General features: G+C 43.1%; 44 protein-coding genes (2 of these 44 only partly in view). 39 read left to right on the top strand and 5 right to left on the bottom strand.

Going from position 1 to position 57,671, the window contains the following annotated elements; all coding sequences use genetic code 11:
- From AC3CID_RS07335 to AC3CID_RS07355, 5 genes are all read left to right on the top strand, one after another.
- A protein-coding gene (locus tag AC3CID_RS07335; RefSeq protein ID WP_253649269.1) for an STY4851/ECs_5259 family protein crosses the window boundary here: on the top strand, positions 1-2,612 show its 3' portion. It extends 688 nt beyond the left edge of the window; only the last 2,612 of its 3,300 coding nucleotides appear in the window; its start codon lies off the left edge, out of view; its stop codon occupies positions 2,610-2,612.
- 11 nt (positions 2,613-2,623) lie between these two features.
- Positions 2,624-8,908 carry a DEAD/DEAH box helicase gene (locus tag AC3CID_RS07340; RefSeq protein ID WP_488527200.1) on the top strand — a complete coding sequence of 2,095 codons (6,285 nt, stop codon included), beginning with the start codon at positions 2,624-2,626 and terminating at the stop codon, positions 8,906-8,908.
- A 391-nt stretch (positions 8,909-9,299) separates the two neighbouring features.
- Positions 9,300-12,671, top strand: coding sequence for a DEAD/DEAH box helicase family protein (locus AC3CID_RS07345; RefSeq protein WP_065205338.1), 3,372 nt, complete (start codon positions 9,300-9,302; stop codon positions 12,669-12,671).
- A 135-nt stretch (positions 12,672-12,806) separates the two neighbouring features.
- Positions 12,807-14,345: a type I restriction-modification system subunit M gene (locus tag AC3CID_RS07350; RefSeq protein ID WP_065205337.1), complete on the top strand. Its 1,539-nt coding sequence runs from the start codon at positions 12,807-12,809 to the stop codon at positions 14,343-14,345.
- Positions 14,342-15,484: a restriction endonuclease subunit S gene (locus AC3CID_RS07355; protein WP_065205336.1), complete on the top strand. Its 1,143-nt coding sequence runs from the start codon at positions 14,342-14,344 to the stop codon at positions 15,482-15,484. The genes AC3CID_RS07350 and AC3CID_RS07355 overlap by 4 nt, the downstream gene beginning before the upstream one ends.
- Positions 15,485-15,604: 120 nt before the next feature.
- Here AC3CID_RS07355 and AC3CID_RS07360 read toward each other — a convergent pair whose 3' ends face one another.
- Positions 15,605-16,141: a hypothetical protein gene (locus AC3CID_RS07360; RefSeq protein WP_488527201.1), complete on the bottom strand. Its 537-nt coding sequence runs from the start codon at positions 16,139-16,141 to the stop codon at positions 15,605-15,607.
- 260 nt (positions 16,142-16,401) lie between these two features.
- Here AC3CID_RS07360 and AC3CID_RS07365 point away from each other — a divergent pair, with 260 nt between their 5' ends.
- The 10 genes from AC3CID_RS07365 (at position 16,402) to csm6 (ending at position 29,803) form a co-directional block, all read left to right on the top strand.
- Positions 16,402-18,063, top strand: a complete 1,662-nt coding sequence (locus tag AC3CID_RS07365) for an AAA family ATPase (RefSeq protein WP_065205334.1) — start codon at positions 16,402-16,404, stop codon at positions 18,061-18,063.
- The gene (locus AC3CID_RS07370; protein ID WP_065205333.1) at positions 18,063-18,950 is read left to right on the top strand and encodes a hypothetical protein; all 888 of its coding nucleotides are present in this window, start codon (positions 18,063-18,065) and stop codon (positions 18,948-18,950) included. The genes AC3CID_RS07365 and AC3CID_RS07370 overlap by 1 nt, the downstream gene beginning before the upstream one ends.
- A gap of 25 nt (positions 18,951-18,975) precedes the next feature.
- The gene (locus tag AC3CID_RS07375; protein ID WP_065205332.1) at positions 18,976-21,024 is read left to right on the top strand and encodes a protein kinase family protein; all 2,049 of its coding nucleotides are present in this window, start codon (positions 18,976-18,978) and stop codon (positions 21,022-21,024) included.
- Positions 21,015-21,839 (top strand): serine/threonine protein kinase, encoded by an 825-nt coding sequence (locus tag AC3CID_RS07380; protein WP_065205331.1) that lies wholly within the window; start codon positions 21,015-21,017, stop codon positions 21,837-21,839. Before AC3CID_RS07375 ends, AC3CID_RS07380 begins: the two co-directional genes overlap by 10 nt.
- Positions 21,840-21,844: 5 nt before the next feature.
- Positions 21,845-24,922 (top strand): DEAD/DEAH box helicase, encoded by a 3,078-nt coding sequence (locus AC3CID_RS07385; RefSeq protein WP_065205330.1) that lies wholly within the window; start codon positions 21,845-21,847, stop codon positions 24,920-24,922.
- Complete coding sequence (locus AC3CID_RS07390; protein WP_065205329.1) at positions 24,915-26,165, top strand: hypothetical protein; 1,251 nt, start codon at positions 24,915-24,917, stop codon at positions 26,163-26,165. Before AC3CID_RS07385 ends, AC3CID_RS07390 begins: the two co-directional genes overlap by 8 nt.
- Positions 26,165-27,439 (top strand): hypothetical protein, encoded by a 1,275-nt coding sequence (locus AC3CID_RS07395; protein ID WP_065205328.1) that lies wholly within the window; start codon positions 26,165-26,167, stop codon positions 27,437-27,439. The genes AC3CID_RS07390 and AC3CID_RS07395 overlap by 1 nt, the downstream gene beginning before the upstream one ends.
- A 336-nt stretch (positions 27,440-27,775) precedes the next feature.
- On the top strand, positions 27,776-28,048 hold the full coding sequence (locus AC3CID_RS07400; protein WP_065205326.1) for a hypothetical protein: 273 nt from the start codon (positions 27,776-27,778) through the stop codon (positions 28,046-28,048).
- 94 nt (positions 28,049-28,142) lie between these two features.
- Positions 28,143-28,472, top strand: a complete 330-nt coding sequence (locus tag AC3CID_RS07405) for a hypothetical protein (protein WP_065205325.1) — start codon at positions 28,143-28,145, stop codon at positions 28,470-28,472.
- A gap of 200 nt (positions 28,473-28,672) precedes the next feature.
- Complete coding sequence (gene csm6, locus AC3CID_RS07410) at positions 28,673-29,803, top strand: CRISPR-associated ring nuclease Csm6 (RefSeq protein ID WP_065205324.1); 1,131 nt, start codon at positions 28,673-28,675, stop codon at positions 29,801-29,803.
- Between the two features lie 305 nt (positions 29,804-30,108).
- Here the strand turns inward: csm6 and AC3CID_RS07415 are convergent, their stop codons facing one another.
- Positions 30,109-30,522 (bottom strand): YybH family protein, encoded by a 414-nt coding sequence (locus tag AC3CID_RS07415; RefSeq protein WP_065205323.1) that lies wholly within the window; start codon positions 30,520-30,522, stop codon positions 30,109-30,111.
- A gap of 139 nt (positions 30,523-30,661) precedes the next feature.
- On the opposite strand from AC3CID_RS07415, the gene AC3CID_RS07420 reads away from it, so the two are divergent.
- Positions 30,662-30,985 carry a winged helix-turn-helix transcriptional regulator gene (locus tag AC3CID_RS07420; protein ID WP_065205322.1) on the top strand — a complete coding sequence of 108 codons (324 nt, stop codon included), beginning with the start codon at positions 30,662-30,664 and terminating at the stop codon, positions 30,983-30,985.
- A gap of 352 nt (positions 30,986-31,337) precedes the next feature.
- Here AC3CID_RS07420 and AC3CID_RS07425 read toward each other — a convergent pair whose 3' ends face one another.
- The gene (locus tag AC3CID_RS07425) at positions 31,338-32,231 is read right to left on the bottom strand and encodes a LysR family transcriptional regulator (RefSeq protein ID WP_065205321.1); all 894 of its coding nucleotides are present in this window, start codon (positions 32,229-32,231) and stop codon (positions 31,338-31,340) included.
- A gap of 420 nt (positions 32,232-32,651) precedes the next feature.
- Between AC3CID_RS07425 and AC3CID_RS07430 the strand changes: the two genes are divergently transcribed.
- The 15 genes from AC3CID_RS07430 to AC3CID_RS07500 all read left to right on the top strand — a co-directional run bounded on the left by AC3CID_RS07430 (position 32,652) and on the right by AC3CID_RS07500 (position 45,447).
- On the top strand, positions 32,652-32,858 hold the full coding sequence (locus AC3CID_RS07430; RefSeq protein WP_065205320.1) for a Flp family type IVb pilin: 207 nt from the start codon (positions 32,652-32,654) through the stop codon (positions 32,856-32,858).
- Positions 32,859-33,003: 145 nt separating this feature from the next.
- The gene (locus tag AC3CID_RS07435) at positions 33,004-33,456 is read left to right on the top strand and encodes an A24 family peptidase (RefSeq protein ID WP_065205319.1); all 453 of its coding nucleotides are present in this window, start codon (positions 33,004-33,006) and stop codon (positions 33,454-33,456) included.
- A gap of 21 nt (positions 33,457-33,477) precedes the next feature.
- Complete coding sequence (gene cpaB / locus AC3CID_RS07440) at positions 33,478-34,302, top strand: Flp pilus assembly protein CpaB (RefSeq protein ID WP_065205318.1); 825 nt, start codon at positions 33,478-33,480, stop codon at positions 34,300-34,302.
- Entirely contained in the window at positions 34,302-35,672 is a 1,371-nt protein-coding gene (locus AC3CID_RS07445) for a type II and III secretion system protein family protein (protein WP_065205317.1), read from the top strand. The genes cpaB and AC3CID_RS07445 overlap by 1 nt, the downstream gene beginning before the upstream one ends.
- Positions 35,669-36,148 carry a hypothetical protein gene (locus AC3CID_RS07450; RefSeq protein ID WP_488527202.1) on the top strand — a complete coding sequence of 160 codons (480 nt, stop codon included), beginning with the start codon at positions 35,669-35,671 and terminating at the stop codon, positions 36,146-36,148. Before AC3CID_RS07445 ends, AC3CID_RS07450 begins: the two co-directional genes overlap by 4 nt.
- On the top strand, positions 36,148-37,389 hold the full coding sequence (locus AC3CID_RS07455) for a CpaE/TadZ family protein (protein ID WP_237290510.1): 1,242 nt from the start codon (positions 36,148-36,150) through the stop codon (positions 37,387-37,389). The genes AC3CID_RS07450 and AC3CID_RS07455 overlap by 1 nt, the downstream gene beginning before the upstream one ends.
- The gene (locus tag AC3CID_RS07460) at positions 37,386-38,657 is read left to right on the top strand and encodes a TadA family conjugal transfer-associated ATPase (RefSeq protein ID WP_017075057.1); all 1,272 of its coding nucleotides are present in this window, start codon (positions 37,386-37,388) and stop codon (positions 38,655-38,657) included. Before AC3CID_RS07455 ends, AC3CID_RS07460 begins: the two co-directional genes overlap by 4 nt.
- A 1-nt stretch (position 38,658) precedes the next feature.
- Positions 38,659-39,561, top strand: a complete 903-nt coding sequence (locus tag AC3CID_RS07465; protein ID WP_065205314.1) for a type II secretion system F family protein — start codon at positions 38,659-38,661, stop codon at positions 39,559-39,561.
- On the top strand, positions 39,558-40,400 hold the full coding sequence (locus AC3CID_RS07470; protein WP_488527203.1) for a type II secretion system F family protein: 843 nt from the start codon (positions 39,558-39,560) through the stop codon (positions 40,398-40,400). The genes AC3CID_RS07465 and AC3CID_RS07470 overlap by 4 nt, the downstream gene beginning before the upstream one ends.
- Before the next feature lie 47 nt (positions 40,401-40,447).
- Positions 40,448-41,149 carry a tetratricopeptide repeat protein gene (locus AC3CID_RS07475; RefSeq protein ID WP_488527282.1) on the top strand — a complete coding sequence of 234 codons (702 nt, stop codon included), beginning with the start codon at positions 40,448-40,450 and terminating at the stop codon, positions 41,147-41,149.
- Positions 41,136-41,618 (top strand): TadE family protein, encoded by a 483-nt coding sequence (locus AC3CID_RS07480; RefSeq protein WP_017075053.1) that lies wholly within the window; start codon positions 41,136-41,138, stop codon positions 41,616-41,618. The genes AC3CID_RS07475 and AC3CID_RS07480 overlap by 14 nt, the downstream gene beginning before the upstream one ends.
- The gene (tadF, locus tag AC3CID_RS07485) at positions 41,608-42,165 is read left to right on the top strand and encodes a tight adherence pilus pseudopilin TadF (RefSeq protein ID WP_488527283.1); all 558 of its coding nucleotides are present in this window, start codon (positions 41,608-41,610) and stop codon (positions 42,163-42,165) included. The genes AC3CID_RS07480 and tadF overlap by 11 nt, the downstream gene beginning before the upstream one ends.
- A gap of 10 nt (positions 42,166-42,175) precedes the next feature.
- Entirely contained in the window at positions 42,176-43,732 is a 1,557-nt protein-coding gene (locus tag AC3CID_RS07490; protein ID WP_488527284.1) for a TadE/TadG family type IV pilus assembly protein, read from the top strand.
- An 8-nt stretch (positions 43,733-43,740) separates the two neighbouring features.
- The gene (locus AC3CID_RS07495) at positions 43,741-44,379 is read left to right on the top strand and encodes an OmpA family protein (protein ID WP_488527204.1); all 639 of its coding nucleotides are present in this window, start codon (positions 43,741-43,743) and stop codon (positions 44,377-44,379) included.
- A gap of 126 nt (positions 44,380-44,505) precedes the next feature.
- A complete protein-coding gene (locus AC3CID_RS07500) occupies positions 44,506-45,447 on the top strand; it encodes a sensor domain-containing diguanylate cyclase (RefSeq protein WP_488527205.1) in 942 nt (313 codons plus the stop codon).
- Between the two features lie 79 nt (positions 45,448-45,526).
- On the opposite strand, the gene AC3CID_RS07505 is transcribed toward AC3CID_RS07500, so the two are convergent.
- Positions 45,527-46,786: an adenylosuccinate synthase gene (locus AC3CID_RS07505; RefSeq protein WP_488527206.1), complete on the bottom strand. Its 1,260-nt coding sequence runs from the start codon at positions 46,784-46,786 to the stop codon at positions 45,527-45,529.
- Positions 46,787-46,999: 213 nt separating this feature from the next.
- Here AC3CID_RS07505 and AC3CID_RS07510 point away from each other — a divergent pair, with 213 nt between their 5' ends.
- From AC3CID_RS07510 to AC3CID_RS07525, 4 genes are all read left to right on the top strand, one after another.
- Positions 47,000-47,872, top strand: a complete 873-nt coding sequence (locus AC3CID_RS07510; protein ID WP_488527207.1) for a LysR family transcriptional regulator — start codon at positions 47,000-47,002, stop codon at positions 47,870-47,872.
- A gap of 281 nt (positions 47,873-48,153) precedes the next feature.
- Complete coding sequence (gene dmeF, locus AC3CID_RS07515; RefSeq protein ID WP_488527208.1) at positions 48,154-49,149, top strand: CDF family Co(II)/Ni(II) efflux transporter DmeF; 996 nt, start codon at positions 48,154-48,156, stop codon at positions 49,147-49,149.
- Entirely contained in the window at positions 49,127-49,543 is a 417-nt protein-coding gene (locus AC3CID_RS07520) for a MarR family winged helix-turn-helix transcriptional regulator (protein WP_017070724.1), read from the top strand. Before dmeF ends, AC3CID_RS07520 begins: the two co-directional genes overlap by 23 nt.
- A gap of 617 nt (positions 49,544-50,160) precedes the next feature.
- A complete protein-coding gene (locus tag AC3CID_RS07525) occupies positions 50,161-51,885 on the top strand; it encodes a methyl-accepting chemotaxis protein (RefSeq protein ID WP_488525480.1) in 1,725 nt (574 codons plus the stop codon).
- 146 nt (positions 51,886-52,031) lie between these two features.
- On the opposite strand, the gene AC3CID_RS07530 is transcribed toward AC3CID_RS07525, so the two are convergent.
- Positions 52,032-52,271 (bottom strand): PAS factor family protein, encoded by a 240-nt coding sequence (locus AC3CID_RS07530; protein WP_488527209.1) that lies wholly within the window; start codon positions 52,269-52,271, stop codon positions 52,032-52,034.
- A 260-nt stretch (positions 52,272-52,531) separates the two neighbouring features.
- On the opposite strand from AC3CID_RS07530, the gene AC3CID_RS07535 reads away from it, so the two are divergent.
- From AC3CID_RS07535 to AC3CID_RS07550, 4 genes are all read left to right on the top strand, one after another.
- On the top strand, positions 52,532-53,530 hold the full coding sequence (locus tag AC3CID_RS07535) for a DHH family phosphoesterase (RefSeq protein ID WP_488527210.1): 999 nt from the start codon (positions 52,532-52,534) through the stop codon (positions 53,528-53,530).
- Between the two features lie 487 nt (positions 53,531-54,017).
- The gene (locus tag AC3CID_RS07540) at positions 54,018-56,207 is read left to right on the top strand and encodes an immunoglobulin-like domain-containing protein (protein ID WP_488527211.1); all 2,190 of its coding nucleotides are present in this window, start codon (positions 54,018-54,020) and stop codon (positions 56,205-56,207) included.
- Between the two features lie 226 nt (positions 56,208-56,433).
- Positions 56,434-57,363 carry a LysR family transcriptional regulator gene (locus AC3CID_RS07545; RefSeq protein ID WP_004733932.1) on the top strand — a complete coding sequence of 310 codons (930 nt, stop codon included), beginning with the start codon at positions 56,434-56,436 and terminating at the stop codon, positions 57,361-57,363.
- Positions 57,364-57,535: 172 nt separating this feature from the next.
- On the top strand, positions 57,536-57,671 hold the 5' end (the start) of the coding sequence (locus tag AC3CID_RS07550; protein ID WP_488527212.1) for a TonB-dependent receptor domain-containing protein. Its footprint extends 1,910 nt past the window's final position; only the first 136 of its 2,046 coding nucleotides appear in the window; it begins with the start codon at positions 57,536-57,538; its stop codon lies off the right edge, out of view.

Consider the following 57,671-nt stretch of genomic DNA (forward strand, 5'->3'; position numbering starts at 1 on the left):
TTCCTTTGCCATTGGACAGCGCTACTGGAACTTTGTTCTTAAGTCAGTTGCTTTCACGCGCAACGGAAGAAGTGCGTAAGGTAGCAAAGAAACGTCGTGATTTACGTTGCAAACATTATATCGACTTTGCTAACCAAAGTGTGATTAGTGATGTTCAATTGCCGCTGAACATCACATTTGATGTAAACCCAGTTCAATTAAGCAGTAGTCGAATTGAATTGGCTATCTTTGAAGGTGAGCGTCACTTAGCATCCCTTGGTACCTGCTTTGCACAGTTTGAAAATGACAAAACGGTTGTTCGAATTCGCCAAAGCTTAGCATCAGTTGTGCGTTCTTCGACAGACAGCGAACTGTACATAGTCGCATTGCAATCGGGTAGGCTGCTTGCTCAAGAGAGACTTGCAGGCAGTGCGGTTGATTGCGAAGAAACACCACTAACCTTAGTTCCTAGTAATAGTCGATGGTTCGTTGCAGGGCAAGCTACTGCCCGTACTAAGGTAAAAGAAGCTCTCGTACTGGTGCCGAAGTCTACCGAGTACACATTACAACGTGGTAGTTACACTCATAACCCATCGCTCGTATTCCGGAGTTTCGAAACCTATACCCTAGAGGGGAAGGTTTCTCTTTCATTTGAGAATGGAGATACGTTTGTCATTACTACAGGTGCAGAACACTATGCTGATGAAGTCTTCACTTTAAAAGGAGAACTTTTACCTTGGAAAACCATACCGTCGTTGGTGTTTAAAGGCATTCCAAAAATTGCAACGCAAGACGTTGGCGATATTGGACTTGGTTTGAGCACCTACCTAAATGGTGAAGTTGCCCATCGTCTCGCTCCATCAGAGGTTAATGGTCGACAGTTGTTGTCAGTAAAAAACCGTGACAACGAGGTAATACTTAGAAAACGAATAGGTATTCTTCCTAAAGACTTTAAGTTGGAGTTGGTTCCGGGTGTGACTCCTTCAGAAGGTCGTGTGCTTGTTTCCAGCCAGTCACCACTCGTAGCGCATATTACAAATAAAGAGTTACAAACTTCAGTTACAAAGCCTGAAACAGGTATAACAGAGATTTCTTTGAATGCTAATGGAATGCCTCCTGCGACGTTTACACTAAATATTCAAGCTTCTTTGCTGTCTGAACCCATTACTTTGATAGTGCCATATCCATCGACTGGTGTAACTGCGTTCAATGGAAACGGACAGCCTTTACAACGTCGTTTGTCGCTAGAAGACTTAGTCGGGAGTCGTATCAATCTCTTCACTCAGCAGGGAAGGCCAACACGTTACGAAATTACATTACTGAATTTATCTAAGTACAGTTCAGGACGGCGAGCTGCAAGCTTCAATTGGGATTACCGTGTAACTGACAAGCCCGTTGAGGTCAGTTTATACGGTCTTCGAGATTATGTCCTTGAACTGTTATCGCTGAGCGAAAACTTAGACAGTGAGGTTGAACTTTCGATCAAAGGATGTGGGCGTACGGAGCGTTTCGTTATCAGTTACTACTCAACCACGGTTAGCTACGATACAGATAATAACTTAGTGAGCTTAAATAGCCGTACGCTCAGAGACGCATCTGGGGTTAAGGCGATCCTAACGGATCTCACTAAACCTGAACAAACGCCACACGCACTAGTGAGTCGCGTTAGCGAAGGTGTCGATACCGGAGAGTATGAACTCCCGAGTTTTCTGAATGATGGTGGTCCATGGTTAGTATTACCGGCTGAAAACTCCAAAGTTGCATTTCGAGCTCGCTTTATCCCCAGCAATAAAAAAGATAGCGATGTTCTAGATATCAATACACTGCAAAAAGCGGCCCGAGCATTTAATCCTCGTGATGAAGTGACCAGTATTGCAAAAGTGATTTCGCAAATGGCTGATGATTGGAACCATAGCGGTTGGACATATTTGCAAAGCACCTGGAAGCAATTTCAATACTTACCAATGTCCACTTTTGAAGTATGGCGTCATTTAGTTCGAAACCCTAAAGCACTTGCCGTCGCTTTGTTCAAGTTTGATATGGACGCACAGCTTATCGCAAAACTTGAAACTCAACTGCCTGTTGTGTGGGAATTTGTACCGATCCAATGTTGGTTGGACGCTAAGAAGTTGTTTGGTGATGCTTTGCAAAAGCTTGGTGTAACTGGCGAAATGCAAGCAGATCTATTGGGCAAAATGATAGACAAGTTAACGCAGGAAATTTCTTCGCTTTCAGCCCTAGCACAATACCTTAAAGACGAAAAACTAGCTCAGCCATTCCCCATTCAGATCATGCAACCAATGATTCAAGGGCAGTGGTATCAAGATTTACTACGCCTACATAGTGATAATGATCATTGGCCAAATGATGCTGGGGACGACTTGCGTCAAATGTGTTCCTCACTGGGTCTCATGCCATTCGACTTGACCGTAAATGCAGGTTATCAAACTGGTATTGTATATGCGCCAATCTTTGCAGCTGGCGTCGCTTGTGGTCGAGTACCACAAGAAATTATTTCACGTTTTGAGCACAAAATGCTATTCGATTTTCGCCAGTTAAAAAACTTTGATCATCAATGGTTCGGTCCCTTGTTTAGTTACGTGGTCAACTACCTTACATGCAACGCTTCTTAGGAGCATAGAATATGAATCGTTATTTCTCTTCTTTGGTTGAGCAGTCAATTAATCGCTCACAAGAGGCTACTTTAGGCGTACTTGGCGTCGCCAATTCAAGCTTACGCGAACACTTGAAGCAAGTGATGTCTGCCGAGAGTGGTGAGCCCCAATCTTTTATGGCGCCGCCTTTGTTCGAACACACCTTTGGGTGGGAGTTCGCTGAGCCCAATATGAAAAACTTAAAGGGTGGGTTACTTAATTGTGCAGTGGTTGACTCTCTTGATGACAAGTCCAATGGACGTTATCGTTTTGGAGCCGAATTCCATCCCTTCAAACACCAGCTTACAGCATGGAAAACCTTACTTGATGAGAAACCGAAATCAGTAGTGGTTACCTCTGGCACAGGTTCGGGTAAAACTGAGTGTTTTATGGTTCCAGTAATCAATGACTTATATGAAGAGTATGCACAAACTCAACAACCTCTTGTTGGTGTCAGGGCGCTATTTCTGTATCCGCTTAATGCGTTGATTAATTCTCAACAAGAACGTTTGGATGCTTGGACGCAACACTTCGGCAGCAATCTTCGCTACTGTTTGTATAACGGCAATACAGAAAACAGTGAAAACAAAATGCGATCGGCACAGAAAAAGCGTCCAAATGAAGTGTTATCTAGGGAGTTACTGCGTAAAAAACCTGCTCCTATTTTGGTTACCAATGGCACGATGCTTGAGTACATGCTAGTTCGCCAGGTTGACTCACCAATCATCGAACAATCTCGTGCGCATAAATCTCTTCGTTGGATTGTACTCGATGAAGCTCATACTTATGTGGGGTCACAAGCTGCTGAATTATCACTTCAACTTCGTCGCGTATTACAAGCTTTTGGGGTTGAAGCGAAAGACGTTCGCTTCGTTGCGACTTCTGCGACGATTGCGGGAGACGATGCAGCAGAGCAATTACAAAAATACCTTGCCAATCTTGCTGGGGTTGAAACTGACCAAGTTAAAGTTATTGGTGGACGACGTGTTATACCAAAGCTCGATTTTGTCGATCAAAAAACACTTTGTCTCGAAGAGGTAGAGTCAATTGAACCGGAAGGCACTGAAATTAAAAAGGGTAAATATGACCCTGACGTAGCTCCAGAACGATTTAAAGCGCTGTGCGCCCATCCATTAGCACTCAAGATACGAGAGATCATTGTCGATAGCGATAAGCCACTTACTTTAAACGATATTGTTCAACAAGTATCAATAACATTGAATGGTGAAGCTATATCTCAACAGCAGCTACTTCGATGGATAGACGTGTTGACTGGTACTAAGCCAGATGCATCAAGTGAAGCATTTTTGAAAGTAAGAGCACATTTTTTCCAACGAATGACTAATGGGTTGTTTGCTTGTATTGATAAAGATTGTAGCTGTAAGAAAAACACGGCACTAGAACAAGGCTGGTCGTTTGGCATGGTCTATGCGACCCACCGTCAGAAATGTGATTGCGGTGCACCAGTGCTAGAGTTGAGTTTTTGTATTGAATGTAACGAACCACATCTTCTCGCAAGGGATAACAAAGGCAAACTAGGCCAATGGAATGGAAGCGCTGGAGACGAATTTTCACTTCAACATGAGTCGGGAGAGGATGATAATCAGCAAATCCAAGATGCTGAAGAAAACTCTAACACTCCTGAAGTTTTTGGTAGCCGACTCGATGAAGAAGGGCATTATGGTTCAATGATTATAAGCCCTGAGGGTAACCTCGGTTCATTAAATGGCGAAGGTTATGCACTGACTCATGATATGTCAGGACAGTCCCACTGTTGTAACTGCGGTTTTAGTGGTTTTAGTGGAAGCATGCCTTTAAGACGCGCAATGTTAGGTGCGCCATTTTACATAGCTAATGTTGTACCAACTCTATTGGAGTATTGCCCTGACTTTGAAGGGGAAAGCAATCACGTTGGGCCACAATCCTTACCAGCTAGAGGGCGTCGATTAATTACGTTTACGGATAGCCGCCAAGGGACAGCTCGTCTTTCGGTACGAATGCAGCAAGAAGCTGAACGTTCAAAATTACGTGGTGCTGTCATTGAAGTACTTAAGAATAAACAACTAGATAGTATCGTTAAAGAAGAAGTAATCGATGAAGATGTTTCAGTCGATAAACTTCGTGAGCAAGCGGCTGGCTTGCGGTCACTAAATATTCCGAGTGTTATAGCGACAGCCGAAGATCTTGAGCGTAAAGCTGATGCGCTTGAATCAGGAGCTATGGCATTTAAGCCAGTGTCTGTTTCATGGGTTGAAATGATCAATGAATTAGCCAGAAAGAGCGACTTCAAAGGTGCAATGAAACTCTATAATCAATACTTATCTCCTGAAGTATTCAAAGATAGCGACGGCAGTTTAAAGCTAGCTGATATGTTGCTGTTTAGAGAGTTTTCTCGCCGACCAAAACGTCAAAATAGCAGTGAAACTCAAGGTTTAGTAACAGTTAGTTATCAAGGAATTGAAACGCTTACTCGCTGCCCTGAAAAATGGGAATTACATGGGTTGTTACTAGAAGATTGGAAGGACTTCATTAAAGTTGCTCTCGATTTCTACGTGCGCGAGAACAGCTTTATGCGTATGGAAGATGAAGGGTGGATTAAGTGGATCGGTGGTCACTTTTCTGCAAAGGCTCTTCGCAACCCAGAATCTGACGAAAAAGATGAATGGCGTATTAAACGCTGGCCACAAATCAAAGGCTCGCAACTCCAGAGGTTAGCTAAGCTGTTAAGCCTAGGTACAGGGCTAGATGCGAGTTCAAGCCATGGGCAGGATATCATCAACGGTTGGTTGAGGGACGCATGGAAAGTACTCACTGTAGATGCACGTGTGCTTACCAATGATGGTAACCAATACGCGCTTGATCGTCATAAAATGGACTTTTCTTTACTCGAAAAAGCATACGTGTGCCCGGTAACTAATAAATTAATAGACAGCACATTTAAAGGTTTTACCCCTTATCTTCCACGTAAGGTCGAAGATCCTAAACTATATATTTGTACGGAAGTGCCATACCCACACATTTGGGAGTACGACATTAGCCAACTCGATTACGAAGAGGGCTTAAAGTCAGTGCGTAGTCAAGCCGCTCAGGATGACGCGATTCAAAAGTTGCGTAGCACTAATTTGTGGACTGATGTCAATGACCGAGCTCTAGAAGGTGGCTTCTATTATCGAACAGCAGAGCACTCAGCACAGCAAAGCGCTGACAGGCTGAACGATTACGAAGACATGTTCAAGCAAGGTAAAATTAACGTCTTAAACTGCTCAACGACTATGGAAATGGGGGTAGATATTGGCGGTATTTCGGCGGTAGTAATGAACAATGTACCACCACATCCGGCTAACTATTTACAACGAGCGGGACGTGCAGGGCGTAGCAAAGAGTCTCGTGCTATTTCGTATACTTTGTGTAAAGGCAATCCCCACGATCAGCGAGTTTTTGATAACCCTAAGTGGCCATTTGTTACCCAGATTCCTGCGCCCTATGTGGCATTTAATTCGGAACGTTTGGTACAAAGGCATGTAAACTCTTTATTGTTCTCGCTTTTCTTAAATCGCCAAGTTGGGACAACGAACAAAGAGAAAACGAAACTGAATCTTGAATGGTTCTATTTGCCTGAACAAGATTCCGTGTGTGACCGTTTGTTGGATTGGTTAGGTAGTGATGCACTACAGTGGTCTAAGTCACTGGAGAGCTTAGTAAAAGGCACTGCTTTAAACGATCACACTTGCGAGACGTTATGTGATATCTCAGCGGATACAATTCGCCAATTGCGAGATCGTTGGTTTGAAGAGTACCGCTATCTAACAAAACAATTGACGTCCGCGATCAGTGATTCTCCTTATGAGTATCGCATCAACAAAGAACTTTATCGTTTAAAAAATGAGTTTGTTCTGCGTGAGTTAGCGTCGAAATCATTCTTACCAGGTTATGGTTTTCCAACGGATGTAGTGAATTTTGATAACAATAATATTCAGGACTTTATTCGTGAAAAGCAGAATAACAAAACACCTAAGTCGGACCGAATTGACAATGTTTCACGTAGCCGTGGTTTACCAAGCCGCAACCTTGCCGTTGCGATTCGCGAGTATGCGCCAGGTTCGGAAATTGTTTTAGATGGTCGAGTGTTTACTTCTGGAGGTGTGTCACTGCATTGGCAAAACGTACACGCTGATACCAATGAAGCACAAAAATTTGATTTAGCTTGGCGTTGTGATTCTTGTGGTCACACCGGCTATGAGACTCAAGCGTCAGTGATGGCGGACCTGAATTGTAGTAACCCAGAATGTGCTAAACCAATTAAGCAAAAGCATATTCGCAGAGTGTTACAACCAACGGGCTTTGTGACTGATTTTTATGCAACGCCGACGAATAACATTGCTATGCAAAAATTTATCCCAGTTGAGCCGGCTTGGGTTAGTGCCGGGAACGCTGCGAGAGTGAGCTTACCGAATGATAAAATTGGTCACATGTTATCTAACACCGAAGGCACAGTGTTTAACCACACCTCTGGTGAGAACGGCACAGGATACGCGTTGTGCATGACATGTGGTCGAGCTGAATCAATGGACAAAAATGGACATTTCCCTAAGGCCTTCAACCCAACAAAGCCGCATCGTCCGCTTAAAGCACCGCAACGCGACAAGAAAGGTGATGATTCGGTAGAGTGTGATGGTTCGCCAACGTTGATGGAATCCATTCACCTTGGTGCCCACACTAAGACTGATGTGTTTGAATTGAGTTTGAAAAACCCGGTTAGTAATGAATACATAGCAGATGACGCTGAGGGGAGAGTGGTAGCCACTACTCTTGCGGTAGCCCTGCGCGCTGCACTGGCTGAACAACTTGGTATTTCGACATCAGAATTGGGCTATGCATTGCGTCCTGCAATCGTGTCTGAAGGCGAAGTCGCGCTTGTAATTCAATTGTTTGACACTATTTCTGGTGGTGCGGGCTTCGCGAGCTCTGCGCATTTGCTCGTTGAATCTTTATTGCGAAAAATGGTTCGCAATCTAGAATGTCAAAGCTGTGAAACAGCTTGTGGTGATTGTTTGTTGCAATCCGATACTCGCCGAGACTCTGATAGTTTAGATCGTCAAGCCGCTAAAGATTGGTTAGGCGATGGGTTTATTAACTTTGTCGGTTTGCCAAATGATGTTCAATTGTTAGCTGGTGGCTATTATCAACCAAGTTCTATTGACCAAGCCGTGCGTCATTGGATTAACCAAGGCGCAACTTCGTTACTGTTTCAGCTGCCGAACGATTTCAATAACTGGGATCTTTTGAATCCCAAGTTTAGAAATAGCTTGGTGACATACCTTGCTAAGGACAACGTTGACGTTACGATCGTACTGCCTAATGTTGAACTAGACAGCGAAACGGAAATAGAGCTGATTGCTCTGCAAAACCTTGGTGTGAATTTCGCGTTATGCCAATCACAGACAGAACTGAATTCGAATATTGCGGTCCAGTTAAAAACTAGAAGCAATATAGTTACGCTCGCTACTGACACATATGAAAACTTAACACCAGGAGTGGGTTGGTTAAATGCTGGTGGGCTAGTGGTCGAAAGTGTCCAACTTAATTTAATAGATACAAAGCCTAAGCTTTTTGAAGTAAGCATGGCCAAACAAAGTGCGAAGAATGGTGAGTGGGAAATTACTACCCAGTTAAACGGCAAGTTAACGGACTTTGGCGAACGATTTTGGATGCATCTATTTAAAAACGATGGTGACGAACTGCTCAAGCTATTGTCGAATGACCCTGTTGTCGAAGTCGCATACAGTGACCGTTATCAACAAAGTCCGGCGAGCTTATTGCTCATTACTCAAGTGCTTAGCTCACTATGCAATGTGCTTTCCGCAAAACCAGTATTGAAAGTCGCGACCTTGTTTAACGAAAAGGAACGTTCAGGTCAGTTTTTACATCAAGATTGGCTTTATCAAGATGATCACTTTGCAGTGTTCAAAACATGGATTGAGCATAAAGCCAAAGTAGAGCCGGTTGTTACCGTAGTTGATAGCCGAGCAAACATCGCTCACCGTAGGCTTCTTACTTTAACGCTAGCGTCCGGTCAGAAGATTAGTTTCAAGCTAGATCAAGGGGTGGGTTATTGGCGTTTGTTCGACCCTCAATCACACTTCCAAAGTATCAGATTTGGTTTTGATCTTGATCCAGCTCATCAGTTGGCACAATTACAGAAACTTGAAAAAGAGATTACAGTAAAAAACAGTGAAGACTGGAGTACAGATATTTCGTATTCAATTCACGAATAATTCTGTTTAACCACTAGCGCTGTCTAATGTCTAGACAGCGCTAGTTTTATTACCGAAAACACGTACAAATTGTGAAGCAAGTTAAGGTTTCCATTTTGCTAAGCTTACAAAGCTCCTTCGAATAAACACCTCAATTAGAATGCCTATCGTCAATGAAGGATATCTTCAAATATTTACTTTGCTCTAACTCAAGATGACATCTTTGATGTAGAACGAACTCCACTCGTGACAAAGGCTTACAAATAACTGGCACTATTTCCGACTTTTGCTGCATAAAATGTTATGCATTGTTTCAGAGGAAATATATAACTCAATTGCATACACGGTCATCGTAATAAGAGCAATTATTTGATATAAGGTATGCAATTCAAATTTGGAGTATCAATGGCTTATGGCGACTTCTTTAAACTTCGAACTCATTCGTGAACATAACGAAAAACTGGCAAATTTAGGATACCTCGCTGAGCAGATCCTACATTTAGACCCTGGCAGCGCGATTACGCGATTGCGTGGCTTTGCCGAAGAAGTCACCAAAGAGATTTATGCCATTGATGGTTTAGCAAGGCTTCCGCAGGCAAGCTTTATGGAACTGCTAAAGAACGATGCTTTTATTGATGTCACTGAATCGCGCCTTCGAGATCAGCTTCATTTCTTGCGAGTAGAAGGAAATGACACTGCACATGGTGGTGACGGTTCTACGCGTAAAGCTTATGCGGCACTGGGTACAGCTCACTCTCTATCTCAATACCTTGCGATTAACTATTACGGCTTTCAAGTATCTGAGCTCAAAGAGCTTGTATACCCAGATGCTCCTACCTCAAACTCTTTAACGCAAAAGCAACTTGATAAAGTTATTGAAGAGAACGAACAGAAGCAACAAGCGCTGTTTGATGACTTAGAGCGCGAGCGCCAGAAGCGCCAAGCAGCAGAAACTCAGGCCGAGTTAACGGCTGAACAACTGAAGCAAGCAAAAGCACAGGCGAAGTCGCGTAGTCAACAAACGGCGAATAGCCTGCAATGGGATGAAAATAAAACTCGCCAGTTGTTAATTGATACATTACTGGCTCAGGCTGGTTGGGATATCAATGATCCAGAAAAAGTAGGCATTGAAGTTGAAGTCGAACACCAACCGACAAACTCCGGAGTAGGGTATGTTGATTATGTTCTTTGGGATGACGACGGTACGCCACTTGCCGTTGTCGAAGCGAAACGTTCGCGTGAACATATGCAAAAAGGCAGGGAGCAAGCTCGCTATTATGCTGAAGGTCTAGCAAAGCAACATAACTGTCCAGAGCCGATTGTGTTTTATACCAATGGCTATGAGATTTGCATTTGGGATACCAAGCAATACAACACCTATCGTCAGGTGTTTGGCTTCTATTCCAAAGATAGCCTGAAGTTTTTGCAATACCAGCATTTACATAAAGATCCAAACTTAGAACAACTCAACCCTAACGCAGATATTGCAGGTCGACCTTATCAGATTGAGGCGATCAAATCGGTGACCAACCAATTCCAAAATCAGCGCCGTAAGGCGTTGATTGTCCAAGCAACAGGAACGGGTAAAACTCGTGTATCCATTGCATTAGTTGAGTTGCTACTTCGTTCTCGCTGGGTTAAGCGCGTACTATTCTTGTGTGACCGTAAGGAGCTGCGCCGTCAAGCCGATGGAGCGTTTAAAGACTTTTTACCAAGTGAACCGCGTTGTGTCATCGGGGAGAAAAACCAAGTCGACCAGTCAGCTCGTGTATTCGTCTCGACTTACCCAGGTATGATGAACCGATTCTCACAATTGGATGTAGGCTTCTTTGATTTGATCATTGCCGATGAATCACACCGTAGTATCTATAATCGCTATCGTGACATTTTCGACTACTTTGATGCAATGCAGGTAGGTTTAACTGCAACACCAGTGAAGTTCATTGCGCGTAACACTTATGACTTGTTTGGCTGTGAAAATGGCGACCCAACCTTTAACTTCGACCTAGCAGAAGCTATCTCGCATGAGCCACGTTTCCTCAACCCATTCAGAGTAAAAGAGTTCACTACCGAATTCTTGCGTGATGGTATCCACTACAGCAAACTCACCCCAGAACAACAAGCGCAGCTTGAAGAAGATCTCGGAGAAGAAGAGGCGCAAAATACCACCATTAAAGGTAAAGACATTGGCAGAAAGATTTTCAGTGTCGAAACCGACAGCGCCATCCTAGAGAACTTGATGGAAAATGGCATTAAAGATGCCACTCAGTCGCTAGTGGGGAAAACCATCATCTTTGCGCAAAACCAAGCCCATGCCGAGCAACTTGAGAAACTCTTCTGTGAAGATCTGTATCCACAATACGGCAGTAAAGTCTGTAAGGTGATCCACAATGCTGTCGATCGCCCAGAAGCTCGAATTGATGAGTTTAAAAAGCCAGATAGCGATTTCCGTATCGCCATTTCCGTCGACATGATGGATACCGGTATCGATGTACCAGAAGTGGTCAACCTTGTGTTTGCACGCCCTGTGAAATCTTGGGTGAAGTTCTGGCAGATGATTGGGCGTGGCACAAGACTTTGTCCAGATCTGTTTGGCCCGGATAAAGACAAAGAAGAGTTCTTGATTTTCGACCACTATGGCAACTTTGAATATTTTGAAGAAGAGTATGTAGAAGCAGACACTGGCGTTAGCCGTTCACTGCTGCAAACCGTCTTTGAAGCACGCTTACAACTTGCCGATGAAGCTCAAAAGCGTGCCGACGTTAAAGCCTTTGAGCTTGCTTGTGCGCAGATGAAAGCGGATATTTGTGACCTACCAGAAGGCGCAATCGCCGTTCGCCGAGAGCTTAGAAACGTAAAACAGCTCCAAGAAACTGACCAGTTACTCCAAATGAATGGTTCCACTAGGCATCTACTGGAAACCACAATCGCGCCTCTGATGGGAAATCGCACACTAAAAGACAAAGATGCCTCAATGCTGGATCGCTTAACCTCACAAATTCAAAGTGCTCAGTTATCAGGTAGTAGTGAGATCGAAAACCTAAAAGCGGATTACATCTCTCGCTTACAAAACCTAGCAGTGACCATTACAGAAGTGCGCAAACAAGGCGATGAAATCGCAAGAGTGCAAACCCAGAAATACTGGCAAGACATTACGCTAGAGCAGCTTGAAAACACACGCACTAAACTGCGTGGGGTTATGAAGTTCAAAAAGAAAGAACTGTCTCCTTATGAGAATATTCAAACAACCGCTGCGCAAGATGGCGAGGTTCGTGAAACTGACCGTGTGGTGGTTATCGGTGATGAAACAGAAGCTATGGTTTACCGTAAGCGTTTGAAAGACATTCTCGATAAAATGCTTGCTGATAATCCTGTATTACAGAAGATTCATAACAACCAAGCAGTGACAGAATATGAGCTAAAATCACTGACTTCAACAATTTTAACGCAGCACCCCGGTGTTGATGCGAATGCTTTGAACGCTTTTTATGGAAGAACGTCACAAGAACTGAGCCAAACGTTGGTTCAGCTAGTGGGTTTAGACGCCGATCTGGTCAATCAACGCTTTACCGATTTCATTCAAAATAACCAACTTAGCTACAAGCAAGTGCAGTTTTTGAATCAATTGAAACGCTTTATTTGTCAGAACGGGCGTATCAAAGTCGCAGATTTATACGAGGGGCCGTTTGAACGCCTAACCGATGGCGAAGGCTTAGATATCTTCACTGATACTAAAGCGGACGAGCTTGAAGCGTTAATGCAGCCATTTTTGATGCCACATTAACCAAACGGTCATTCAAAACACCGAAAAGGGAGTTTGTAAGGTTACGAACTCCCTTAATCATTATAAAATCTCATAATCTACACCTCTTAACTTTGTCGTTTGCAAAGTTAACAGTCACTAAAAGAAGAGCGCATTATGCTAACTGGTCAATTACGTAACGATATCGATGGTCTGTGGGAAAAGTTTTGGACGGGTGGGGTAACCAACCCGCTAGTGGTGATTGAGCAGATCAGTTACCTAATGTTCTCTCGCATGCTAGATATGCAAGAAACCACGGCAGAGAAAAAGGCTAAACGGACAGGTAAGCCGTTTAATCGCCAGTTCCCAGAAACGCCAGAAGGTCAGTTACTCCGTTGGCAGAATTTCAAAAACATGTCGGGTGCAGAGCTGCTTCCTCACCTGCGTAATAACGTATTCCCGCACTTCTCACAAATCGAGCTAAACGGCTCAGACATTGCACAGTTTATGGCTGATGCTGACGTGGAGATCCGCAGTGAGTCGGTACTGCTATCTGCTGTTGAAATGGTTGATAAGCTTCCGCTCGAACAGAGTGATGTGAAAGGTGATATCTACGAATACCTGTTAAGTAAGCTCTCTTCTGCCGGCATTAACGGTCAGTTCCGTACGCCTCGTCATATCATCGATATGATGGTTGAAATGCTGGATGTGCAACCCACAGATGTGATTTGTGACCCGGCGTGTGGTACCGCGGGCTTCCTGTCTCGCGCGATGGAATACCTAACGCGTACTCACACTAGCCCAGAAAGCATTTACCAGGATGAAGACGGCAACAACGTTTATACCGGTGACATGCTGCACGAATACCAAGATCACATTAATAACAAGATGTTCTGGGGTTTTGACTTCGACACCACCATGCTACGCGTTTCGGCAATGAATATGCTGCTACACGGTGTAAGCTCTGCCAATATCACGTACCAAGACAGCTTGAATAAGAACTTTGCAGGCAAAGCTCAAGAAGAGAACTTCTTCGACAAAATTCTAGCTAACCCGCCATTTAAAGGTAGCCTAGATGAGCAGTCGGTAAACCCACAAGTGCTCTCAATGGTAAAAACCAAGAAAACAGAGCTGCTATTTGTGGCGTTAATCTTGCGCATGCTTAAGCTTGGTGGTCGCAGCGCAACCATCGTGCCTGATGGTGTCTTGTTTGGTAGTTCAAAGGCGCACAAAGACCTGCGTCAAGAGCTGATTGACAATAACCAACTAGAAGCCATGATTTCGCTACCTAGCGGTGTATTTAAGCCATACGCTGGGGTCTCTACTGGTATTCTTATCTTCACCAAAGGCGGTAGCACCGACAATGTTATGTTCTATGACATGCAGGCAGACGGCTACTCACTGGATGATAAGCGTAACCCTATCAAAGACAATGACATTCCAGAAGCATTGGCAAAATGGAAGCGTTACAGCGAGTTATACCAAGCGAACGATACTGATGCACTAACCGCAGAGTTTGGTGATAAAACGCAAAAAGCCTTTATGGTATCGGCGGAAGATATTAAAGCGCAAAAGTATGACCTTTCTATCAACCGCTACAAAGAGGTGGTGTATGAGGAAGAAGTGTATGAAGACCCTAAAGTGATTCTTGGTAAGCTGAAAACACTTGAGAATGAGATTCTCGCTGACTTGAATGAGTTGGAGGGGATGCTATGAGTTGGCCTTTAGTTAAGTTCAAAGATATTGCCAACGTTGTAACTGGATCTACACCTAAAAAAAATACAGAATATTTTGATGGTGAAGTGCCTTTTGTTACACCTGGCGATTTAGGAGTTGTAAGTGAGGTTACAACTACTGCAAGAACATTAACTCGCGAAGGTGCAGCCACCGTTCGATGTATCCCAGCAGGAAGTGTAATGGTTTGCTGTATCGGAGCAACGATAGGCAAAGTAGGCTATACGAATCAGAAAGTGGCATCTAACCAGCAAATTAACAGTCTAGTTGTCGATACTTCAAAAGCTGATCCAAAATATGTTTACTATTATTGTCTGACATTAAAGCCGAAGTTAATTTCTGCATCAAGCTCGACTACCATGCCTATTGTTAATAAGTCGACTTTTGCCGAATTTGAAATCCCACTCCCACCATTAGCCGAACAAAAACGCATTGCAGCCATTTTAGATAAAGCTGATGCCATTCGCCAAAAGCGCAAGCAAGCCATCGACCTAGCCGATGAGTTCCTACGCAGCGTCTTTTTGGATATGTTTGGTGATCCGGTTTCAAACCCGAAAGGGTGGGAAACCAAGCGTATGGGCGATGTGATAGAGTTTAAAGGCGGTCACCAACCGCCAAAAAGTACATTTAAGTATGAACCAGAGCAGGGTTATGTGAGATTAATACAAATCAGAGACTTTAAGACTGATAAATATAAAACTTATATCCCAGAAGATAAGGCGAGAAGGATTTTTGACGTAGACGACGTCATGATTGCTCGTTACGGTCCACCTGTTTTTCAAATATTAAAAGGTTTAAGTGGTTCATACAATGTAGCCTTGATGAAGGCCTCACCCAAAAATGATAGCTTTTTGAAAAGCTTTATTTTTTATTTGTTGCAGCTACCTGCATATCATGACGTAATTGTAGCGAACTCAGAAAGAACAGCAGGTCAAACAGGCGTTAATTTGGAGTTGCTAAACAACTTCACAGTTCCAGTCCCTAGCCTATCTCAACAACAAGATATAATGGCTCATATGGTGAGATTAGAGACAATTATTGATAAGTTTAACGTACAGTTGACTGATGCTGAGGAGTTATTTAGCTCACTTTCCCAAAAAGCCTTCTCTGGCGAACTTTAAACCAAGCCCTAAATAAACCCTCAAACTAGCAATGCTGAGGTTCTTCAGCATTGCTATCAACAACAATGACCATCCTTTATTGTCAATCCTGCTCAAACCCTTAATGACTATCACGCTCAGTTACGAAAACGGGTCATCAAAACTTGAACTCCCACAGCCAAAACCATCATCGTCAAATAGGCTAGAATCATCGAAACAACTGTTTGTACTGTCGTCGAACAAACTGCTGTTCATGCTATCGTCACTCAGTGAACTGATTGAGTCGTCAAAGAGACTGGTATTATCAAAGCTATCTGATGAACCTATGCCGAATGGATTGCCTTCGACATCCACACCTCCAATGCCACCGATCATAGGTAACCCCGTTGCAGGGTTAATTTCATTGTCATCGAACGTTGTGGTGTTTTGTGAAAACAAAGTTCTTTCAATAGTGTCGGATTCAAACAGATCATCTTGGTCGTTATCGGGCGTGGTGTCTGAATGTTCACTGTCTGAAGCTGAATCGGAAGTTGAAGCCATAGGGGGGAAGTCGTTTGTCTCAGTCATGTGAGAGACGAAAAAGTAGCTAAACACTCCGATGAAGATCCCGAAAGGTATGGCCAGCGAGCCAATCATGAGGCCGATGGCAGGAAAAAGAATAGCTAAGATATATTTCATATAGAGCCTCATCACTCGGCATGTTAGAAGACTAGGTGTCCAAATCATCGTTATGCCTAAACAATAGCAATCCAACCATTTTGTGTTGTTATCAATGTTGAGATTTGCAGTCCATCATTCACTAAATAGTATTGACTCAATCTTTAATTTGTATATGTGATGTCAGCTCTATAAATATATGCAATTTGATGATAATAGTATGAGTTAACTCGCTGATTTGTATCGGCATAACCACTTAAAGTTAATGATTACCGCTGAACATGAATATCACCAAGCTATCTCTAACCAACTTCCGCTCATTCCAGCAAACACAAACTATCGAGTTTGCACCCGTCACCTTATTGTTCGGCCCAAATAGTGTCGGTAAGAGCAGTGTCCTTATGGCTCTGTTTTACTTACAGCATGTTATCAATAAGGGTCAATGTGACCCTCAGAGAATTGAAGCGCTTGGTAATAAATACGTTGGCGGCTTTAAGAACCTTATTAACGGTAAAGATCTCTCTAAAACCATGGTGATTAAGGTTGAGTACCAGAAACCAAAAAACCAGGCAGGACACAGTTTCGATGATAGCACTTGGTTTATTGAGGGTTTACATCAAAAAGCGGCTCAGTTGGGTGAGTCCGTATCTGAACCTTTACTCAATATGAGTAGCCCTAGTGAATGGGCCGACGAGGTCGCGATTGAGTTTGAAATCAAGTGGTCTCACGCTGAAAAAACAGCGTTTGTCTACCGCCAATCTGTGTGGTTAGACAACGAGTTCATTCTGGAAGTGAAGAACACCAAGCCGAACGACAACGCTGAAGTGAGCCGAGTTAACTATCTTCATCCTTTATTTAAAACGGATGACGAAGATGATACAGAAACGGCTTCTCGAGAAGATGGATCATGTGGTGAATTTCATCACCATGTTTTAGAAGCGTCAACCTCTACCCCAATAGATGTATCGTTACCGAATAGTCAACAAATGTTTCTTCACGCGCCGTTTCACTTTCAATCTCGATCAGGTGCGCTGCCAAGGCTAGATAAAAGGCTAGAAACGAGCTTAGAGTCCGAACATGACTTGATTACTCGCAGAATCGAGGAAATTTTTAGTGATGTGATTGTCGCATCGCTCGCCAACCTAAACGATGTTCTTTCAGACAGCGTTGCTATTGGACCACTAAGACAAATTCCTGATTCTACTTTCGATGCTGAAGATAAGGTGATTCAAAAGGATTGGTACTCGGGTAAGGCGAGTTGGGACACCATTTTCAATGCCGATATGGAGGTGGTTCATCGAGTTAACCGCTGGATGGCAGGCCGTGATTGGCTTGACCTTGGTTATGCCTTGGTTGAAAAGTCTGAGCAAGGGCGGATCGACTATATCAGTGATGGCGATAAGTTTAGTGATTTCACACGTAGACAACTGGATGAAGCGTCGAGCGAAGGTGTCAATCATAAGTTTTTTTCTTCACGAGAGTATCAACAAGACGTGGTTACCTTGTGGGACCTTTCAAATGATATTGAGGTTTCAGCAAGTGACGTTGGTGCCGGCATTTCACAAGTCTTCCCCTTGGTGGTTGCGGCAGAGTCTAACAAGCGTGGCCTGATTTGTTGCGAGCAACCTGAATTGCATTTACATCCCAAAGCACAAGTTTCATTAGGTGATTTGCTAACCCAAACAGACAGTAAAAACCATTACTTAATTGAAACTCACAGTGAGCATTTAATCCTGCGCTTACTTCGCCGTATCAGAGAAACGACAGATCAAGCGTTGCCAAGTGGCTTTACGCCAGTTAGCAAAGCGGATCTCTCTATTATCTATCTAGAATCTTCTGATGCAGGAGTCGTGGCACATAAAACACTGCTTACCGATGATGGTGACTTAGAAATAGGTTGGCCGAGTGGTTTCTTTGATGAAAGAGATGAGGAGCTTTTCTAATGTACAAGGAGATAGCACTCGACCCTCACTGTATGTCGGAGTATCACTATTATGCATTGCTTAAAAGTGCCTTTGGTTTTGAAAATGGTCGGTATCTGGTAGCTCCAACTAAAGAGTGGGTTAGGGAGGCGTATCAAAGTGTTAAGGCTTCTGATATTGCGCCAACTAAGAAAAAGTCCGTGACTAATTTTCTTAATAAGTTGCAGCGAGATAAAGCCAATCCTTTCATTGTGTTACCGAAAGATCGAGCAGATTCAACACTACAGAGTGGGTATGAAAATTGGCTCAATTGGATGACATCACAACACTCATTAAGAGCATTCAACGCCGTTGTGTCAGAGCAAGCGGGCGCAGAACATATCAATTATGAGCAGATCATTGATGGAGACACGAGTTGGTCGATTCCTCCAACACTTTGGATCGATAAAACCGAGCACAATATCTTAGATGTGACTGTTCCACTACTGAATGTGGGCAAAGAACTAATCATTGCGGATCCCTATTTTAAACTCCCAGGTAATGCATTGCTCAAAGCTATTTTGCGTAGGGCAATAGACGCAGGTGTCCGCAGCGTGAGTATCGTGACCACAATGGATTGCAGTAATTTATCAGGTGTTTTTGAACGCGAGTATCAAGCTTCAATGGTTGATTTACCGTTGGTGAATTATATCCGTGTACCACATGGGTTTATACACGATAGATATTTACTGAGTGACAAAGCGGCAATAAAAGCGGGGCAAGGCTTTTCAACGGCACCTGAAAAAGGCCTGCAGTCGGATCGATTAAGCATCAGTTTGTGCGGTTTAAAAGAATATAGAGAGACCAAAGCGTGCATCGACGAGTATCAAAACAAGCATCCAGAAATGTGCACAAGTTTGGGCGAATAATAAAACAGTGGCTTAGATAAATATTATGGAATTACAGTTTAAGGATGTATCCGGTAAAGACAATATTGGCGATTTTACTTGGATTCATCAATCAGGGCGTCAAGCACTTATCGCAGACCTGGTATCGGGTTGCGACGTTGCGAGGGGTATAGACCTACTAAGTAGTTGGTTAACCGTGAATCAAACTAATGAGCTGTTTGTCGCGGAACAAGTGATAGAAGAACTGCATCAACTCTTTTTCAACAATGGGGTTCAATCTACCTTTGGCATTATCACTCAGAAGGCAAAACAGTTTGAATTGTATTGGGTAGGAAATATTCGGCTTTATCGAGTTGAAAAGGGGGTTAAAAGAGCCGAATCTCATGGTTTTGAATCACAACCTATTTCTGTTGTTGGAAGTGAAGTCACGCCTATCGTTCATCACATGAACCTTGATAATGATGGGATTTCGAAGTTTATTTTAACCAGCGACGGTTTAAGCAGCCAAATGATGTGCGAGCTTAACTTAACCTCTGATGCTCTAAGCAGTGGTCAACTGCAAAAAAAACTGCTTCCGGCGGTTGTCGACCAAGACTGGTCAGCACTTATTTTTCCTATGGCGAACTCACACTCTTTTGTAGCAAATGACTGGCCATACAATCCGTTTATCGGGGCTCAAGAAGAGCGTTTACATGAACGCCGAGGCTTAGCTGAATTAGCAACACAACTTTTCACACAACCGCTTTTTGAAGGTTTTAGAATTGTCTCTTGCCCTCCGATCTTAAGTGAAAACTCATCCCGTTTGTTTGATGGACTGCTTATTTATCCGTTTGGTGTGATCCCGCTTGAATTGAAAGATCATCACGGCAACATGGCAGTTGATATGTGCACGAACAAACGAAACAGCTTGTTGGTCGATAATGATATGGGGCGTACTTACCTCTCGAATCCGGTCACTAAGCTTAGAGAAGCGTTAAGAAGGTTTGGTGATCTACCTGAGTTAAAAGCGTTGCTGCCAGAATTAAAAAATACTGGTTTAGTACTGTTTACGAATCGTAACGCCAATGTTGAGTGTATTTATGATGGTCAAACGGTTTCGGCTCCTTTTATGGATATGGGTGAAGTTATGGTTGCGCAAACCGAGCAGGTATCTTCGCTACTCGTTAAGTTCTGCCGCTCTCGATTTGGTAAAAAACCAAAACGGCGTTTGTTTGAATCAGAAATAAATCAGTTAGTTCAGGAACTGACGGCATCTCCTGTTGAACAGTATCAAGGTGCCATCACCGTTGGAGATTATGAAGTAGAGCTGGAAGCGGTTGAGTCGGAATCAACAGATTACTTTACCGTTTACAACGCCGTTCTATTTAACGAACAGGTTTGGGCTAAGTGCTTTAATTTGGATCACTTAAGTGCTGTACATCGCCAAACCGAGCTCAAGAGCTTAGGCCGAGAAGCTCTAGTGCTTAAGCGCTTAAGCCGAGTGGATGGGGTTCAACGCTATCAAGATAAGGAATTGCTTGAAGACAAGTTTTATGTGTTCGTTGAAAAAGCTCCAGCTGTAACACTTGAACAATGGCTTAGTGCGAACCCTACAAGAGAAGAGAAACTCAACCTACTGATTGAATTAGCAGAAACCATCCAACAGATTCAGAGCGTGGGTGACCCCGAGATTATTCATCGAGCCATTAACTTATCAAATATTCGTGTCACCGAACGAAGCGAGCCAATGTTGATAAATTTCGAGTTATGTCAGCAAGAAATGGTTGCGACACTGCCCCTAAATGCTAGAAGAACGTTCGAGCAGAAGTACCAAGCGCCGGAAGTAAATGAACCTGGTCAGTCTTTAACGTTTTCTTCCGATATTTTTAGTCTGGGATTAGTCGTGTTTTATTCGTTAAGTGGGGAACTGCCGTTTGAGCAATCGACGAAAGAATTAGTCAGTAAGGGGCGCCGCCCAGCATATTGGAAACAGCTGTGCCAAAAGCTAGAGCTATCAGGACAATATGCTGAGTTTTGGCAGAGAATACTTCACGTTACACCTAAATACCGCCCAACAATTGAGCAAGTGATAGAGGTCTTAAAGACATGGAAATGACGACAAATGGCTATACCAAACAATACCCCAAGGAAAAGGTAATCTATCAGTGCGAAGCGACGAAACGTGCTTTTTATCGCGTCAAATTGCCTCAGCTTGGTTTGTATTACGGGTTAAAAGAGATTGAGGTCGAGGATCTTAAAGCTAGTAAAGCCATTAAAAATGAGATTGTTGCTCTGAACCGTTTGCCGTTTGGTGTTGCAGCTAAGTGCCATCAATATTGGCAAGAAGGAAAGAAGCATTATCTTCTTATGGACTGGGTTGAAGGTAAGCCTCTTAATGAGTTTGTAACGGTGGCACCAAATAATCGTAGAGAATTTGCACAACGCCTGCGCTTGGCAGAGAAAATTGGTTGGAAGTTGGTTGAACTTCATCGTTATCGTGTTACCCATCGAGACCTAAAACCAGAAAATATCATTGTGCACAGCGACAAAAATCAGAATGTCGCTGGAGTTAGTTTTATTGATTTTGGTTTGTCCAACCAAAAGCGCTACCTTGAGGAAGGGACAGCACATTATCGCTCCCCGGAGCAAGAATTTGTGAGACACGTGAGCCTCACACAGTCGTCGGACATTTTTTCATTCTGCCAACTTATTCACTATTTGTTGACGGGCCAACCATTGGTACTTCAGCCAAATTTTGATAATTCGAATTGGGATGAGATGAACATTCAATTGCCTACCTCTATACCATCAAAGCTCCGTGATGCATTGCAGCAGGGGTTAACGTTCGACTGTAGTCAGCGCAGTAAACAAGTATTTACTATCGTCAAAGCCTTACAAGAGGCATCTAAGCAAATCAATAGCAAGGGGTAATCGTAATGTCTGCATACAATCAAACCGTGCCTTTTTGGCCGGAAGATAAATCAGCTAAATATGGTTCCGTTCTTCCTCTATTGTATCGTTTGGAAAATAATTATCTGGATAAAAACTGGCCTGACAATGGTGAAGGTCAAGAGGCGGTTATAAGCCAACTAAAGTCAACTAACAAAGCTTGGGCTTCTTCATTTAAGCCGAAAGATACCGTCATCGTCACCTTACTTATTGGTAAATATAAAATCACAATTAATGTTGCCAAGAGTGAGGAAAAACCTAGGCTTTGGGTGAGTCGCATTTACTATGCGAACAACCAAGACCGTCAGCGCATGCTGGAGCACGGGACTTTGCTCGAGTTTGATGGCATTGAGTTTCTGACGGGCCGCGAATTTGGCAATGGATTGGAAGCGCGTGATGTGAGGTTTAAGTATGGTTTGTACGCAACCGAGTTGCTCGATGCAATCAATTCTCCATGGAATGTGGAGGGTGAGGAGCTAGAACCAGAACAAGCAGAAGAGGAGGCGCTTTGCTACGAAGAGCAAGAGATGGTCGATGTGTTGCGCTGTTTCATTGACTCTGAATATGAACTCGAAAGAATTGCGGCTCAGCAATGTATGCCTTTCAATGCGACCTCTATCAGCGCTCGAAGTGAACGAACAACCTACCGTCTTCACTATGAAATTACGTTAGATGAATTTGATTATTCCCGCTTACTTGAAGTACAACCAACGCTGCTTGAAATGCTCGACGAAATGCGAGAGCCAACAGATATATTATTAGAGGTGGCGGATCTCACCCCTGTAGAGAATGAACCTATCATTCACGTTAGCATCGAGAAACAAGCGTTAAATTCACAAATACCAGATCAAGCGCTTTTGGCTATTGCGGCTCTACCGACGTTAAAGAAGGTAAGAAATTCCGTTGTAGATTCTTTAGAGTCAGAGTCATCCAAAAACCCATGGTTGTTACCTTTAGCCGCTAAAGTGTATCAACATGAGCCTCTTACCCCAGTTAAGGTTCCATTACCTCCAAGTAAATTTCCACCGACACAGTCGCAAGTCAAAGCGATTGATAGTGGTGCTGGTAGTAATGATTACACTTTGGTTCTAGGGCCTCCGGGCACAGGTAAAACCACGGTTATTCTTCAGTGGGTGAAGTACTTCGCGGCGCAGGGTAAACGTGTTCTTGTGACATCGCAAAACAATAAAGCGGTCGACAATGTTCTAGAACGTTTGGCTGAAGAAGACGATTTTGAGTGTTTACGTATAGGCAACGAAAATAAAATCAGCTCTTGCTTGGAGGACATTACACTCGATAATAAAGCCGCTGAATTGCAAGCGCGTATGTTCAGTTCAGCCGATGAGACACTGAAAAACCTAGAGTCTCAACTCACTTATATCCATGAACTGCTTGCGAGTAGAAATGAAATTATTGCGAAAATGGATAATGCAGATAAAGCTCAAAGTGATCACATCCATCATATTAATAGACAGAAAAGCTTACACGTAGAGTTGGCTGAAATAGAATCGCATATTCTTTCTCACGACAATGTTATTCGTCGATTAAATGCTCAATTAAAAGAAATTGAGCAAAAAGAGTGGCCGATTTTTAAGTCTGTTTCTCGATGGATAAATACTAAAAAGACCAATCTAATCAATGGCCGTATAGAAAGTGCTCATATAAAGTCCGGAAAACTTAGCGAATCACGGACAACGACTATGGCCTCTATTGCCAGTACAGAGAAGTCTATAGAGGAAGCTCAACAGCTTATTGAAAGCTGTAATCAACAGATTGATGGTTACTTTAGAAAGGTAACTTCCCTAGTTGATGAGGTAGTTCTGCCAGGGCAGGCTGAGGACAGAGTAACGAAATTAGAACTGGTTCAATTGGATGAACTGTTGCGTAAAGTTTCGGGTATTCATAGCAACCTCACGAAGTGGTTCAATAAATTGAAAACCGAGCGTCAACAGGCGTTGTATAAAATCTTAATCGAAAACGTAAACGTGGTTGGTGCTACTTGTATTGGTATCAATACCAAAGCCCTATTTAGAGAACTCGACTTTGATGTTGTGATCGTAGATGAGTCTGGTCAGATACAACTACACAACTTGATTGTCCCTTTGTCCCGAGCCAATAAAGCGATATTAGTCGGGGATCATAAGCAGTTACCGCCTGTCGTCAGTGATGAAGTACTGGAAGAAGTCGAAGCTAAAGACTTCGGTGACTACAAAGACTTTTATCGACTCAGTTGGTTTGAGCACCTATGGAATGCCGCTCCGGACGACCGAAAAATCATGCTGGATACACAATTCCGCTGTCCTTCCATTATTAGTGATTTTGTCTCGGAAGCTTTTTATGAGGGCAACTATTTTGCTGGTGTCGGTATGGATAAGAAAAAACCGCTACTGTCATATTGCCCACAGCCGATGATTTGGATAGACACGACTTGGTTAGAAAATAAAGGTGAAAAGTCGACATCGGAAGACGGCAGAGCGGTGGTGCAAGACAACGTTTGTGAGACAAACCTAGTTATTGAGCTTCTTAAGTCTTCAATTCAGGAGATGCCAGAACTTGCTGAAAACCGAGAGATAGGGGTTATTGTTCCCTACGCAAATCACGTGAAAGCCATCCAGAACGCAATACGCAGAGAACAAAAGCGTGGTGAGCTACTGGAACTCAAGATGCCACTAAATGAACTGGTTGCTTCTGTAGATAGTTTCCAGGGGCAAGAACGAGATTTGATCATATTCACATTCACGCGTTCGAATCGACAAGGTAAGGTCGGATTCCTTGCGGATTGGCGCCGACTTAATGTTGCTCAAACACGAGCTAAGAAGCAGCTTGTAATGATCGGTGATTCTCAAACATTGACTAAAGGTGCAGATCGAGAGAGTGCTCATGATGTGGAATTCAAGAGAGCGATGGTGCTGCTGAAGAGTCAGTGTTATGAGAAAGGGGCACTAATCCAAGCGAGCCGTTTTCTGCCAAACGAAAAGGCCGTTAAACGCCCAAACGTTCAAAACAAATATAGAACGACACACAATCCTAGCTCTAAAACAATGTTGGTAAGTGAAAATGGCTAAAAAGAAAACAAATAGTAATCCTTACTTCAATGTCTTGAGGAGCTACGCTGAAGTACTAAATTCTCAGATCGGATCTGATGAAACGCTCTTTTATGTTCGAGATAGTCTGTTGCCGATTCTAAATGTGAAAATATTGGTAAAAGAGCGAAGTAGAGAGGAGCTAAGTGATATAGATTTAATGATCTTCAAGTTGATAGAGCAAGGTATCAGTTCTGTTCAATCTATCGTAACTTTGACTGGTTTAGCAGAAAAGCTTGTTACAAAGCATTTAAGTGAAATGGCAGGTCGTTCCTTTGTTATTTTTATTGATGGAAGGTTTAAATTAACAGCGTTGGGGGAGGAGACGCTTGAGCATGGTGTACCAATTCGCACCGTGCAGCGAGCCTATCGCTATTGTGCTGTTTCAGAACAACTTCTGCCGAAAGATGCGTACAAGTTGCCTTACACCGAAGTAGATAAGCTTCGCTCTAGCGACTTTACACGTACGATTAGCTCGAACCATATCTTAGAAGAGTCTCAATTAGTTAACCTTAAAGGATTAGACCTATCAAAGGTTAGTTCGAAAAGAGCACTTGGTATTACCGACGAAGCATTATCCTTTGATGAGATTATTGGGTACTCATCTGGTTATCTTCAAACAAGAGTCTTTTTAGTCGGCAAAAATAAGCCTCAAAGAGCGATTGTGGCATTTGGAGAAACTTGCGTTGAATATGATTTAGAGGGAATATTGGCGACAGTTACGGCATTAAATGACGAAAATATCATAGGTAATTTAAACGAGTTTCACCAAAGGCAAAAAGTCTCTTTTGGAGATGGAGAAGTCACGCTTGATGAGTTCGGTCTTCCAGTTGTAAATATTACGCGAGCAAATCTCGATTGGTTGTCAAAAGGGTTAGAGTCAGGGCAGAAAGCCATCCTTATGTGTGGGACTCTAGATTTACCTGCTAAGCCTATTGGCTTGAAAGCTTGGGGGAGGTTATCAAGTATTTCTGGCTTGACCATTCGTTACTGTCTTCTTGAGGAAGACTTACAAAAGGATGCATCTAACCTAAGGGAATACACTGATTTATGTGATTCGTATATGACAATTCCTCGAGACGAAAGACCTTATTCAAAGCTGAGTGCTTACATTGAAAATACACTATCAGTGGAAGAGATAGAGCATGTGCGTGTACTTGCTGAGCGCTATTCAATAGCTAGGATCAGTAATAATTTACCTAAGACAGAGGCGGTTGAAGCTTAATGGCTGAGTATAAATGGCAGGGGTGGGGATTTTTACCGCTCTTTATCTCAAAGAAATCATTTTTAGATCTTGTGAGCTCAGGAAATTGGAAGCATTGGAGCGAAGATTTACAAGACTCCGAAATTAAAGATATAAGACGCTTCTATACTCGAGCTAGTGCCGATTTGTTAAGGCCAATGAAACAAGGTCGCTATGTGTTCGAAGCTAAAATGAGTGATAGCCCATTGTTATCTTTGGTACCTAATCAACAATCACTTAGTCACAAGTTTTCGGTCTGTATTACCAAGCTACAGCTTCTCCAAATGGGCGAGGTGAGTCTGCTTTATTTGCATTTTGAATCTAGTGATAGCCTAAGTGCATCTAGTATTGCTGAGCTCAATAGAACGGTTTTTCAATGGGAGCCGAGAACGGAAAGGCATAGTGTTTGTCTATGGGAGGATTCAGAACAACAAAAGAAAGGGTTAAAACAGCACATTAGCGACATACTAAGCCTTCCTCTAGACAATAACAGCCACTATGAAGAAGATGCTTTTGGTCATGAGCTTGTTAGTTGTTCTTGGGTTAAACAAGTAAGTAATTTCGATCAATCTGACGCTATTTGTGTGAGTGAGCTTAGCGCTGGAATTAATTTTTCTAATCCTAGATATAAGCTCTCTGAAAACGAAAAACAGAGGCTTATCGAGAACCAATTTCACTACTGGTCTGATTGGCGGTGTCAATTTAATCTGAATCGTCTCGTTTTTGTAGATCAAACCCCAGGAGAATCATCACTAAACTGGAACTTAGCGACGAACCAGTACTATCTTGATTTGTTAGCCGCGGTAATTTGCCAACGAACAACGCTCGGTCGTTTTAAAGATGAGATGATTTTAAGCCCGAACAAACAAAGAGCGAGGCTTTACGAACGGATATCCCTATTTAGACGATCGTATAAAATGTCTCATGTCTCTACTTACCCTTTCGCAGAGAGATTGTATCAATATCTGTGCTGCCAAGCAGATTTAGAGTTAATAGAACAAAAAGCATTCGTCGAGCTGGAGCATAACCATGCATTATGGAAGCAAGAGAAAGACGAATCATCCAATACGGTTTTGTTGTTAGTATCACTTGTGGCTGCTTTGCTCGTCCCCGCCAGTTCTATAGCCACAATTATGGCATTGACAAAAGAACAAATGAATCTAACCTTTTGGGCTATTTCCGGAAGTATCACTCTAGTTACCGCGATTGTGATGGTGTGGCCACCGCTGAAACGTTATTTGAAAAGTAAAGATTGATGAGAGAAGCAGAATCGAGCGGCAATTTTGTCATTGAACTTATTATCGGCATTGTATTGGTTGTGTCTCTTGACTCGGCCTTAATAGCTGTACTAAACATTAGCTTAGCACGGCTAACTGGTAACCAATTAGTAGATGTTTTGTTAATGAGTTTGTTCTTTTTTGGTTTGTATATGACAAAAGTATCACTGTGGCTAAGGGTGCGATTAGTGTCTTTTATCTATAGATTTTGTAAGTAAACTTCTTAGCTACTGTATGAATAGCCACTGACTTGACAACCCAATGACGGAGCGCCGGATTAGTGTGTCATCGACTAACTATACAGCTCGGGTCTCTATGTACTATTCGTTAGGTGTTAATGAATCAGATCTAAATGACACGAAAATTAACTTATTGAATTCAGAGTTATCTGTCTGTAAGTCAATCTTGTCTCATACGGACGACGGTGACCTCGCCACAATGAGTGCTCTGTATCTATTTCCTTATTCTAGAGAGTCGTTCAACACATTTTGGAGCTTGTTCGATGTTGATGTCGATGAGTTCGATAAAATGATATCTGAGAGCTTGTATCAAGGTGAGCCAGCGGCAGAAGGTTTTGAAGTACATTAATTACAGTGTATGAGCGAGTTCATAAGCTTAAGAATACCAACTTGAATTATCTAACTTTTATCATAGCGTCTGAATAAACAAGGGTTTAGCGCATATGACAATACAATTGGTAAAAATTCAAGGTGATGAGACACCGCTGTTCGCCCCGTTTTCTGGAATTCAAACTGCAGGAGAGGGGGTGCAGAGTTGGGATAAGCTTGAGGAAGATCCGACGTTTCTATTCGGTTTTTGTTTAGAAGCTGGTGAGTTTGTTTATATCAACAATGAACTATCTCAAGCTGCTGGTTTTGATATTTCTGATGTTGAACTTACGGTAGAGCAGCTTTGTAGCATGCTGAAAGTTCGTAATGGTGTTTGTATAGAGCACAATACTGGCTGGGGCGGTAGCTACATTGTAGCGTTTGGGGAGCTAAGTGAATGCTAACACAAGGTGATCTATGCCCACACTGTGGTTTGATAATCATGATGCCAACTGACTTAACCCCAGATTGTTTAGGCTGTGGAAAGATTATCAATCAGGAGACAGACCAAACAGATGGTGACGAATTTTATGGTATCTAGACGATAGCATAACTATTAAGTCCTTCTTTTTCATACAAGACCAAATAACTTAGTGAGCCTATTTTGAAAAATATCTTGGTAGCCGTAACAGGCGCAAGTCCTCAAGTCCTAACTGAAACGTTGTTTGCATTGAATCATCAAGGTAAAACAATGCCTGATGAAGTGTTTGTGATTACTACCGCTAACTCTAAGCTAACGCTAGAAGAAGGGTTATTTCAAGATGGTCATTGGAACAAGTTAATACAAGATTATCAACTTCCAGAAATTAAGTTTAGTTCTGACAATATTTGGTTGATCTCTGATGAAGAAGGCAATGTGTTAGATGATGCAAAGGCCGAAGCAGACCAAGTCGTCATGGCTGACTTTATTACACAGAAAGTAGAGGAGTTGACTCGCAATGACGATGTTGCGATTCATGCTTCAATTGCTGGCGGACGAAAGACAATGGCTTTTTACATGGGCTACGCAATGTCTTTGTATGGCCGTGAGCAAGATGTGCTGAGTCATGTGTTCGTAGACGATGATTTTGAGTTTGTGAGTGAATTTTATTACCCAACTCCTTACGACAAGTACATCGTCGGGAGAGATAAAAAAAAGGTCGTAAACACCAAGGACGCTAATGTCACCCTGGCTGAAATCCCGTTTGTAAGAATGCGTCGTCAAGTTGATGAGTCAATTTACAACCAAATGCAAAGCCATTCGTTTTCAAAAACTGTATCAGCTTTGAATAGTGCACATAGCTCGGAAATTAAAGTAAAAATTTCGACCAAGGATAAGACGTTAGATGTGGCTGGTGTGCCTGTAAAACTTACAGCTAAAGCTCTAGCGATTTACTTGTTCTTCGTCAAAAAAAACATGAGAACGGAAACGTTGGGACGAGAATTTGAAGATGAAGTTGACCAAACGCGTGAATATTTAGAAGTATTAGACTCAATGAAAGCCGACGTGCGTTTGTATAAAAGCATGGGCCTAGAAGATGAGGGGCAGTGGCGTCAGAATGATTTTGAATTGACACCTAAATTGACGAAAGACTTCGTACGTCAGTCATTAAGTGCATTCCATAAAACGTTAGAAGGGCGTTTAGTTCCAGATATAGTGGAAAAAATCAAAGTGCACTCTGATGGTGCCAAAGCCGGTGCGAGTTATAGTGTCAATAGTGGTATTACAATTGAGGTAGATGGGGTGCTTGTCTGAACCTAAACCTAAACCTAAACCTAAACCTAAATCGCGATAGTTTGAAGCTAATTTGAGCTGGCATTGGATGGTAACAAGGCTCAAGAAGGTCAGTTTTCACTTAAGTAACACTTTAATACGCGAATTTTACAATCTTTATTTTAGTCAAACTGATAGGTTAGATAATCGAGTCCAGTAGCGCACCAAATTCGTTCTGTATGAACAATCAGCAAAGCCCACCTAGTGTGGGCTTTTTTGTGTCTGAAATTTATTGCCTGCAAAGCTTTTAGATTGTGTTCTTCAGTACTCTAAAGTGCAATGGCCAATTAAAATCCATTTGGGTTGTCAATAACGTATAGCCAGCCTCCATCTATATACTTCATAACTTCCAGAGCGGTTCCTTTGGGGCCTCCAACTATCTCCCAATCAGACCTTATGAGAGCCGTATTACCGTTAATATGGATAGACACATCATGGGTTAGCATTTCAACGTCACCTTGAAAGTAACTTTTCAATATAGGCTTGATAGCCTTGGATCCTCTAGCAAGGTTACCCTGATTATCTAGGACGAATATGGCGTCTTGATGGAACAGAGTGCCTAGTCCGTCTATGTCTTGTTTTGAAAAGTATTCCGCGAAAAGTTGGTGCAGTTCTGTTGGCGACTGCGGTTTTTTGTAATCTGTTGATGCGTAAGAATAGAAAGTTATTAAGTTTAAAACTATGAATAGAAGTATCTTCATGGAACCACCTGCTTGTTTGTGTTTTGGGTTGAAGCCATAATAGATAGGGTGGTTACTAAAAGGAATTAGCTACCTAAAAGTAACTAATTACCTTTAGGTAACTATGCAATTGTTACAATTGATAATCTAAGAGGTGGATATGAGTGAACAGGGTAAGCAACCTGAAGGTTACTGCAGCGCTGATAAATATTTGACACTGATTTCTACGAAGTGGACTGCTCACACTGTTTGGTTGCTAGGTCAGAGTAGCGAGATACGTTTTGGACAGATTCAAAAGCAGCTGGCTTTAGTGTCGAGTAAAGTACTTAGTGAGCGGCTGAAGTTACTTAGCAAGGAAGGTTTCATTTGGCGTAGGCAAGAAGAAACCGTTCCAGTGACGGTATATTACGGTCTGACCAAAAAAGGAAAAGAGCTGGCGGATATTGTTGATATCATCGTGAAAAAATCGGATAGCTGGAATTAGTCTAACGTAATGGTTGTAAAGCTATTCTGATATTCAACGTCATTACTATGGTGGATTTTTCTGTGTGTATGGTTTAGGCGGTTCTTTTCGATATTTAGTGACAAACGAAGTCATAGGTTAAATATCGAATACGTTTAATAGGTTAGTTTTTAATTAGATTTAATCACAAAAACATGTGAGGCTAAATAATGAAAAAATACCAGTGCATATGCTGGTTAATGCATGCCGGTCTTGGTATTAGTATTTCGTATGTTTATTTTAGATATATATTAGGATGAGTCATCGTATTGAAATATCACACTCGAAGCGGGAGAGTGCAATAGAGTGTGATTGTCATGATTTTAATAGAACATTATTGGGCTAAGTCAGCAATAAATGTTTGTTTATAACTGGAACTTGTCTTCAGCTCGTCCTTAATCCATTGATTAAACAAGCTAAAGTCAGAATGTATTTGCCAGAAAAGGGATGCAATAACTCGCTTGCCAAAGAAATCGGGGTGATCTGTAATCACCTTAAGTTTACTGTCTTCTACGTTTCCTTCGATGAGAAACCCCGGTAAAAAAGCAATGCCTTTTTGAGCTTTGCACAGTTCGATAATGGTGGCTAAATCATCCAGTCGCCATAGATTATATGAGGCGATGTTCGACAAGTTCAGCAGCTCTTCACAGCCATCCATTAATAGAACGCGTTGAGATGGCGCGTGAGACTTCAAGGATACCAAGTCTTCGTGGGCCACCCACCAACAGTTGACGTGAAAAAGCTCTTCTATATTAAAATCGTTATTTGTCTTGTGATAGGGGTTACCTAACGCTAGGTCGATCTTTCCTTCATTAACGTAATTACCTAAAACGAAACTTGGTTTAGTCACAACAAGTAGGTCGACATTAGGAAAAGCCTCTGAAAATGCCAACAATGCCTTTTTTACGTTTTTGTTGAAAACTAATGGATCGATGCCCACGCGGTAAACTATCTGGTCGGATAGATTCATTTGTTCTGCAATAGTGATTAACTCACGATATTTTGATACCACAGGCAAAGATAATTGGAATAGGCGTTTTCCTTTCTCAGTTAACCAGACTTTAGAGTGTTCTCTATTAAATAAATTGAAACCCAAGTCTGACTCTAGGTTTTGCACAGCGGTACTAACCGTTGACTGAGACTTGCCAAGCTTACGTGCAGCAGAGCTAAATGAACCTTCTTCAACTACTGCTATGAACGAAACAATATTTTCGAAATGTAGTTTCATGATTCGACTAACCTTTTGACACAAAGAAATTATATTTTTTATGGTTTGTTGATTCGGAGAACAATAGCGTGATGATAATTGTATTTCAACATGTTTTATAAGGAGTAATAAAGATCGATGAATTATCTATTAGGCTAGTTCCAAAGCTTATATAAATTTTGGATTAAGTTAAACATTGACCTATGTCTTATTTTTTCAAGTTTATAAATTTAAATATTCATTTTGTTTTTTAACTGATTTTTAATGTAAGTGATTGTCATTTATGGACTTTGTATTTCTGTTGGTATTTTTTAAGGTGTTTATTTTGATCATTTTTCACACGACCTATAGATTGAATCGATAGGGGGTATTTTCCATAGATTGGTGGTGCTAATTATAATGGCGACGAATTTTCAACAGCCCTTATAGGAAGACATAATAATGATTACTAAGCTATACGTTAAAACAAGCATGTTTCTATCACAATTCAAGAACGATGAGCGCGGAGTAACTGCAATTGAATATGGTCTTATTGCAGTAGCAATGGCTGTATTAGTTTCTACTGCTGTAGCTGACGGCGGTTTCATCAGCAAACTAGAAGCAGCATTTACGCAAGTAGGTGAAGCTATTGACAGCGCTAGCAGCTAACATCAAGCCTTATTGGCTAATGTAGAATATATCGAAAGATATTTGTGCCAGACCTATGTTTTCATTGGTCTGGCTCAGTTAATTGGGAATACCAATTAATACATGTTTACGTCAATCCATATAAATTTAGGCAATATTTCCAATTTTGAGTTTTGAAGTATATTTACTGCTTTTGGCAATCGTGTGTGTCTATGTATCGGTTACCGATTTTCTCTATCGCAAGATACAAAATCACGCATTGCTGATATTACTCTTTTTGCAATGTTTTCTGTCACCGTTAGACATTCAAATTATGAGTTTTTTACTGGTGTTAGGGGGAGGGCTGATTGTCTACGCCCTGATTTGGATTGGAGCCGGTGATATTAAATATGCCGCGGTTCTATCACTTACCATACCTCTCAACGATTTACTTTGGGCGTTTGTTATGACGGCTTTTGCTGGCGGTTTTTTAGCTGTTATTTATCTCGTAAAGAACAAGCTGATAACTAAAAAGCTAATAAGAAAAGCGTCGAACGACCAACAAGGTATTCCATATGGGATAGCAATTAGCGTTGGATTCTACTTGGTAATTTTAACTCAAAACACGCCACATATTTAAACCTCCAAGAATGAGAACATTATGAGATCTCGACTGGTATTACTTGTTGCCATTGCTGCCTTAATAGTGGGCGCGCTAGGCGTTGTCGATTTGTTGAAGAGTGAACCTCAACCGACAACGACCGCTGAAGTGGTGGAAGAAAAAAATGAAGAGCATGTTGCTGTTTGGATGACCACGGAACCTTATGAAAAAGGACGTGCGATCGATGCGCAAGGTGTCGTTAAACAACAACTCCCTCTTAGTGAAGCATTAACGCTTGGTGTCAGAGAAGATGCACAAATCAGCTTTTCACCCTCCATTTTGCTCAATCGTAGCCTTAACGCAGGTGAGGTTGTACTGCCTGAATATCAAGTGACGCCCGGCCAGCCCGGATACATCGATCTTTTGGTCACGGAAGGTATGACGTTATACCCACTTAAAGTCAGTGACAAAAACCTAATCAACGATTACATCCGCCCTGGAACGTCCATCGATATCTTAACTGTAAGTTCTCCGAACGATAACTTAGCTGGAAATATCGATAAGCCGAAGCGCTTTAGAGGGGTGAAGGCGTCGATGTTTCTTAAAAACGTCAAAGTACTGAACATTGGAAATGATGCAACTGGCGATAGCTCTATTACCGCTCGCGCTCCGAGTAAAGAGGATGGACTGACGACGGTGGTCATCGAAGTTAGCCCCGACGAGTTACCAAAACTCGCGCTAGCACAACGAACAATGCACATCGAAATTTACCGAAGCCAAACCTACACGCAACCCGAGTTCGCAGAGGTACGCAATATTATCGATAACTATACAGGGATTGCTGAGTTACGTGGTAACGAGAACAACCCGAGAGAGGCTTTGTGATGATGATTCACCATCGAATCAAACAAGTACTGTTTGCTTCCATTCTAGCGCCGCTGATTGGCTTACTTTCTATAACAAACGCTTTTGCCGCCGATCGCTCTATCACGCTCAACGATGGTCAGCACATCCAGTTAAAAAGTCCGATTGGCCAAGTGTTTATTAATAACCCTGACATCGTCGACTACAAAATAATCAACGACAACACGATAGTTGTGTTCGCCAATGCTATTGGGCAATCACGACTGATCGTCTATGGCATTGATGGTGATGTTCTGCTTTCAGACCGCATTATTGTTGATCTGGATTTAACGGATATTAGACGTCAACTCAAATTTCATTTCCCTGATGCCAAAGTCAAGATTCAGTCTGTGGGAGAGCAAGTCGCCGTGAGTGGTCTTGTTGATTCCGAAGCGACTCGTGACGACATCTATCGTTTGGTTGCCACTCTGCTTGGACGAGAAAAAACAGAGAAATGGGACAAAACGGTGAAGCTGGAGTTTAAGTCCGATAGCTCAAATTATGAAGAGCCCGAAAGCATGGTGTTTGCTCGCAACATGACGTGGGAAGGGATCATCGAGCGCATTGAAGTTGCAACGACCCAGCAGGTTAACGTCAAAATATCTGTAGCTCAAGTCACCGAATCATTTGGACAAACTGTTGGCGTAGATTGGAGTTCCGTAGGTTCAAGTGTTGGTGAATTTGTTTTCGACCAGTTCGACGCTGCAAACCTAAGCACGTTAATCACGGCATTAGGCAATGACCAGATTGCAGAGGTATTGGCCGAGCCCAACTTGACCGTGTTATCCGGTGAGTCGGCAAGCTTTCTGGTTGGTGGTGAAGTGCCGGTTATCGTGTCTACCAGTAGTAATGTGAACATCTCTTTCAAAGAGTTTGGTATCAAGCTCGATCTCACTGCGAAAGTGCTTAGCCAAGACAGAATCCGCATGCAACTCGCGCCAGAAGTGAGCGAAGTAGAAGGCTATGTCGAAGCTGCAGGAATCAAAGTACCGCAACTGGCTTCACGACGAGCGATGACAACCGTTGAGTTAGCCGATGGTGATAGCTTCGTTCTTGGTGGCCTGATGAGCAGTGCCGATTTGGAAAAAATGCAAAAGATCCCTTTTGTGGGCGATATACCAGTACTCGGCGCCGCATTCCGCAAAGCAACCACAGAAAGAAAACGAACTGAATTGATCATAGTTGCCACTGTGAATCTTGTTGAACCGATGAAACCGAAAGACATTCAACTGCCTTACATCAAGAAGACATCTACATTGGCGCGTTGGCTTAACGTCGAATGGGATGGAAAGTCGGTGACATCTTCCGATGCAACGATTCGTCTGTTGTCGCAAGGAGGGTTTATCCAATGAAAAAATTACTATTAATGGCGTTATTTACCACGTCACTTTTAGGCTGCGCCTCTGAGCAATATTTTGTTGGTCATGGTGCTGAAGCCTTGGTGTACAAAGAGCACCACAGTTTTGAGTTTGCGATGAAAAACCGTGCTGAAACCACCAAGCAGATTACCGCTTTGATTCAAGATATTGAGTCAACGGACAAAGAAGCTACTTATGTCGTGGATTACAAATCAAACCGTAGCAAACAGATGTTGCAGGCGATCTTCGATCAATATCCGTCACATGTCATAGCACCACAAAGAGTCTTGTATCGAAACGCTCAGTTGTTGCCAAGCGACTTAAAGATTCAAGTGACCTTAACGCGTTTGAAGACTCAACAATGCGCGCCAGCACAGATTCACGTTCGGTTGAGGCAGCCAGACTGCTTTGCTGAATCGATGCGTTTGAAGCAAGTGGCTTATAAGTCTCGATTGGTAGGAGAGCAATAATGTTTGACCTGACTAAAGCATTAACAACAAAGGCCAAGCCAGTTCAGACCGGAACGACAGGTGTTGCCGGATGTACTTTGTTCTATCAATCTCAAGAGTGTTTAGACCTTGTTCAAGAAGTCTTTCGATTTGAAGGGTGGAATGATCCCGCATGCGTCAAAGCCAAAGCCGGTTTAACCAAGCTGACAGAGCAACAGAGTAGCCATATCGTTGTACTGGAACTTAATGAATCGACCAATGTGGTTGAAGATGCTAAAGCCTTTGCCAGCAAACTACCCACACACAAAGGGGTAGTTGTGATTGGTAAAGAGGATGCTATTTCTACGCTTCGTTCTCTTAAAGACATGGGTTTTTACTACGTGTTCTGGCCGGTAAATAAGCAGGAGTTTGCTGACTTCTTAAACCACGTTAGCAAGAACCTGAAGACGTTCTCTGGTGTGAGTCAAAAACGCAAAGCTAAGCGCGTGGCGATTGTCGGTTCAAAAGGTGGCGTTGGCGCATCGTTTATCACAACTGAGTTGAGCTCACTGTTATCGACACAAGGTTCGGACACGATTCTCGTCGATCATCAATATGCCGATACCAACATTGATATTTTGCTCGGCCTCAAAGAGTTTACGCCGAGAACCATTGATGAGTTCACTGCGCCATTGCATGAAATGGATGAAGAAGGGGCGTTGAGTTACCTAATCAATGCTCGCAAGAATTTACGACTGTTGGCGATTGATGGTGACATGAGCCAAAGCGATGTTCTTAATTACAACCAAACCTTGTGCGAGTTGTTAGCGCGCAACACCAATTTCATTATCGAAGACTTTTCTGGTGGTGTGGATTTCAAAGTTGAACCTCAACTCTTGGTAGAAAACTTTGATGTGGTTGTGTTGGTTTTAGACGCGTCAGTGTCTTCAGTAAGAAGTGCAAAGCGACTGTTTGAAAAAGTCTCTAACTTACAGCTTTCGTTATCGTCGCGCACTCGTGTGATTACTTTGGTGAACTACCATCGCCCGGAAAATGCCTACGTTTTACAAAAGCCTGATCTTATTAAGTATCTAGGCGCAGAAGTTGATCTCGAAGTCGACTACTGCAAAGCGTTGGCGCACATCATTATCGATGGAAAACGCGGGCATAAGCATGATCGTCATATTAGTCGTTCTATGGAACAGTTGGTGAAGCTGATTAATGGTCAACCTATGGACCAGAAGGGCATGAACTCTTGGTTGAAAAAGGTGCGTGCTAAATGAGTTCTAACAAAGACTTATACCTCGCGTTTCGTGGCCAGATATTTGAAGCCCTAGATGCAGAAGCGGTTCAGAAAATGAGCCGTCGAGATCTTGAATCGCAGATACAAGCAGCGGTTGATTTGTTAGCAAATAGCTACCAAAGACCGATCACTTCGATGATGAAGTCAGGGTTAGTGAAAAGCCTAATCGATGAACTGTTTGGTTTAGGGCCTTTACAGCCCTTGGTCGAAGATCAGTCTATTTCCGACATCATGGTCAACGGGCCCAACAATATCTTTTTTGAACGACACGGTAAGGTGAAAAAGTCCGAAGTCTCGTTTGTGAATGAAGAACAGTTGTTAGCCATTGCTAAGCGTATTGCCTCACGTGTCGGAAGACGTGTCGATGAACTTTCGCCGACGGTCGACGCCAGGTTAGAAGACGGCAGCCGTGTGAACATCGTAATTCCTCCCATTTCGTTGGATGGTACTTCGATCTCTATTCGTAAGTTCAGAGAGCAGAACATCGGTTTCGAAGACTTAATTGGTTTTGGGTCGATGTCTCCAGATATGGCGAGAGTGTTGATGATTGCTTCGCGTTGTCGCATCAATGTACTGATCTCTGGTGGTACAGGCTCGGGTAAAACCACGCTGCTCAATGCGCTATCTCAATACATTGCCGAGGATGAACGTATCGTCACCATTGAAGATGCGGCCGAACTGCGTCTGCAACAACCCAATCTAGTTCGACTCGAAACGCGCACCTCGAGTATTGAACAAACCGGCGCTGTGACTCAGCGTGAGTTAGTAATCAATGCACTTCGTATGCGTCCAGATCGCATCATTCTTGGTGAGTGTCGTGGATCTGAAGCGTTCGAAATGCTGCAAGCCATGAACACCGGACACGATGGGTCGATGTCTACGTTGCACGCCAACACGCCGCGCGATGCAATTGCTCGTGTTGAATCGATGGTCATGATGGCGAACCTGAATCAGCCTCTTGATGCGATCAGAAGAACGATCGTGAGTGCCGTTCAAATGATTGTTCAGGTTAACAGGCTGCGCGATGGGTCTCGTAAGATCACAAGCATCTCGGAAATCGTCGGCCTAGAAGGCGACAGCGTGGTGATGGAAGAGATTTATCGTTTTCGTTATGACGATGCCCATTATGGCGAAACCGTTAAAGGTGAGTTTGTTACCGACGGCATTATGCAGCGATCTGAGCTTGTGAAAAAAGCGCAATTCTTCGGGCTCTATGAAGAGCTGAAAGCATCGTTTAAGGGGGCCTAGCATGCTTTGGCTTTCGTTAATCCTCTTTGCGTTTGTGCTGCTTTTGATTCGAGATTCAAAGGTAAAAAAGGTTAATCAGTTTTTCAATATTGAAGAAGTTGAAGCTGAAAATTTCAATGCTATTAACGTCAAGTCTTTGGTTCGTAAACAAAACTGGCAAAAACTCAAAGAGTCGGTGTCACCTACGTTGATGGTGTTAGGTCCACGCTCTTCTCTGTACATCGCGCTCTATATTACGGGCAGCATTATCGCATCTTGGTACATCGTTGTTGAGTTGCTATCAATCACCAATATGTGGTTTGTTCTGGGTTCATCTATGGTGTTTACCCTTTGCGGTTATCGAGTCCTGGTTACAAGAAGACGTACAGAATTTGAGAATACGTTCCCTGATGCGTTGAATATTCTAATGAGTGCGGTAACTGCTGGTGACAGCTTAATGCAAGCCATCAGCTATGTAGGCGATGTAATGCACAACCCGATTGGTCGTGAATTTAAGTTAATGGGTGACCGACTGAAGTTGGGTGAGTCGCCAGAAGTGGTGCTTAAACGATCGTGCAAAAACTACCCCTACCCAGAGTTTCTATTTTTTACCGTGACGATCAGGGCGAATATTGCGAGAGGCGGTCAACTCAAGGGTGTGTTAGCGCGGTTGATTAGGGTTTTGGTTGACTCTCGAACATTAGAGAAAAAGAAAATGGCGATGACTTCAGAGGCACGAATTTCCGCCAAAATAGTTGCGGCTATTCCTCTGATTTTTATGCTAATTCTCAACTACGTTAATCCCGATAATGTGGAGTTTGTTCTCTACGACCCTGAGGGAAGGCTGGTACTGTTTTATGTGCTGGGTAGTGAACTGTTCGGCCTATTTCTTGTTTGGTTATTAGTAAGAGGGGTACGCGCATGATGTTACTGGCTTCCCTTATCGTGTTGTTTTTTTCGTTACTGTTTTTGATTGTCGATTCGATTCGTAAAGAGCAACGACATAAGAAAGTTGCGTTTTATATTGGAGATAATTCGACTCGTGCGCCTTCGCGCGTAAATCGCTTTTTTGTTCGTTTTGGTAAAGAACATCGACAAGAACTCGAGCAAAAAATGATTGAGGCGGGTTATTACAACACGGATTGGGCAAAATTCTATTTTCCGGCCAAGTTGTTGGTATTAGCGTTGGTTTCAGGCTTGGTGTTGTTAGGGGATATGACATCCACCAACAAACTGATCGTGGTTATTTTCTCGTTGATTGGCGTCATTGTCGTCCCAGATACAATGCTTCAAATGCGCCGCAAGATGTTGATCAGTCGAACGTCAGCTCAACTGCCGTACTTGCTCGACATGATGTCTGTATGTGTCCAAACCGGTATGACGATTGAAGCGGCGTTGGTTTATTTGGGGAAAGAGCTGGCTGAATTTGACTCAGACCTTTGCTACCAAATTAAGCGCACATCCGATTCTGCGAAAATACACGGTTTAGAAAAGGCGCTCAATGATCTGAGTGAGCGTATCCCAACGCCTCCAGTACGAAGCTTTGTACTGACCATCATCCAAAACCTGCAATACGGCACATCCGTGGCTCAGGTGCTAAGTGATCTCGCAGAGGACATGCGAAAAGTTCAAATTCTTACCGTTGAGGAAAAGGTAGGTAAGCTCTCTGCGAAGATGAGTGTCCCATTGATCCTCTTCATCATGTTCCCGATCGTTATCTTGATTCTCGTGCCGAGCATCATGCAAATGACATTGAATATATAGGGAGACGACGAGTGATTGGAAAACGTTTTTGTCTCATTTTGTTGTCGATGAGTGTGTTGGCGGGCTGTCAATCGGCCCCTTCAGCACAAGACTTGCAGCTTGCCGACGTCACTAGCATGGAAAAAGTGAAGAACTATGACGGCTTGATTAGTTATTACAAATCCGAGCTAGAGCAGGGCTCCGAAGACCCAGAGGTAAAAGAGAAACTGGCATGGGCATATTTTCATAAAGGGGATACCGAGTCGGCAGACTTCTATGTTCAACACTTGCAAAAAGAGGGTGTTGAAAATCCCAATTTGTACCAGTTAGAAGGACAAGTGTTTGATGCTAAAAATGACGTTGAAAGAGCCATTGCCGCTTATCTAGCCTCTATCGACGCGGGAAATACAACGGGTCAAATTCATGTCTTGCTTGGCGTGTCATACACCAAAATTGGAAGATTCAACGAAGCGTATCAAGAACTCAACCGAGCCCGATTACGCGGTTACGACGATGTTGTTGTTAAGAACAACATTGCGATGATTCAAATGGCCAATGGCGAGTACCAACAGGCGATCGAAACGTTAGCTCCGGTTTTAAAAGAAGACCCAGCGAATAAGATCGTTAAAGCGAACCTAGCTATCGCACTAATGAAAACCCAGCAAATCGACTCAGCTAAAAAGTTACTCAAAGGCGACTTCTCTGCGGAAGAGATCCAGAGCATTGCCGCTGAATTGACTCAGCTAGGAGTTAACGATGAAGCGTCTTAATAAGCAGAAGGGCGTGACAGCGATTGAGTTTGTGTTGGGTGCGCTTGTTCTGTTTTTCGCCACCTTTGCAATCTTCGAATCAAGTTACCAAATCTACGTTGTGAACATGACAGAGTATTCGCTGAGAGAAACCATCAGGAACACCAAGATATATGAAGGCGAAGGGATCAACGAGCAGTACGAAACTAAGTTCAAATCGTTAATCGAAGATGATGACAATCTTTGGAGTTTCTTAATTGATAGCTCACGTTTCTCTATCGCAGGTCAGTACTTCAAAACCTATGACGATTTTGTCGCGAACAGGGGACACTCTGATCAAGGGTTGAACTTCAATTACGACTTAGCCGAGATCACCGTGACCTACCGCTATACCCCGGTCATTAAACTGGCCGGTGCTGCGGATAGGGATATATCAAGCACTATGGTTTTGAACTTAGAACACGAGGGGTGGGACAATGATGCGCCGTAAACAACGTGTGTCTTACGCGATTCGCCAGCAAGGTTCATTTACCGTTGAATTGTTGTTCATCCTTGTCGCGTTGTGGGGCGTTTACCTCTTTGGGGCAGACTTGAGCAATCAGCTACTCGTGCGTGCCAAGCTCGATCGATCCAGCTTTGCTTTAGTGAATGTGATCAAAGAGCGTACTCGTTATTTTGATGCCGACGTGCTGGCAGGACAAAACCTACCCGTAACTAATCCAGAGTTAGAAGACATGGCTAAAGTGGCAAGTCGCATGCTCAATACACCAGTCGATAACGTGGCGATCAAGATAGAGTCATTGATCAATAAAGTTAATGTCGCCGAATTCTCAACCAGCAAGTACCGAAGCTTAAATTGCCAAACCGATTCGATTCTCACGCATGCGGATCTAGCTCCAGTAGAAAAGGGCGTTGTGTATCCATTATACCGAATCAGTCTTTGTGAAGAGCAAAGCTCTTGGTTCAAGCCCTTCTTCAACAGTGGTACCAGCACCACGGTTAAGATTGGCTCTTCTTCAATCATGCCTGGGAGATAATGAAATGAAAATGCAGCACGACCGTCATATCAATCGCCAGCATCTCAGTCTCCAAAGACAGCAAGGGGTTGCCGCGGTGTGGATGGGCTTATTGCTTGTTCCAATCATGGGCATGACCTTTTGGTCGGTTGAAGGCACACGTTATGTTCAAGAGACTAGCAGATTACGAGATTCAGCAGAGGCCGCTGCGATAGCGGTGACGATTGAAGATCAACCGGATCAGGCTCGTGGGTTAGCGACCAAGTATGTCGAAAACTACGTGCGGGACATCAAATCAACCAACCTTTCTGCCGACCGGTTCCACCAAGCGGAAGACGAGGGCACTGGGGTTCTTGAATACATCCAATACACAGTGAATGCCAAGACGACGCACGACTCTTGGTTCGCGAGTAGCTTTATCCCTTCGTTTGATCAGCAGCAAGACTTAGCGGGACGCTCGTTAGCGAGGAAGTACCCTGTTTATCTTGGTGACAACAACATCGATATTGTTTTTGTGTCGGACTTTTCCGGTTCAATGAATGAAAGGTGGGGTTCAAGTCGACACATCAAAATCGACGATCTAAAGACAGCCATCGATGAAATATCCAGCAAAATTCTTTGCACATCGATTAAACAGGACTACGTCGATGGAGAGTGGAAATACGTTTGTGATGAGCCCGGAGAAGATACAACCGGAGACAAGCTGCTTAATCGAGTTGGCTTTGTGCCTTTTAACGTTCGAACTAGGGAGATCGTCTCAGGAAATCAAGCTCGGGCGACAAGCCAGTTGAGTTATAAAGATAACTATAAAACGAACGTATCACCTTATTCCTACAACGATGTTAACTGGGATTACTGGCGTACCTACTCGCAAAATGAGGTGATCAACTGTGCGAACTGGCAATCATATTGTCCCAATCCAAAATCGGACAATCGACGGTACGCCAAACGCATTCAGGATGTGATTTATCAAGATAATTACTTGGTTGCCGATGTCTACAACTACGTTGATTTCCCGAGTTCAGTATCGACGATGTTTACTGATAAGTCGGGGTTACAGCCTGATTTTTATAGTGTGAGTGGAACAAGTTTATTTAACGCGCATGGTTCTTCCAATTCATCGCAGTTTTCTAACATTCAACTATCGAACAAGCTTTCAGACTTAAATCCGATTAATTCGATGTGGGCAGACGGTGGTACTGCGGCTTTTCAAGGCATATTGAGAGGTTCTCAGGTTCTTCATGATGGTGACCCGAACAGTTCTGATCAAGAAGATCAGCAAGTCTACAACAAGAAAATCAAGATGCTGCTGATCTTAAGTGATGGGCAGGAAAGCCCGAATAACGGCATCCTTAAAGGGTTAGTCGACAGAGGCATGTGTGACAAAGCAAGAGAAGAAATACCAGGTTTATACATAGGTGTCATCGGTATTGATTTTCAAGCATCTCAGCAAAGTGGTTTTCAAGACTGCGTTGTCGACCCAAATGAAGACATCATCGATGTATCTAACCTAGATGAATTGATTGAAAAGATAGAAGAACTCATCCGTAAAGGCTCAAAAACAAGCGGAATAACTAAGTTGTACTAGAGGAAAATATGAAAAAGTTAATGATCAGTTCAATCGTCATATCGACATTGCAATTTAGTCTTATCGCTCATGCAGAAGAAAGTATCAGTACCTATTGCGATACTGCGTTCAATGAATATCAACACAGTGTCACGGTTGATGATGTCGTTGGCATTGCACAGCACAGACAGGGCTTTTTACAAATTGAACAGCCATCTGACAGCAGTGAGCTAAAACAAGCGTTAGCAGGTCAATCCAATCTAGGTATGAACCAGTCAGGATGTAAGACTTGGATCAGTAACCAAGAGCCTAACGGGTTGTTGGCACGACTTCATTTTGGTTTTGACCAACACAACCTATCGCCGATGGGCAGCAAAGCACTGAGCCAACTTGCAGGCGAGTTAAATACTAACGGCAGCGCAATTACGGTGGATGGACACACTGACAGCACCGGCGCAGAAGGTTATAACCAAGCATTGGGGCTTCAAAGAGCACTGACGACGTCGGATGGTTTAATCGCGGATGGTGTAGAGAAGAATCGCCTTGTTATACGCTCATTTGGTGAAAGTAAACCTATTGCGTCCAACGCAACGTCAGAGGGTAGAGCCAAGAATAGACGTTCAGAAATTTGGGCCTCTGCGAATGATGCTTCCGAACTAGAAAACTAGAATGTAGGGCTTGGTTGTTACTTTGTCGTAATAACCACCCTAAGCTATCGCTCTTGGAATTTTTATTACAACGTATACTAATGAATATTCGATTAAGTTTAACCATCTGATACTAAAGAAATATTAATGCTTTTTGATAAGATCTCTTCTGAAGGGATGCAAAGAAATATCGATGTCGATACTTGGGTATCTATATTGGATAACATACGAGACATCATGGACGCATCGAATGCGGGCATCATCATGATCTCTGATTTGAGTTGCTCTGGTTCTGAGAGTGTGTGGAGCTCCTCAAACATATCGTGTAACCAACATAAGAGCAAAATTAGCTTCTTTTGTGAGTATGTGCATAACGAAAATCGCACGGTTTATTTGAGTGGTCATGCTGGTGGTGATTCCGTTTCTGCGAATGGGGCGGATGCCTATAAGTCGTTTTGCGGCGTCCCGGTAAGAGATATCGATGGCGAAGTGTTTGCGGTGCTCTTGGTTTTTGATTTAAGCCCAACAGCGTATACCGAGAGCCAAGTTAGCTTGATTGAAAACATATCGACTCTATTGCGTTCTGAAATTCTATTAAAAGAAGAGAGCCGGATTTTATACAAGAATAGTCATTTTGATATCATGACAACGCTGCTTAATCGAAGGGGCTTTTTCCACGAATTCAATAAAGCAAACATCAGCGATGGTGAGATCGTTTGTTTGTATTTCGACTTGGATAATTTGAAGTACATCAATGATACCTATGGCCACTTCAAAGGTGATGACTATATCTCTGGCTTTGCGTCATGCATAAAAAACAATTCAAAGTACAACATCATATCGGCTAGGGTCGGTGGTGATGAGTTCATCGTCGTCATACATTCAGAAGAGGCTGGTTATGTTTCTGAGTTGATCAATAAAATCCACACTGAATTTGATGACTTCATTGAAAGCTTTCGTTGTGATGATGAGGTGCCACTCGGTTTTTCATATGGTTGTGGTATCGCTGACTCTCGCAGTTTCAACATCATAAATCTAATCAAGTCTTCCGATGAAAACATGTACCTCAATAAGAAAAACAAGATTTAGATGTTCGTGACGGGCGTAAAAAAGCCCACTAGTGTGGGCTTAGATGTAGATGTAGATATGGGTCTAATAGTCTTCTAAACTAAGCTCGAATGATCATTTGTTCGCGCTCTGGACCTACTGATACCATCACGATTGGCACGCCCATCAACTCTTCGATGCGAGTTACGTAATCTTGTGCCGCTTGAGGAAGGCTTTCAAACGTGCGACAACCAGTGATGTCTTCATCCCAACCTGCCATATCTTCATAAACAGGTTTTAGCTCAGCCGTTTGTGGCCAAATCGGGTTCTCAGTGTGTTCACCTGAGTAAGCCGTACAGATCTTAAGTTCAGATAGACCAGATAGGCAATCAATCTTAGTTAGTGCGATTTCAGTCGCGGCTTGCAGGTCAACACCGTTGCGAGTAGCTACTGCATCAAAGTAACCCATATCGCGTGGGCGACCCGTAGTTGCACCATATTCGTTGGAGCTTTCGCGGAAGCTGTCTTGCTCTTCCATTGCTGTAACTAGCGTGCCAGTACCCACAGACGAACTGAACGATTTAGCAACGGCAATAATACGCTCAGGGCGAAGGGCAGGTAAACCGCTACCAATGCCTGCATAAGCTGCGGTTACATTCGAAGACGTTGTCCAAGGGTATTCACCGTAGACAAGGTCACGACCTGCACCTAGCTGAGCTTCAAACAGTAGGTTCGCGTCTTGCGATTGCAGTGCTTTTAGAGGCTCAGTTACGTTGCAGATGAACGGGCGCCAAGCTTTAGTTACTTCAAGTAGCCATTCTGTCATTTCAGAAGCAGTCTGAGATAAGTCACATTGAGGGTATAGCGCTTTAAGTTGAGGCATCTTCCAATCAAGTAGGAATTGAATGCGCTGCTCTAAGATCTCAGGCTGATTTAACCAACCCACAAGAATGCCTTTCTTCATCACACGATCGCCGTACGCTGGTGCGATACCTTGACGTGTTGAGCCATAAGCACCATCGCCCAAACGCTCTTCTTCAAGCGTATCTTCAAGGGCGTGTAAAGGTAGACACAGTGTTGCGCGGTCTGAAATCGCCATTTTCACTTTGATGCCAGCCGCTTGTACTTCTGCAATCTCTTGAGTTAGCGCAGCAGGGCTGATGACCATGCCAGGGCCAAGAACCGCCGTACAATCAGGATTAAAAATACCACTAGGCAGTTGATGCAGTTTGAATGTACCGAAGTCGTTTACTACGGTATGGCCAGCATTGTTTCCGCCTTGAAAGCGAATGCTAGCAGAAGCTTGGTCTGCTAAAAAATCAACGATACGGCCTTTGCCTTCGTCGCCCCAGTTTGCGCCCACAACAACAATAGATGGCATAATTTTTCTCCTGACTGATTGAGAAATCATATTAGGCCCACAAAGTGGATAAGAGAAATTAATTATCTTTATTATCTTGATAAGGATTCCATATATCTTTAAAGTCTTAACTTACAAGCTAGATTCCCTATCACGTTCGTTCCTCACTGTAGGGATTGACGATGGGGCATTCTTTACTTTAGGGAATGATGTAAGTAACACGAGAGAGGGGATATGATGCTCGATATTAATTTGTTGAAGACGTTTGTGACGCTAGCGGAATATAAGCATTTTGGGAAAGCGGCCAATGCACTGCACATGACGCAACCCAATGTGAGTTTGCACCTGAAACAACTAGAACAACAAACACGCATTAAGTTGATAGAACGAAGCCCATTTCAATTGACTCAAGCAGGTGAAAGGCTCCTAGAGACAAGCCAAAGAACGCTACTCGAACTGCAGATTTGTCAGGCCGATCTCAACGCCATTAACGACCTTAAAATAGGGACGTTAACCATTGCCGTAAGTGACATCATTTCTCGATTCTTGCTAATTCGCCCGTTCCAGAAGTTCAAAGCGCAGTATCCCGGCATTGACCTTACGCTCTTGAATACCACCTCATCTCAGGCATCGAGTTTAGTTAAGAACGCTCAGGCGGATATTGGTTTTGTTATCGCCAAAGAACAGCACAACGAGTCATTGTATTTCACTAAACTGCAGGAGCTTTCTTGGTGTGCGCTTGGCGATGGGTTTGATATCCAAGACTCTGACGAAGAGCTCACATTGATTCTACTTGGCCACGATACGAGAACGCGTGACTTCATTGATGAAGGTTTACCGAGCCTTAATCTACCTAGTTATAGGGTGATGGAAGTAGGGAGTGTCGACGCTCAAATCGATTGGGCGGAAGCGGGATTTGGTGTGGCGATTGTTCCTGAATTTGCGGTATCCACCAAGCAGCATCTGCATTCGAAAGTGACACCATTAGCGAACTTTTCTAGTACGAGCCTTGGCTATATTGTTCGGCAGAACCAAGTGTTGTCGAAAGCCACCAAGCAGTTGTTAGGGTGGGTGAATGATGAGATTACTCTGTTGCAAAACCAATAACTCCTTCTGATCTTAGTAGCCCACCTCGTGTGGGCTTTTTTGTGTCTGCAAAGCGCAGCTATTTCACCACCTAATAGGCTGTCGAGCTAATTAGATCTCCCTATAAATTATTACTCTCCCAAATCAGAGCCTCAAAATTCATCGTTGACAATGTTTGATGATCAAACTAAATTCCATTTATTGATTTGATAGTCAAACTACTTGTAAGTCAAAGCACTTTTTTGAGCAAGATTAATCAGTAACGACTCCTAACATTGAACACACGAGCTAAGGACGCCATTTTGAGTTTTCCAACACGTCACCAACACAACTTTTCTTCACATAACAGCCAAGGTGAAAAGCGTACTTTCTACGTTCTCTTGTTAACTATCATCACCATGGTGGTCGAGATCGTTGCCGGTACTATTTACGGTTCTATGGCGTTACTTGCCGATGGTTGGCACATGGGGACGCATGCTGCGGCGTTTGGCATCACCTTATTTGCATACCGATATGCGAAGAAACATGCCGAGAGCGAACGTTTCTCTTTCGGTACTGGCAAAGTCAGTGTGCTAGGGGGCTACACTAGCGCGATTGCATTGGGTATTGTGGCATTATTGATGCTGGTGGAATCAGTGCATCGTTTATTTAACCCACAAGCGATTCAGTTCAATGAAGCGATCATCGTTGCCTGTATTGGTTTAACCGTGAATGTGGTGAGTATGTTTTTACTCGGCGATCACCATCATGATCACGGACACGAGCATGGCCACAATCATAGTAAGAATCACGGTCATTCACATAGTCATGATCACGACAGCGACCAGAGTCATAAACATGGTGTGCACCACGGACACCATCATGATCACAACCTACGCGCAGCCTACATGCATGTGTTGGCGGATACTCTAACTTCGCTGCTTGCGATTGTTGCGCTGCTATTCGGTAAGTTTTACGGTTGGAACTGGTTAGATGCGGCAATGGGTATGGTTGGCGCATTTGTCATTGCTAAGTGGACGATGAACCTAATGAAGCAGACAAGTCCAATCTTGCTCGATCAGAATATCGACGATGAGTACCGTAACGGAATCACTGAAGCTTTAGCTCCTTATGCGACCGTAACCGACTTACACATGTGGAAGGTGAGCGGGCATCACTACTCAGCGGCGATTACTCTTGAATCAAACAGTGACAAAACCGTCTCTGAATATAAACAAATGCTCGCCAAGTTTGATAAGATTAATCATCTTACTCTTGAAGTGCACTCAAACAGCCATGCGAAATATAGAACAGCTTAACCAAATATTGACTGAGTTCTACGATAAAATGTCTTCGTGGGAGCAATCTGTTGTCAAAGAAACGGGTTACTCCTTGGCGCAAGTACATACTATCGAAGTACTTGGTATGCATGGCGCGTTAAGAATGAAAGAGCTCGCTGAAAAGTTGGGTATCACCACGGGTACGCTTACCGTTCAAATCGAAAAGTTGGTTAAAGCTGAGTTGATTGAGCGCCATGAACACCCAACGGATCGTCGTGCGATTGTGGTTGCTTTGACGGATGAAGGGCAGAAGATACACGTTCACCACAACCAGCTTCACTTGAATTTGGTTAATGGACTAACACAAGACATCGAAGAAGATGAGAAAGCGGTGTTATTGAAGTGCCTAACCAAGATGGTAAAAGCGTTTTAGTCAGCCTTGAGTTCGCACCCTAACTCTTTAGCTGCAAAGCGATTGACTAGAAAATAAAAAAATGGACCTGACTCGAATTGAGTAGGTCCATTTTTTTTGCCGTTTACGCTCGACTGTACAATCATCAATAGACGGATTCACTGTTTAAAAACCAAGTCAAAACCTCCAATATTGTGCTTCGCTCGTGCTCTTCTGGAGAGCCAAAAAAATGTCATCATAAATAATGCGTCCGAATGTGCGTCAAAGTCTTTTAATTCAATGCCTTGTATACCATGGCGTTCAAGCTATTTATGTTCCGTCAAATAGCTGTCTCTCACTTTTATCATTCAACTAATGTACATGTATTCAATTTGTGTTATTGATGCTTTTATCTTTAGTGAAAAGATTTATTCTCTGTTTGAATACCATTGAGAATGTCACTGCTGGTGGGCTGAACAGTCGCTAGATTTGGTGCTCATTACTGATACAAATACCATAACAATAACCAGGTCGCACGAGTTGTATTCCATGCTTCGATGCGATCAATTAGATACTCATAGTTAATTTAGTAAAGACGAGCCACGTATATGAATATAAAGAAAAAGCTCTATTCGTTGGGGATGTTCTCCATCTTCGGCATGATTTCACTGTTGTTTACCACATCGCAATTTGCAGACACCACCGCTCAAATGAGCCAAGCCAAACAAATCACCAAAGAACTTGAAGTGCGACTACTTAATCTTCGCCGTAACGAGAAAGATTTCCTATTACGTAGTGATATGAAGTACCTCGCCAAGTTCGACGTAAACTACAATAAATTCTTAGCGTCTGAATCTGAGCTCAATGCAGCGCTCAGTGATTTAGGTTTAGCCAACAGCGCACACCTACGTGAAGATATTGAAACCTACCACACAAGCTTTGTTAACTTAGTAAAAGCGAGTGAAGTGTATGGGTTAGCACGTGACAAAGGCTTGCTAGGCGAGTTTCATACTTTGCTCGATAACATCAGCGCGACAGCCAGTGCTGAACAAAAAATCGAGCTTTACCTGTTCAATGACTTAATTGAAAAGGGTGAGTTTGATCCGAGTGTTCTTTCTATTACCTCTAGTGCTGGAAGCTCAACTGCTTTGATAGATGCTGCGCGCCAAGTGGTTGAACAGAAGCGAGTGATTGGCTTGAAGCACAACGAAGGTCTGCTTGGGCAAGCTCGTTCGGGTTCTCATGCTATCGAAACTCAATTTAAAGAGTTCTCAGCGGTATTAGACCAACAAACCCAACAAGAGATGGACAAACTATCGCTGATCAACAACATCCTTTGCGTCACGCTACTCGTGTCGATCATTCTGTTCAGTTGGTTAATCGTCCGTTCTATTATCGGCAAGATTGAGTCATTACTCTCAGTGATTCGCAACATCGTTGATTCGAACGACGTGTCTATTCGTTCGCACCTTGATGGCAAAGACGAACTGAGCACGTTAGGTCAATACTTCAACCAATTACTTGATCAACTTGAAGGGCTTATTGCAGCATCTCAATCTAAGTCACTGCAACTGACCCAAAGCACGTCGAACATGCATGACGAGCTAGAATCAGTAATCAAACAGTTTGAAGTTCAAGCAAATCACACCTCTACAATGACAACGTCAGTGCAAGAGATGGTACTCACCATTGGTGAAATATCAGAAAGCACATCAGTTGCCGCTGAAGGTGTTCATCAAGCAAAAGTGAATGCCGATAAAGGCCGTGAAGTGGTGGTCGATACGATCAGCAATATTACCCAGTTATCTGAGCGCCTTTCAAGCAGCCAAGATTCAATAAGCTCGCTGAATCATCATGTTGATCAAATCGGCGATGCAGTAAACATCATCCAAGGCATTGCAGAACAAACCAACTTGCTGGCACTGAACGCAGCTATTGAGGCAGCTCGTGCCGGTGAACAAGGCCGAGGCTTTGCCGTGGTTGCGGATGAGGTTCGCGCTCTTGCAAGCAGAACGCACCAATCAACGACTGAAATTACCAGTGTAGTAACGGCAATTCAAAGCCAAATGAACGCTTCGATGACCGAAATTGGTGAATGTAACCAACAAGGTCAACTGACTCTGAAAGATTCGGAAGAGCTCGATGCTAGCCTGCAGCTTATCTTAAGCGATATGGAAAGCATCCAAGGTAACTCTGAGCGTATCGCATCAGCAATTGAAGAGCAGGGTGCTGTTATGGCACAAGTGAGCGACTCAATCACTGAGCTGAACACTATCTCGAACGACAATAACGCTTCGGCGCAGCATTGCTTAGTTGAAGTGGATAAAGTCGCAGAGCAAGCCCATGAGATGGATAAAGCGGTGGCGCAGTTCAAGACCTCTTAAACATTTAGAGTAAACTAAACCAAAGGCGTGGATCATCTGCGCCTTTTTTGTGCCTAAAATTCAACTAGATAAATGACGAGAATAAAAAAACGGCCCTATCTGGGGGAAGATAAGGGCCGCTATGTTACGTTTTTAAAAAGGGGGAATTACTTGTTTCGGCCTTCCAGCACATCAAGTGCCAGCTCAACCGCTTTATCAATATTGCCGCATCCCGCTAATTTACCTGAACTGATTGGACCAAGCACATTAGCGTATAACGAGAGCTGCTTATTAAATGGCAGGCTCAACTGCTTATATAAACGCTGGCGAATCTCGGCGTGTTGCTCAGGAGCGTGAGCAGCAAGGCTTTTCAAAGTGTCATAAACAAGAGTGGTGGTAGTGTTCATTCGTCTCTTTATCATTAAGTGGGAGGCGTCTATTTTATAACCTTTATAGGTACTTTTACTGTGATATAAGTCATACAATATTATTAATGTTTTTGCGACTTATCAATCGAATGAGAATAAGGCATTCCAAAATAGACTTAAGTATCTGTGAAATAAAGCTAAAATGGACGGCAGACTATCGAGGAAACGAACGTATTGGTGTGAGCCATGCCATTGGTTTGTTTCAGGTAAACGGTTAAATCTTGCGGAAAAGGAACAACATGCACTACGACGTATTTAATGGAGATGCAGACGGCATCATCGCTTTACTGCAACTGCGCTTAAACGAGCCGAAAGAAAGTGTACTGATCACTGGTGTAAAGCGTGATATTAAGTTGGTCTCTCAAGTTGTTACTCAAATTATTGAGTCGGGTAAGCAAGGTGACATTTCTTCCGTTACCGTTTTAGATGTGTCGATGGAGAAAAACTTATCTGCATTGCACTCACTGCTGGACGCCAACATCAATGTATTTTATTGCGATCATCATCGAACTGGTGAGGTACCTGACTCTAGCTATTTGGATACTCTGATTGATACCGCGCCAGAGAGCTGCACGAGCTTGCTGATTAACCAGAAACTGAATGGTGCGCATGTGGCTTGGGCAATCGCGGCTGCTTTTGGTGATAACCTAAAAACAGTGGCCGCGCGGCTAGCGGATGAAAATGGATTCGATCAATCTCAAACAGAGTTTTTAGAAGAGCTAGGTACCTTGGTTAACTACAATGGTTACGGTTCTTCTCTAAGCGATTTGCATTTCACGCCAGTTGAGCTCTACCAAACCCTTTATCAATACCCGAACCCATTTGACCTTTTAGATGATAAAAACTCTGTGTTTTATCGACTACGATCTGCTTATCAAAATGACCGCCAGCAACTATCAAACCTTGCTCCTGTTTATGAAAGTGACGTCGCACGTGTGTTTGAACTGCCAGGTGAGACTTGGGCAAGGCGTATCAGTGGCGTATTTGGTAATGAAATCGTTAATCAAGATCCAAACCGAGCGCAAGCAGTATTAACGAAAAACCAAGATGGCGAGTCTTACACGGTGAGCTTACGGGCACCATTATCAAACAGAACGGGTGCAGACGAAATTTGCTCAAGCTTTGAAACGGGTGGAGGAAGAAAAGCAGCGGCTGGTATTAATCAGCTTAATGAACTTGATAAGGTGAATTTTATTTCACTATTGGATGCATATTATTCATCTGGTGCTGAGGGTTAACTGAAAAATCCCTGAGGTATACATCCAAAATTCCACAAATTTTCACTCCTATATTCCGTTATACGTGTGTATCTCTAGCACATGTATGACGACTATATCCAAGCTATTTTAGTGATGTCACTCGCAATGGTATCTGGTCTGAGGTCAGTAATTACGGTGTGTTTGGATCGATTTTTGTCGATTTAAAGTTCGTTTTTTCTTATTGGTGATTTTTTACATTTTCGGTTAATTATCTATGTGAATTAAGGTTGATTAAATATTTGCATGGTCAATGTGTTCGGCCGAAAATAACAGCTTTTAGCATTTCATTTTGAATGAAAAGTCAAAATCATATTGATTCTGATATTCAATCTGTGACTTAAAATCACAAGTTAAATCAAAGGTCATCTTTTCCTATAAATTCCATTACTTCTCTATAAATATTCCTGATTACAATGAATTGGTTCGGTTGTGATTGGCACAGCTGTTAAGTAAGGAAGTGGGACTAATGTTGAAACGTAAAGCTCTACAATTAGCTGTATCGGTCGGCATGGCCGCAATGTCTGGCGCTGTTTATGCGAATGGTTCAGATATGACGAATCCAGATTCTGGTGTCGTGGTCGGTTATTGGCACAACTGGTGTGACGGTGGCGGCTACCAAGGTGGTAATGCGCCTTGTGTGACGCTGGATGAAGTAAACCCAATGTATAACATCGTGAATGTGTCATTCATGAAGGTTTACGATGTGGCTGATGGTCGAATCCCAACTTTTAAACTGGACCCAACCGTTGGGTTATCAGAAGAACAATTTATTGACCAAATTGCCGAACTCAACAAGCAAGGCCGTTCTGTACTGATAGCGCTGGGCGGTGCTGATGCACACGTAGAACTTGAAACGGGTGATGAAAGAGCCTTTGCTGATGAGATAATCCGCCTTACTGAGCGTTACGGTTTCGATGGCCTAGACATCGACCTTGAACAAGCAGCGGTAACCGCAGCAAACAACCAAACGGTCATTCCTGACGCACTTAAGCTAGTAAAAGATCACTACCGTGCCGAAGGTAAAAACTTCCTTATTACTATGGCGCCTGAGTTCCCGTATCTAACGACAGGCGGTAAGTACGTTCCTTATATCGATAATCTAGAAGGTTATTACGACTGGATTAACCCACAGTTCTACAATCAAGGTGGCGACGGTATCTGGGTTGACGGTGTGGGCTGGATTGCTCAAAACAACGATGCATTAAAAGAAGAATTCATCTACTACATCTCTGATTCTCTGATCAACGGAACGCGCGGTTTCCACAAAATTCCACATGACAAGTTGGTGTTTGGTATTCCTTCTAGCATTGATGCTGCAGCGACGGGCTTTGTGCAAGATCCTCAAGATTTATACGACGCGTTCGAGACCTTAACGACTCAAGGCCAACCCCTGCGTGGTGTAATGACTTGGTCTATCAACTGGGACATGGGCACTAACAAAAACGGTCAACAATACAACGAGCAGTTTATTAAAGACTACGGCCCGTTTGTACACGGTCAAGTGACGCCACCTCCAGTCGAGGGTGAGCCAGTTCTTAAAGGTGTCGAAAATACGCGTGTTCTTCACGGCACAACGTTTGACCCAATGGAAGGCGTAACGGCAACAGACAAAGAAGACGGCGATCTAACGTCATCAATCGATGTTGAAGGTTACGTTGAAACCAGTGTGATTGGCACTTACGTTTTGACTTACCGAGTGAAAGACAGCGATAACAACGAAACCACTAAAGCGAGAACGGTAGAGGTTTACAGCCAGAAGCCTGTGTTTAATGGTGTGTCTGATACGACTGTTGTGTTGGGAACTGCATTTGATGCTATGGCAGGCGTAACGGCGAATGATGCTGAAGATGGCGACCTAACAAGCACCGTCACACACACTGGCAGTGTTGATGTGAACGAAATAGGCAACTACACGCTTGTGTATAGCGTAACAGACAGCGCGAACCAAACTGTAACCGCTGAGCGTAAAGTGTCTGTGACGGATGGTTCTAACTGTGCTGCTGCATGGGATGCCGACACCGTTTATGTTGAAGGTGATCAAGTATCTCACGACGGTTCAACGTGGGGAGCGGGTTGGTACACTCGTGGCGAAGAGCCAGGAACGACAGGTGAGTGGGGCGTTTGGAGAAAAGTTTCAGACTCTTCATGTGGTGGTAACCCAGATCCGGGTGATGACTTAGAGCTTGCAGTTTCAGGCCTTCAGTCAGAATATGCGCCAGATAACGGCAATGTTCGTTTAGATCTGACACTGACATCAAATGAAGCGTTAGATGTTACCGCTATGGTGATCAACAGTGCAGGTACTGTGGTTGAGCAAACTCAGGTTAACTTAACGGACAGCCGCGCTATTACCATGGACTTATACGATGTAGCGGAAGGGCAATATGCACTTGAAGTGGTCGGTAAAGCATCTGACGGTGAAATGGTGATGGTAAACGATTCTTTCGCTGTTAAAGACGGCGGCGGTACAACACCTCCTCCAGGTGATTACCCTCCATATGAAGCGGGTACAAACTACGCAGCAGGTGACATTGTGGTCGGCAGCGATAATGGTCTATACGAATGTAAGCCTTGGCCATACACGGCTTGGTGTGCAAGTGCATCTTACGCACCAGCAGATAGCCAATATTGGCAAGATGCTTGGACAAAGCTGTAGTCTGATAGCTCAACGTTAGCAATATAAAGTAGACGATCAAAGAGAGGCCATTGTGCCTCTCTTTTTAATTGTCTCCTTCTGATTTAGAGCTTCAAACCTTTCCTAACCTCAAACTCAGTTCTGCATTTTGCTCTAGATCAAAATAAGAGTGATTATCAATTGTATTAATTAGGTGGTAGATGCACTATGCGCACACTGAATTTTCTCTGTTATGAATATTTGCATAATGAATCTTGCCCAAGTCGACCTAAACCTACTCGTTATTCTTAAACACCTTCTTGAAGAGAAGCACGTTTCTAACACGGCGTTGGCGCTGGATATGAGCCAACCTACGGTGAGCCGTTCTCTACAAAAACTTCGCACTGTGTTCAACGATGATTTGTTGGTGCGAGCTGCTTATGGCTATGAACTGACCCCGAAAGCAGAGGTCATCAAGCAAGACCTCAACTCTGTGCTTACGCGCCTTGAGAAACTGGTTCACGGAGACGTGTTTGAACCACAAACGAGTGATAGTACGGTTCGTTTTTTTGGTTTGGTTCCTCAGGTTTCACACCTTTTGCCTAAAGTAGTGGCACAAATTCGCCAGCAAGCGCCGAATATGGTTGTCGATATCGACTCGATTCCTAAACGACACTTTGAGCCCCTGTTATCCGGTGATGCGCATTTTGTGTTGTCGACGCATGAGCCATTAAGTTCTGAACAAAACCTGTATCGAATGTTCGTAATCAGTCGCGATTATCGGTTATTAATGAGCAAGGACCATCCTCTGGCGGACAAAGAGATCACCGTTGATGACTTGTTGAATAGCCAACTTGGCCAAATCTCACTGCAAGGGGATAAGAAGCTCTCGATCGAAAGTCGATTTAAAGATCTTGGTTTGATTGATAAGCAGCGCCAACTATCGATCCCAATTCAGTTGTCCAACTTCAATATTGCTGCGGATATTGCGGAGACGACCGACATCATCTTTCACTTGCCGACACCATTTGCGACACAAGCTGCCAATCAACGAGATTTAATTTGTAAACGCGTTCCCAAAGCGATCAGAAGCCCATCAGAAGATGTTTATCTCTATTGGCATAAACGTTTCCATAATGACCCTATGTGTCGTTGGGTTCGTGATTTATTTAAAGAGATATACACCCAATCTATCTAGGTGGTGAATGCTATTGAGGTCATGCTATTGAAATGAATATGTATTGGTTTCATTATTTGAAAATTGAATAACGAGAATCAATTTTTGGTATGAAACTTTCATTGATAAGAGTGGTAACTGGTCGTTTAATACAAACCATTATCATTACCAATCGCATATAAGAATGAATATCATGTCTGAGAGATCTCTTTTGATTCGCAAACCTCTTTTGGTTCGTAAACCCCTTTCGATCGCAGTCGCTGTTATTTGTACCTCACTTTCGGCTAACGTGTTGGCGCAAGAAGAAGCGCAAGTAACAGATGAGCAAA

The sequence above is a fragment of the Vibrio sp. QJM3NY_21 genome, from assembly GCF_057785975.1.

Coding starts and splice junctions, on each gene's coding strand:
- AC3CID_RS07460 (WP_017075057.1), top strand. CDS start 37,386: ATGAGTTCTAACAAAGACTTATACCTCGCGTTTCGTGGCCAGATATTT.
- AC3CID_RS07510 (WP_488527207.1), top strand. CDS start 47,000: ATGATGCTCGATATTAATTTGTTGAAGACGTTTGTGACGCTAGCGGAA.
- AC3CID_RS07365 (WP_065205334.1), top strand. CDS start 16,402: ATGAATATCACCAAGCTATCTCTAACCAACTTCCGCTCATTCCAGCAA.
- AC3CID_RS07385 (WP_065205330.1), top strand. CDS start 21,845: ATGTCTGCATACAATCAAACCGTGCCTTTTTGGCCGGAAGATAAATCA.
- AC3CID_RS07455 (WP_237290510.1), top strand. CDS start 36,148: ATGTTTGACCTGACTAAAGCATTAACAACAAAGGCCAAGCCAGTTCAG.
- AC3CID_RS07355 (WP_065205336.1), top strand. CDS start 14,342: ATGAGTTGGCCTTTAGTTAAGTTCAAAGATATTGCCAACGTTGTAACT.
- AC3CID_RS07370 (WP_065205333.1), top strand. CDS start 18,063: ATGTACAAGGAGATAGCACTCGACCCTCACTGTATGTCGGAGTATCAC.
- AC3CID_RS07340 (WP_488527200.1), top strand. CDS start 2,624: ATGAATCGTTATTTCTCTTCTTTGGTTGAGCAGTCAATTAATCGCTCA.
- AC3CID_RS07450 (WP_488527202.1), top strand. CDS start 35,669: ATGAAAAAATTACTATTAATGGCGTTATTTACCACGTCACTTTTAGGC.
- AC3CID_RS07390 (WP_065205329.1), top strand. CDS start 24,915: ATGGCTAAAAAGAAAACAAATAGTAATCCTTACTTCAATGTCTTGAGG.
- AC3CID_RS07430 (WP_065205320.1), top strand. CDS start 32,652: ATGATTACTAAGCTATACGTTAAAACAAGCATGTTTCTATCACAATTC.
- AC3CID_RS07380 (WP_065205331.1), top strand. CDS start 21,015: ATGGAAATGACGACAAATGGCTATACCAAACAATACCCCAAGGAAAAG.
- cpaB (WP_065205318.1), top strand. CDS start 33,478: ATGAGATCTCGACTGGTATTACTTGTTGCCATTGCTGCCTTAATAGTG.
- tadF (WP_488527283.1), top strand. CDS start 41,608: ATGCGCCGTAAACAACGTGTGTCTTACGCGATTCGCCAGCAAGGTTCA.
- AC3CID_RS07465 (WP_065205314.1), top strand. CDS start 38,659: ATGCTTTGGCTTTCGTTAATCCTCTTTGCGTTTGTGCTGCTTTTGATT.
- AC3CID_RS07445 (WP_065205317.1), top strand. CDS start 34,302: ATGATGATTCACCATCGAATCAAACAAGTACTGTTTGCTTCCATTCTA.
- AC3CID_RS07375 (WP_065205332.1), top strand. CDS start 18,976: ATGGAATTACAGTTTAAGGATGTATCCGGTAAAGACAATATTGGCGAT.
- AC3CID_RS07360 (WP_488527201.1), bottom strand. CDS start 16,141: ATGAAATATATCTTAGCTATTCTTTTTCCTGCCATCGGCCTCATGATT.
- AC3CID_RS07505 (WP_488527206.1), bottom strand. CDS start 46,786: ATGCCATCTATTGTTGTTGTGGGCGCAAACTGGGGCGACGAAGGCAAA.
- AC3CID_RS07345 (WP_065205338.1), top strand. CDS start 9,300: ATGGCGACTTCTTTAAACTTCGAACTCATTCGTGAACATAACGAAAAA.
- AC3CID_RS07520 (WP_017070724.1), top strand. CDS start 49,127: ATGCGAAATATAGAACAGCTTAACCAAATATTGACTGAGTTCTACGAT.
- AC3CID_RS07400 (WP_065205326.1), top strand. CDS start 27,776: ATGTACTATTCGTTAGGTGTTAATGAATCAGATCTAAATGACACGAAA.
- AC3CID_RS07530 (WP_488527209.1), bottom strand. CDS start 52,271: ATGAACACTACCACCACTCTTGTTTATGACACTTTGAAAAGCCTTGCT.
- AC3CID_RS07470 (WP_488527203.1), top strand. CDS start 39,558: ATGATGTTACTGGCTTCCCTTATCGTGTTGTTTTTTTCGTTACTGTTT.
- AC3CID_RS07480 (WP_017075053.1), top strand. CDS start 41,136: ATGAAGCGTCTTAATAAGCAGAAGGGCGTGACAGCGATTGAGTTTGTG.
- AC3CID_RS07495 (WP_488527204.1), top strand. CDS start 43,741: ATGAAAAAGTTAATGATCAGTTCAATCGTCATATCGACATTGCAATTT.
- AC3CID_RS07395 (WP_065205328.1), top strand. CDS start 26,165: ATGGCTGAGTATAAATGGCAGGGGTGGGGATTTTTACCGCTCTTTATC.
- AC3CID_RS07425 (WP_065205321.1), bottom strand. CDS start 32,231: ATGAAACTACATTTCGAAAATATTGTTTCGTTCATAGCAGTAGTTGAA.
- AC3CID_RS07540 (WP_488527211.1), top strand. CDS start 54,018: ATGTTGAAACGTAAAGCTCTACAATTAGCTGTATCGGTCGGCATGGCC.
- AC3CID_RS07545 (WP_004733932.1), top strand. CDS start 56,434: ATGAATCTTGCCCAAGTCGACCTAAACCTACTCGTTATTCTTAAACAC.
- AC3CID_RS07525 (WP_488525480.1), top strand. CDS start 50,161: ATGATTTCACTGTTGTTTACCACATCGCAATTTGCAGACACCACCGCT.
- AC3CID_RS07500 (WP_488527205.1), top strand. CDS start 44,506: ATGCTTTTTGATAAGATCTCTTCTGAAGGGATGCAAAGAAATATCGAT.
- AC3CID_RS07350 (WP_065205337.1), top strand. CDS start 12,807: ATGCTAACTGGTCAATTACGTAACGATATCGATGGTCTGTGGGAAAAG.
- AC3CID_RS07475 (WP_488527282.1), top strand. CDS start 40,448: ATGAGTGTGTTGGCGGGCTGTCAATCGGCCCCTTCAGCACAAGACTTG.
- AC3CID_RS07415 (WP_065205323.1), bottom strand. CDS start 30,522: ATGAAGATACTTCTATTCATAGTTTTAAACTTAATAACTTTCTATTCT.
- AC3CID_RS07420 (WP_065205322.1), top strand. CDS start 30,662: ATGAGTGAACAGGGTAAGCAACCTGAAGGTTACTGCAGCGCTGATAAA.
- AC3CID_RS07490 (WP_488527284.1), top strand. CDS start 42,176: ATGCAGCACGACCGTCATATCAATCGCCAGCATCTCAGTCTCCAAAGA.
- AC3CID_RS07405 (WP_065205325.1), top strand. CDS start 28,143: ATGACAATACAATTGGTAAAAATTCAAGGTGATGAGACACCGCTGTTC.
- AC3CID_RS07535 (WP_488527210.1), top strand. CDS start 52,532: ATGCACTACGACGTATTTAATGGAGATGCAGACGGCATCATCGCTTTA.